This window comes from Candidatus Rokuibacteriota bacterium (assembly GCA_016188005.1).
Taxonomy (GTDB): domain Bacteria; phylum Methylomirabilota; class Methylomirabilia; order Rokubacteriales; family CSP1-6; genus UBA12499.
On the sequence record JACPIQ010000120.1, the window covers coordinates 1 to 56,598 of the forward strand.

Consider the following 56,598-nt stretch of genomic DNA (forward strand, 5'->3'; position numbering starts at 1 on the left):
GACGCGCGCGCGCTCGAAGACGTACTCGCGCACGTCCTGCTTCGACCAGCCCGCGGCGCCGAGCAGCTCGCGCTGCTGGGGCGCCATCACGAGGGCATAGTTGCCCGCCCAGATCGAATACGTGAGCATGTTGGCGCGGATGGCGGCCGCGTAGGTCTCCAGGATCTCGCGCGGGGCCGACGTCCACTCGTTCATGACCTGGTGCGGCGACTCGGCGGCGAGCACCGTCACCGCGGAGGCGCCCGCCGGCACGCCGCGATCGGCGGAGAGCGGAGGCCAGAAGCTGCCCTCCTCGTCCTCGGCCACGCAGAAGGTGAACTTGCCGGGATGGCCGAGGGTCGAGCGATCGAGCTGGCCGGGCACCCCACCCAGCACGTTCAGGACGACGAGCCTGAGGGCGCGGCCGATGCTCGCATTCGCCCGGCTGCCATTGGCGAGGGCATTGTGCGTGGTGTGCATGCCGAGGCGCCGGCGGATGGGCCCGTTGACGACAACGAACGGCGCGCTGCCGCCGGTGCTCGCCGTGCAGCCGTGGAGGCCGAACTCCGGCGCGGCCACCGCCCGGACGAGGGCCGCCACCACCGGCATGTACTCGGGCAGGCCGCCCGCCATGACCGCGGCGATCGCCACCTTCTCCGCGGGGATCCGGCGCCGGCGCACCGGCTCGATGGCGACGACGTCGGCGGGACCCAGGCCCGCGGCGTCGAGGAATCGGCGGACCAGCACCTCGGTGGGCGGGACGACGGGAAGGCCGTCGGTCAGCCCCTCCCGCTGGTAGAGCTCATTGGCCTCGAAGGCGTCGGCCACTTCCCACGACGGCGACGTCAGCGGCGCGGCCGGCACGCCCTCGGACCGTCGAGCCCCCGCCCAGCCGGGGGTGTCGCTCATGACCCCGCCGAGGGCGACCTGAGACGCTCCGCCCGCTCCTCGCCCTGTCGAACGCGTCTCGACAGCGTGATCAACAGGGTGTGAGTGAGCCCCGGCACTTCCTTGAGGAGTGCGGAGAAGTGCCGGCGACTGATGACGAGCAACCGCACCGGCGTATCCGCAATGACCGTCGCGGACCGCGGCCCCCCGTCGAGCAAACTCATCTCGCCGAAGAACTCTCCAGGGTGTAAAGGCACGCGCTTCTCGGCGGACACCTCGACTCGTGCAGTCCCATCGATGATCAGGAAGAACTCGTCGCCTGGTTCCCCAGCGCGGGTCAGGACGGTGTCAGCCGCGGCGTCGAAGACCCGGGCGATCTTGGCGACCTTCCGGAGCTGCCGCCGGCTGCAGGCCTCGAAGAGCGGGACTTCCTTCAACCGCTCGATCTTGCCTTCCTGCCTCGCCTCAACTCCCGAGGAGACGGGTTCCAGGCGACCTTCAGGGCCGTAGGGAATCGAGCCGTCCATCATCCGGCTGATCAGTTCCATGGGGGCCTCCGGCCTGGTTCGCGCTTACCCCTGAGCCCAGTTCCCCGCGCACCTACCACCCCGGGTCTTCTCCAGCCTACCACTCATCACGGGACTGCGGGTCGCCGCAGACCCCACAGAACGAGGATGGCGGAGGCGAGTATTGCGATCCCGACGCTGATGAAGCCGATGGCCACAACGCCCTCCTGCCAGGGCTGGCCACTGTGGCCCGCTCCGGTGATTGGCGATAGAGCCGCCGTGCCAAAGATCGCCGCTGCCGTGGTCACGGCCCAGTTGGCGTACGTCCCGTACAGCGCCGTCCAGTAGGCCGCTGCCTCCAGTCGTGTGGACAGTTTCACCTCCGTCCAGACAGCGCCCAGCGCAACGAGGAAGGTCCCGTTCATCACGCCTTCCAAGTGTGCGGCGAGCCCCATGCGCGGGTTGCTGAACTTCTGCTCGACGAAGCCCGTGAGGAGTCCGAGCAAGAAGAGGAACATGCCGTGCCAGAGCAATCGACGCCTGCTCGCGTCCATGCTTGCCACCTCTTCGCGACGGATTCACTCGTCGCCGGTGGGCGCGACCCCGGCCCCGTCGGCGGGCCCGCGCTCAGAGACCCCGAAGCACGCCGAGGCAATTCTCGAGGGTCCCATCGCTCATGCCGCGGCGGTCGACGTACCAATCCTTCCATTCGCCGACCAGGAGATCGCTGACGTGCCCGATCCAGACCGCGTCCACGCCACACGCCGAGGCGGCCGCGTAGAAGGCGGCAGTTTCCATGTTGACGACGTGGGCACCCATCTCCACCCACTGCCGGACGAGGCTCGCCGTCTCCCTGTAGACGGCATCGACCGTCGCGGCCGTCACGTGGCGGGCGGAGGGGACCAGCTCGACCAGCGCCGGCGCGGGGTGGAAGGGGCCGGCCCCGTATTGCCGGCTCGTCCCGTCCATCGCGGGGGCCGAGCCCACCACCAGCTGCGTGCCCTGCGGCAGCGACGCGTCGAGGCTGCCCGCCGCGCCGTACCCGACCACGTGCTTGACCCCCATCGCCGAGAGCTCCTCGACGAGAATGGCCGCCTGGGGTCCCCCCCAGATGCAGCCGGTCGCGATGACGACGGACTTGCCCTCCACCTTCGCCGCATAGACCGCCGGGAGCTCGGCGGTCTCCTCCACGCCCCAGAGGACCTTCCGACCGACCGGGGCGGCGCCAAGCGCCTCGACGAGCGCTCTCGATCCCATCGCGTCGCGGAAGCACAGCACACCGACGTCCCACCGGGGGATGTCCGCCTCGCTCCGGAACCGCCCGGCGATCACCCGTTCCGGCGTTATGTATCTCCGATCCATCACCCTCCCCTCGGCCCGTCCAGTGAATCCTGTGCCGGCCGCCGCGGCCCTCCGCAGTCAGCGGCCTCGCAGGCAACTTGGCGCCCGGCGACCTGGCGCAGCGCCGGGTCGACGCTCGCGCAACGCTCGAGCGCCAGCGAGCAGCGGGAACGGAACCGGCAACCGCTCGGCAGATCGCCCGGGTTCGGGGGTTCGCCCTGGAGGGTAAAGGTGTCGGTGACTCTCTCGCCTCCGATCTCGGGGATCGCGGCGAGCAGTGACTGGGTGTAGGGATGGCGCGGGTCGGAGAACACAGTTTCGGTGTCGCCCATCTCGACGATCCGACCGAGGTACATTACCGCCATCCTGTTGCACATCATGCGCACGACGGCGAGATCGTGCGAGATGAAGATGTAGGTCAGGCTGAATTCGAGCTTCAGCTCGCGGAAGAGCTTGAGCACCGTCGCCTGCACCGACACGTCCAGACCTGAGGTTGGCTCGTCGAGGATCACCATCGTCGGCTGCAGCGTGAGGATCCGTGCCAGGCCCACGCGGCGCTGCTGCCCGCCGGAGAGTTCGTGCGGGTAGAGGTCGAGATGGGTCTGCGGAAGCCCGACAGCCTTCAGGATGCTCCGCACGCGCTCCTCGCGCGCCGCCTCGGAGAGTCCGGTGTGGACCACCAGCGGCTCGTGCAGGCTTCGCCGGATCTTCCAGCGCGGATCGAGCGACGCGCCCGGGTCCTGGTACACGTACTGCAGCCGGGGCGCGAAGGCACGCCGCGCGCGTGGACTCAGCCGGCTCACGTCGCGCCCCTCGAATCGCATCTCGCCGCCCATCGGTGGGTGTATGCCCATCAGCGTCTTTGCGAGCGTCGACTTCCCGCAGCCGCTCTCGCCCACGATTCCGAGCGTCTCCCCAGAGTGAACCGCGAACGACACGTCGTCGAGCGCCTTGACCCAGCCGCTGCGGAGGCCCCATGCGCTCTTCACCGGGAAATACTGCCGCAGTTCACGGACCTCCAGCAGCGCTGGTCCGGGGCCCGGGGCGGCTGCCGCGGAAGCGGCGCCGCTGGCCGCCTCGGCCGCGCACGTGCCGGCGGCGGGACGCGTCGAGGTGGGTGAACTCATCGGGAGTCGGCGGAAAAGAGCTGCCCGGGCAGCTGGGCGTGCGAACGATCCGCAGTGCTGGCGCGCGGCACGCCCGGTGGGATGGTCTCGGTTGGCGCGAGCGGGTGATGGCAGCGCACCGCGTGCGCGTCGCCAACCTGTCGCGGCGCCGGCCGCTCGTGGCGGCAGACGTCCGTCGTGTAGGTGCAACGCGGGTGGAAACGGCACCCCGCGGGCGGGTCGATCAGGCCGGGAATCTCGCCGCCGATTTCTCGGATCTCGCGCCCAGGACGTGGCAGGCTCTCAAGCAGCTTTGCGGTGTACGGATGCGCGGGACGCGCGAAGAATGAGCGGGTCGGCGCAGTCTCCATCTCCTGACCCGCGTACATCACGGTGACGCGGTCGCAGATCTCGTGCGCGGTTCCCATGTTGTGCGTCGTGAACAGCACCGAGATGCCACGCTCCTTCACCAGCGCCCGCAGCAGCCGCAGGATCTGCGCCTGGATGGTGACGTCCAGCGCCGTCGTCGGCTCGTCTGCGACGATCAGCTCCGGGTCGGGCAGTAGCGACATCGCGATCATCAGGCGCTGCCGCTGCCCGCCGCTGAACTCGTGCGGGAGCTTCGACAGGGAGGCTCCGGGCTCCGGGATCTGGATCCTGCGCAGCAGCTCGGCGACGTCTGCGCGATCGGCCGTGCGGCGCGCGCGCGAGTACCCGACAAGAAGCGCCGAGATCCCGGACCGGCGTTCGGGACCGCACCGCGGCGACTTCCATTTCATCAGCTCGTCGATCTGGCTGCCGACCCGGAACAGCGGATTGAACGCGGCAAGCGGGTCCTGCGGGATGAAGGTGATCCGGCGGCCGCGGATCGCCGCGGCGATCTCCTCCGGCGGCATGTCGAGCAGCGGCTCGCCCCTGAAGACGATCGAGCCCGAATCGATCCGGGCCGCGTTTGCCGGCAGAACGCCGAGGATGGCGCGGGCCAGCGTCGTCTTTCCGCAGCCGCTCTCGCCGACCAGCCCCAACACCTCGCCGTGACCGACGGTGAGACTGACGCCGTCGAGCACCCGCGCGAGTCCTTGGTCGGTAGCAAAGCTCACGCGCAGATCGGACACCATGAGCAGATCGCCGGCTAACTTGGTCGGCGAGCCGTCGGCCCGATCGCGTCGATCAAACATGCTTCGCCCGTCGTGTCTTGGGGTCGAGGACGTCGCGCAGACCGTCGCCGAGCAGGTTGAAGCCGAGGACGACGAGGAGAATCGCGAGGCCGGGTGCAAGCACGTACCACCACGCATCGGGCAGGAACTCGCGCGATTCCGAGATCATCCGCCCCCACTCCGGCGTCGGCGGCTGCGCTCCGAGGCCGAGGAAGCCCAGCGAGGCCGCGGTGAGGATCGTGAACCCCATGCCGAGCGAGGTGCGCACGATGATCGGCGAGGCGACGTTGGGCAGAACGTGGAACAGAGTGATACGCCAAGAAGGCACCCCGAGGGCCACCGACGATTCGATGAACACCTCGTTCTTCAGCGACCGGGTCTCGGCGTAGACCAGCCGCGTGAACCATGGCCAATAGGTGAGCGACAGGGCAAGGATCACGTTCTCGATCGACGGCCCGAGGGTCTGCGCGATCGCGATTGCGAGCACGATCTGCGGGACCGCGAGGAAGATGTCGGAGGTTCGCATCAGCGCGTCGCCAAGCCAGTTGCCGTACCAGCCGGCAACAAGTCCGATCGGCACGCCGATCACGAGCGATGCGCCGACCGCGATGAGGGCGATCATCAGCGTGATCCGGGCGCCGAACAACACCCGGCTATAGATGTCGCCACCCATCCGGTCGGTGCCAAACCAGTAGGTGTCGCCGGGCGGCAGCAGCCGCTTCGACGGGCTCATCTCCCACGCGGCGTCCGGATGGGTCGCGAGCCAAGGAGCGAAGCTCGCCGCGACGATCAGCACCACGATGATCGCGAGCCCGAGCAACGCCGAGCGGTCATGCCCGAGCTTGCGCACGATGTAGAGGAAGCCCTTCACCGCCCCGCGGCTCCGTATCCCGCCCCGCAGGAGGCCGTGACGCGGCCAGACGGGGCTCGGCGCGCCGCGTATCGCGCGCTGCCCCCCGCCCCCGGCGCGGCCTCGATATCTCCGCGGCGGCGTGCGGTTTTCATCCGCGTGTCTCGCGCGGGTCGATCAACACGTGGGCCAGGTCGACCGCCAGGTTGGCCAGGATGAACATGACGCCGGCGTACAGGGTGAAGCCCATCACCGCATTGTAGTCGGACTGCAGGATCGCATTGAACGCGTAGCTGCCGATTCCCGGCCAGTCGAACACCGTCTCGATGACGATCGCACCGCCGAGCAGCAGGCCGAACAGCAGGCCGATCTGTGTCACGGTCGAGGTGAGGGCGCCACGCAGGATGTACTTCCAGACGATCACCGTCCACGGGATTCCCATCGAGCGCTGGTACTGCACCGCCGCGCTCTGTATCGTCTCGAGCACGCCGGCGCGCGTGAAGCGAACGACGGTCGCGAGCGCGGGGAACGCGAGCGTCAGCGTCGGCAGCGCCAGGTGCCACAGCGCCGAGGCAAGCGCGTCGACATCGCCACCGAGCAGCGCGTCGACGGTGAGCAGCCCGGTGATCCCGGGTGGAGGGAAGCCTTCGATACGGCCGCGCAGCGGCGTCCAGCCAAGCTTCATCGCGAACAGCCATTGCAGCATCAGACCTAGCCAGAACGACGCGATCGCCAGCCCCGACACGGTGACCAGGCGCACGACGTGGTCGAAGGCGCTGTTGCGGCGCAGCGCCGCAAGCACACCGAGCGGGGTGCCGACGACGACGGCCACCAGCATCGCCACGAACGTCAGCTCGATCGTCGCCGGCAGCCGCGCAAACAGGTCCTCGGCCACCGGCCGCGTGGTGAACAGGCTCTTGCCGAGGTCGCCTTGCACCAGGTTCAGGTAGTAGTTGCCGAGCTGGACGACGAGTGGTTTGTCGAAGCCGTACTGCGCGCGGACCGCCGCCTTGTGCGCTTCGGTTGCCGTTGCCCCGGCGATCAACGCGGCCGGATCAGCAGGGATGACGTGCGAGACGACAAAGACGATCGCGATCAGGCCGCCGACCGTGGGCACGAACCAAACGAAGCGCTTGGCGGTCAGGACGAGAAATCGGATACGCTTGCTCCCGTTGTGAATGCCGCCCGGCCGCCAGCGCGCGTGCGGACGATCAGCCCGCGACGCACGCTACTCGAAGTACACAGTGCGCATCTCCTGGCCGTTGCCGACCGGAGAGAACCTGACACCCTGCAGGTTCTTGGCGTAGGGGCCAAACCACTTGGTATTGTAGATCCACACACTGGCCGCCTCATCGACGACGATTCGGGTCGCCTCCTCGTACAGCTTGGCGCGCTCGGCCTGCTTGGTGCTGCGGAGGGCCTTGTCGAGCAGGTCGTCGACCTTGGGGTTCTTGTAGAAGCTGTTCGACAAGTACGTGCCCCAGCCTCCAGAGTGGTACATCTCGCCGATCCAGTTGTGCGGGTCGGCGTAGAAGGTGCTGACCCACAATACCGAGAGGTCGGCGCTCGTTTCCTGCTTCGCCACCTTCTGGACAAACGACGGCCATGGCACGCCGACCAGCTTCGACTCGATGCCGATCTTCTTCAAGCCGTTCTGCAGCAGCGCAGCCGCCTGCTCGGACTGGCTGAAGCCGATGATGTGGGCGATCTCGAGTGGCCGGTCGACCTTGACCTTGGCCTGCGCGAGTTCGGCCTTCGCCTTCTCGGTGTCGTAGTAGTAGCCCTTCGCGTCCTTCGGGATGCCCCAGATGTTGTTGGGCAGCGGCGTCACGTTGCGCTCGACCATCCCACCGAGGATGTCCTTGTTGAACCCATCGTAGTCGAATGCGTAGTTGATCGCGCGACGGACGTGGACGTCGTTCAGCGGCGCTCGCTGGTTGTGGATGTGGACCAGCATGACCCGCATCGACTCGGACTCGAGCACCTTGGTGTTCGCGCCTTCGCGCAGCGTCTTCAGCTGGTCGGAGGTGTGGTAGCCGCCCACGCCGCTGAAGTCGCCCTTCTGCAGGCCGAGCACGCGCGTGTTGGCATCCTTAACGCCGCGGAACTCGATCTCGTCGAGGTACTTCTTCCCCCAGCCCTTGAAATGGGGCACGAAGCGGTCGGCGACAAAGCCGAGCGCCGGATCGTACTGCTTCAGCTTGAAGGCGCCGGAACCGGCGTCATTCTTCGACAGCCACTGGGCACCCCAGTCCTTGTCCTTCTCGTTCTTCTGTACCAGTGCCTTGTTGACGATGTGCAGTTCGGGGACCATCGACAGGAAGATCGCCGAAGGCTTCGCGAGCTTGAACTCGACGGTGTACGCATCGACGGCGCGGGTCTGGCCGGGGCCTATCATCCGCTTGAAGATGGTAGCCGCGCCCTTGTTCATCGCAAGGATCCGTTCCATCGAGTACACGACGTCGACGGCCTTCACCTCCGAGCCGTCGTGGAACTTCACGCCCCGCTTCATCGTGAACCGATACGCCAGGCCGTCGGGCGAGATGGTATAGGTGTCCGCAACCCAGGGGTTGAGCTTCGCCGGGTTGTCCTGCCAGCGCATCAGGCCGTCGTAGAGGTTGAGGCGGACCGCCACACGAACGTTGTCGAACGCCGCATGCGGGTCCATCGTATCGAAGTCGCTCTCGTTGGCGAACACGAAGCGGTTCTTGGCCTCGACCGAAGTGGGCAAGGCCACGCCGAACACGAGCGCCGCCATGCCGGCGGCGAGCGCGAGCTTCAGCGGCACGCAGGAGCGTAACTTCAACGCCATAGTAGTCATGAATCCTCCATGGGTAAGGGCTCAACCTTCAGTGTCGTCCCTGACGCGGTCGGAATCATCCGGGTGCCCAGCCTCACTACTGCTCCGACCCGGGAATCCTGCCGGAAAAACGGGGGCGTGCGAGGTAGGGTCCCACTCGATCACGGACACTCTTCGACCCCCAACTTCTTCCTGCGATCCGCTGGGGTGGCGCACCGCCCCATTTCCCCGGCATGATTCACAGACCCGCTCGTTAGTATCACAACGTGAGGCATCGCGCAACGACTTGATCACGCCTCGTGGCGCGCGCTTGACTAAGCGAAAACCGGGCGAGTATGCTCGGTCCCGAAGCAACGGCTCTGGAGTTGCCCCGGTTTGGTGGACCGCGACCCTCTGGGCAAGTCCAACCCGAGCGCGTAACGTCCATAGGATCTGAGAGCACACCATGAAAACCGAACTTCCAGAGCAGGGGGCCATGTTGTTCTCGCCCTGGCAGCTCAGATCGGTCAAGGCCCGAAATCGGATTGTCATTTCTCCGATGGACCAGTTTTCCGCCTCTAATGGGTTCGCGTCTGACTGGCATCTGGTGCAATTGGGACGCTATGCTCTCGGTGGCGCGGGGATCGTCTTTGTCGAAGCGACCGCCATCACCCCGGAAGGGCGCATCACGAGCGGCGACCTGGGCTTGTGGCAAGACGAACAGATCGCGCCCTTGGCACGCATCGCGAAGTTCCTGAAAGAGGAAGGGAGTATCCCCGCGATCCAGATCGCCCACGCTGGGCGCAAGGCAAACACCCGGCGCCCGTGGCTGGGCCTCGGTCCATTGACCGAGCAAGACTACGCCAACGGAGAGGAATGCTGGCAGACGGTGGCTCCCAGTGCGCTGCCCGGCGGAGAGGGCTGGGCGCTGCCGCGCGAGCTGGATGCGGCCGATCTCAAGGTGCTGCGGGCGGCCTGGCGGGCTGCGGCAGTGAGGGCGCTGGCCGCCGGCTTCGAGATCATCGAGCTGCACGCTGCGCACGGCTATCTGCTGCATGAGTTCCTCTCGCCGCTCGCGAACCAGCGTCGCGACGCCTACGGCGGCAACTTCGCCGGGCGCATCCGCTTCCCACTGGAGGTGGTCGAGGAATTGCGTGAAGTCATCCCGGCCGCGGTGCCGTTCTTCGTGCGCGTTTCGGCCGAGGACAGGGTCGAGGGAGGATGGTCGCTCGCGGACACGGTCAGTTTTGCCAAGGAGCTGAAAATCCGCGGCGTCGATCTTGTCGATTGCTCATCAGGCGGCATCCTCGGCGGTACTGCGACGCTCAGTTCGCGCCCGCTGGGACTCGGCTTCCAGGTGCCGTTCGCCGAGGCGGTGCGCGTCCAGGCGGACATCATGACCATGGCGGTGGGCCTCATCATCAAGGCCGATCAGGCCGAGGCCATTCTCCGAAATGGGCAGGCGGACTTGATCGCCATCGGACGCGAGGCGCTGACCAACCCGAACTGGCCGCTACATGCCGAGCGAGCGCTGCACAAGAAGGACGACTATAGCCTGTGGCCCAAGCAATTCCGGCTCTACCTTGCGAACCGGGCGCAAAGGCTCAAGACCCTGGGCTATCCAGATTGGGTCTGATCCCAACCGCCCTGGAAGTCAATCGGGGGTGTGCGGCAAGTGGAGTGAGTCAATACTTCAGCGAGGGCGTCCCCTCGGCTCAGCCCGCCACCGCGCGCTCGAGTTCGTCCAGATGCTGGTGACGGTGCACGGCGCGAATGATCGTGCGCGGGCGCGTGGCGAGGACTGCCTCGACGAGCGCCGCCGGCAGACGCCGGGCCTTGTCGTCCGCCGCCGCCGCGGCGGCAAGCACCTCGTGCCGGACCTGGGCGGGCGCAATCGCGCGCCACCACGGCAGCATCCCGTCGTTCATGCCATTGACGAAGGTCTCGACCCGCGGAACGGCGACCTCGCCCGTGCGCTCCCACTCGTCGAACTTCGCGAGCCAGAGCCGGTCCCAGAAGGCAAGGTGCGCCAGGCCAACGCCGACGGTCCAGTGGGTGCCGACGGGACGCGCCATGTCGGCGTCGCTCAGTCTGCCGACGAACGCCTTCAGCCGCGCCAGCTCAGCCTCGTTCTGGGCAACGTACGATGTGTCCATGTTGTTCATCCCTTCGAGGGACGCGATCATGCACCTCTGCGCGTCAGGAGGGGCGGATGAGCACGACCTTGCCCATCGTCTTCCGACGTGACAGGTGCTCATGCGCATCGGCGACCCTGTCCATGGTGAATACGGCGGAGATCACCGGTTTGACGCGGCCAGTCGCCACGAGGCCCAGGCACTCCTCGAGCGCTGCCCGGTGGAGGGTCTGGCTCCAGGGTTTTCCTCCGATGTTCAGCCCCGCGACCTGTAGATTCCTGGCGAACAGTTCATCCGTGGGGAGGCTCGGCAGGGACCCGCTGGCGCGGCCGTAGATCAGCAGCCGGCCGCCCGGCGCGAGCACGCCGAGACTCTTGAGCAGTACGTCCCCGCCCACGCATTCGAGCACCCGATCCACGCCGGCACCCGCGGTGCGCCGCAGGACTTCAGCCACGAAGTCTTGCTTGGTGTAATCGATGCACTCGTCCGCGCCGAGCTGTCGCGCGAGGGCCAGTTTCTCCCCGCTCGAGGCTGTTGCGAAGATTCGCGCTCCCCAGGCCTTGGCGAGCTGCACCGCTGCCGTTCCGACCCCCGATGCCGCCGCATGAATGAGGACCGACTCGCCGGGGCTCAGCGGCGCCAAGGTCTTCAAGAGGTGGTACGCGGTCAGGAAGACCACCGGGATCGCCGCGCACTCCACGAAGCTCGCCGCCGCCGGCATGCGCCAGATTTCGCCTGCTGGCACGGCCACGAACTCCGCCTGGCATCCGGCGACGCTGCTGCGGCAGAACACCCGGTCGCCCGGCTTGAACTCGGCGGCTTCCTCGCCGGCCCGGAGTACCGTGCCGGCCGCTTCCGTTCCGAGCATCGCCGGAAAGGTGCTCCGGAAATGGTAGCGTCCCGAGCGGCGCATGAGGTCTGCGAAGTTCACGCCCGCGGCCTGCACTTCGATGAGGACATCGCGGGAGCCGACCGCCGGCTCGGGCGCCTCCTCCCACCGCAGCACCTCGGGGCCACCGACGGCGTGGTAGCGGACGGCTCTCATCGGACCCCGCCCGCCCTCTGCCTCAGCTTCGGAAGCACGTCCGCCGCCAGCATCTCGAGCTGGTCCATCCCCCAGTTCACCGGGTTGAGGATGACGTGCTCCACTCCGCCACCCATGGCCTCGATCTTCGCGTTGATCTTCTCCGCCAGCTCTTCGGCCTCCCCGACGAGATAGTACGTGCGCCAGAAGTCCAGGTTCATCCCCGAAATCGTGGAGAAGTGCGGCACGGCGGCGTCAGGCTTCTCTCCGTTCCGCAGCACGTAGACGAAGTTCGAGTAGGCCTTCGTCAGCTCCTCGGGCTTGCGTCCCTGCTCCCGCATGAAGCCGTGGATCCGGTCCCAATCGGCCTTCACCATGTCCGGGGTCGAGGCCGAGTGCGGCACCCAGGTGCTTGCGTGCTTCGCGATGCGGCGCAACACCGGCGTCATGTCCCGCACCGTCTGCGCGTAGATCTTCTCCGAGGGTTGCGTGCCGCCGCCGATCCAGATCGGCGGATGCGGACGCTGCAGGGGTTTGGGCTCGACCGTAATATCGTGGAAGCGGTAGTACCTGCCTTCGTAGGTCACCCGGTCACCGGCCCAGAGCGCGAGCACCGCCTCGAGCATCTCGTCCATGCGGCGGCCCCGCTCCTCGTGCGGGACGTTCATGGCAGCGAACTCCTTCTCGTGCCAGCCGACACCGACACCCAGGAGCGAGCGGCCGCCGGTGAGGAGATCAAACGTCGCCCATTCCTTGGCGAAGTACACGGGGTTGCGCAGCGGGAGGACGAGCACGAGCGGCCCGAGCTTGATCGTGCGGGTCACGCCGGCGAGCGCCGCGAGCAACACCATCGGCTCCAGCCACGTCCGGACCGTCGCGGGTGGGACGACGAGCAGGTGATCGATGCAGACAGCGGAGTCGAAGCCCAGATCTTCGGCGCGCCGCACGTAGGCGCCCATCTCGGCCAGAGTCGCGGTCTTCGGTCCCAGGGCGAAGCTTGGAAGACGCAGCCCGAATCTCACCGCCTATCTCCTCCTTCGTTGACGGGGGAGCGACGAGCGCTCGGTCTCGAGCGGGCGATCGATGTCGCTGCTCACCGGCAGCCCCGTGTTGCGGCTGAGAGTGCTCACGGGTGACCCGCCGGGACCGGACGCTCCAGCCGGACACGCGTCTCACCGTAGGCGGCCATCTCACCGAAGTTGGACATGATGTCCTCGGTCAAGACGTTGGCGCCACCCCCCCGCTTGATCCACGTTCCGACAGGCATGATCACCATGCCGCGGCTCACCCGGTTGTCGACGATCACTTCGACCTTCAAATGGCCCACCGGCGAGCGGATGATTACCTCTTCTCCGCTCTCCACCCCGTACGTCGAGGCCGTGCCCGCGCCGATCCGGACAGAGGCTACCTTGGGATGATCCTTCTCGAGCATCTGGGACAGCAACCACTTCTTACTGTAGTTCGTGACGAGGGTCAGCGGGTAGTCCGGCAGGACCCGCGGCTCATATGCCATGGCGGTGATGAACTCGAACTTGCCGGACTTCGTCGGAAAGGCCCTATCCGCGAAGGGAACCAGGGGCGCCACGGGGCAGCGTACGGGCCCCTGCATCACCTGCTCAACCGACACGCCCTTGCGCTCCAGCGGGACGAAGATCCGCTTCAGCCACTCCCGCGGCGTGCCCGCCATCTCGTCGCCGAAGCCCAGCCGCTCGGCGAGCTGCTGAAAGATCCACAGATCCGGCCGCGCGCCGCCCAGCGGCTCGATCACGCGATTGACACCGCCGATGATGTTGTGCCCCCACGACACGAGCATGTCCTCTTCCTCGAGGAACGTCGTCGTCGGGAAGAAGATGTGCGCGTAGTCACTGGTGTCCGTGAGGAAGCAGTCGACAACCACGACGAATTCGAGGGCCGCCATGGCGGAGGCGACGAGTTGTGAGTTCGGTGACTGATTGACGGGGTTGCCGCCATTCACGAACATCATGTGAATTTTCGGGTTCGCGGCGTCGATGAGGCCACGCCCGAGCAGAGGCTCGGGAATGGAGCGGCGGTGACGGGCGCGCTCGGGAAGCTCCACCGACTTGTCGAAGTGCCGCTGGGTGTTATAGCCGTGCGAGACACCGCCGCCGGTGACGCCGATATTGCCGCACAGGGCGCCGAGGGCATCGACCAGCCGGAAGATCTCGGCACTGTGCTTGTACTTGTTGAGCCCCCAGCCCAGGAGGATCGCGGCGGGCTTGGTGGTGGCGTAGATCCGCGCCATGTCACGGATCTCCTGCTCGGGCAGATCGCACGCCGTGCACAACGCCTCCAGCGGACGAGCGTCGAGCAGTGCCCGATACGCGGCGAAGCCGTGCGTGTGCTTCTCGACGAAGTCGCGATCGTGAAGTCCTTCCTCGAGGATGATCTTGGCCATCGCCATGGCCAGGTGCGCATCACTCGCGACCCGGGGCTGGAAATGGCGGTCACAGAGCCCGGCGGACTCGCTCTGCACCGGATCGACGAGGAACACACGGCCGCCACGCGCGCGCACCTCCTTGAGGATCGGCACGACGTGGAGGTTCGTGGCCATGGGGTTGCGGCCCCAGAGGAACACGCCCCGGCTGTTGACCAGATCGAGGGGGTCGTGCCCGAGCCGCGATCCAAAATCGAGCGCCTGACCGGCGCGCGCGGCGCCGCTTCAGAGCGAGCCGCGGGGCGTGGTGACACCGCCGAGCAGGTTCCAGAACCTCCGGCTCAGCAGCTTGGTGGCGCCCCAGGACCCGGTGCGCTGGTAGGCCATGATGGACAACGGGCCGAGCGTGTCGACGAAGTGGCGGATGCGGCCGGCCACGGTCGCCAGCGCCTCGTCCCAGCCGATCCGCTCCCAGGCGCCCGCGATGCGCCCGTTGCTACGCCGCATGGGGGACAGCACGCGCTCATCGCTGTAGACGCGCTCGGGGAACCGGTACGTCTTGCCGCAGAGATAGCCGCGCGTGAACTCGTGGGTGGGGTGGCCTTCCAGCCGGATGACGCGGCCCTCCTCGACGTACGCAACGATTCCGCAGCCGTCCGGGCAGTCCAGGGTGCACGAGGTGTAGATCCGCTTCTCCATCGAGCCACGCTCCTTTCCGTCTTTTCGCGACCGGTCGCGCCTCACTTCCGTAGCAGGTGAGCATGACCGACGAGGATCCGTGTGAGTGAAGACGCGACGATGACGGAGCCGACCGCACTGGTCTGCGGCGTGCTGTCGGCCATGATCATCGACCAGAGGTACATGGGGAGGGTATGGTAGTTAATATCATGAGACGCACGCGGGTCAAGCCTGAACCTGGCGCCCAAGGAGGAGCTTGGTGCACCCGCGCCCCAGAAGGCGGGCGTGCCAACGCCGACGCCGTTCTCGCCGATGCCCTAAGAGCGCGGGACGGCCTGACACCGAAAGGGAGGTGACGGGGTGAAGATCAAGCGGATCGAGCACGTGGGCATCGTGGTGAGCGACCTCGACGGTAGCCGCCGGCTGTGGGAGAACGTCCTCGGCATCCACCTGGCGGAGGTCGAGCACCTCGAGCAGCACCAGGTCAGGATCGCGATGTACCCGATCGGCGAGTCCATGGTGGAGCTGCTGGCGGGGACAGCCCCTGACAGCAAGTACGCGCGACTGGCGCGGGAGGGGCGGGCGGGCCTGCACCACATCTGCCTCGAGGTCGAGGACATCGACGGTGCGCTCGCAGAGCTGAGGACGAAGGGCGTGCCACTCCTCGACGAGACGCCGCGACCCGGTCATCAGGGTAGCCGCATCGCCTTCCTGGACCCCGCCGGCACCGGCAACGTGCTGGTGGAGCTGGTGGAGCTGCCGGGCAAGCCACCCACGCACGGTTGACCCCCCTCGCGGAACCGGGCGGCGGCGACGGCGGGGGCGAGCCAGAGCACGCCGCCGCCCGCTGCGTCACTCACACGTAGAGCCGGAGGATCCCATAGACGACCGTCGCGATCAGCACCGTCGCGGCGATGAGGGTCAGCACGGCGTTGGCCGCGCGGCTCATCGCGGCGACACTATCGGGACCCCCACCGGATCCGGCCGTCGCAGCTTCTGCATCCCGAGACCGAGGCCGAGAAGGCCGACACCGATCAGGTCGGTCGCGAGGCCGGGATGGATCAAGGTCAGCGCCGCGGCGATGAAGATGAGCCGCTCCAGCCGTATCGTGGGCCGGAGGAAATACCCCTCCAGGCCCGCGGCGAGGCAGATGACGCCGATGGTCCCGCTCACCGTCGCGCGGACGATGTCGATCCAGGCACCGTCGAAGAGCAGCGCCGGCGAGTACACGAAGAAGAACGGCACGATGAACCCGGCCGCCGAGAACTTCATGGCCTGCCAGCCCGACCCCCACAGGCCCGATCGGCTGATCGAGGCGGCCGCGTACACGGCCAGCGCCACCGGCGGCGTCACCGCCGACAGGCATGAGAAGTAGAAGGCGAACATGTGCGCGGCCATCGGCATCACGCCGAGGTTGATCAGGGCGGGGATGAGGATGGCCACCTGCATCAGGTACGACGCCGTCGTCGGCATCCCCATGCCGAGGATCAGCGCTGCCGCCATGGTGATGACCAGCGCCACCGGCAGGTTGCTGGCCGCGACGTCCACGAGGAAGGCGGTGAAGCGGATGGCCACGCCGAGCTGCATGATCACGCCGATCACGATACCGGCCGCGGCCGTCGCCATGGCCACGGGCACCGTCTGCTCGGCTCCCGCGCGCAGCGCCTCGATGGCCCGCGTCAGCCCGATCCGTGACTCCGTGCGGAGGTAGGAGAGGAGGATCACCGACACGGTCGACACGATGGCCGCATAGGTGGCCGAGAAGCCGGCGACGAGCAGGGCGAAGATGATGATCACGGGCAGGAACAGGTGGCTCTGCTGGCGAAGCGTGAGGCCCAGCGCCGGCAGCTCCTCGCGGGGGATGCCGCGGAGGCCGCTGCGCACGGCGGTGAAGTGGATCGCCGCGAACAGGGCGGCGTAATAGAAGAGCGCAGGGATGAGGGCCGCCAACATCACTGCGGTGTACGAGACCCCGAGGAACTCCGCCATGACGAAGGCCGCCGCCCCCATGATGGGCGGCATGATCTGCCCGCCCGTCGACGCCACCGCCTCGATCGCCGCCGCGGCCTCCGGCTTGAAGCCGGTACGCTTCATCATCGGGATCGTCAACCAGCCGTCCACCATCACGTTGGCCACCGCCGAGCCCGAGATGGTCCCGAACAAGCTGGACGAGATGACGGCCACCTTGCCCGGCCCGCCCCTCGAGCCGCCGGCCAGCGCGTTGGCGAAGTTCATGAAGAACTGCCCCGCGCCCGACTTCTCGAGGAAGGCACCGAAGACGATGAACAGGATCACGTACGACCCCGCCACGCCGAGCGGGATGCCGAAGAGGCCTTCGGTGGTGAAGAAGGTCTGGTCGAGCAGGACCTCGAGCGTCAACCCGCGGTGTGGGAGGACGGGAAACCAGGGCCCGGCCACTGCGTACAGTATGAACCCGACCACGACGATGGGCAGGGCGGGGCCGATCGTGCGCCGCGTCACCTCGAGCACGAGCAGGATGGCCAGGCCTGCGGCCACCTTGTCGCCGAGCGAGAGCGGGTCCGAGGCCGGCAAACGATCGACGACGTAGCGGTAGTTGAAGATCAGGTAGAAGAGCGGCCAGACGGACAGCGCCGCCAGCGCCAGGTCAGTCCACGGGATCCGATCACGCGGCGACCCCGCGGTGCGGGGGAAGAGGAGGAACCCCAGCACCAGGGAGAACATGAGCGTGATGATGCGGAGGATCAGGCTGTCGGGCGCGGCCGCCGTGAGGCGCGCGTAGACGTGGTAGAGCGACATCGCGACACCCAGCGTGGCCACCACCCAGCCTGCGTACCCGGTGAGCTCGCGCATCGTCTTCCCCCCTCAGGCGTAGCGCGGGCGGACCGTCACTTCAGGAGTCCTGCCTCCCGGTAATACCGCTCGGCGCCAGGATGAAGCGGCATCCCGAAGTTCTGCGCCATGTCGGCGGGACCGATGTTCTTCATCGCCGAGGTGACGCTCACGAACTTCGCGCGGTTGTCCACGATGGCCTTGGTGATCTTGTAGACGACGTCGGCGGGGAGGCCGGTGGACACGATGAGGCTGGTCGAGGCCTGCACGGTGACGATGTCCTGATCGATGCCGGTGTACGTGCCCTTGGGGATGACGAAGCGGGCGAATCCCGCATTGAGGCTGGTCACCTTCTTGACGGCATCCTCGGAGACCGGGAGGAGGCGCACCTTCTGCGAAGAGCCGAGGTCCAGCATGAAGGACGCCGGCACGCCGGTGAGCCAGCCCATGGCCACCGCCTGGCGGTTCTTGATCAGCTCGACGTTGTCGCTGATCGAGCCGTAGCTCTTCGTGCCCAGCGCCTCCGCGGAGAGGCCGTAGGCCTGCAGGATCGGCCACCAGCCGTAGTCGAGGCTGGCCGCAGCCCGCGTGGGCAGGGCGACCGCCTTGCCCTTCAGGTCCGCCACACTGTTGATGCCGGCGTCGGCGGGGGCGGCGAGTTGCCAGACGTTCGGGTAGTAGCTCGCCACGTACTTCATCTTGTCCACGGGCTTGTCGCTCCACCGGCCCTTGCGCTCCCGTGCCTCGGCCATCGCCGTCGACATGGTCCAGCCCATGTGCGCCTTGTCGCGCATGATCTTGTCCATGTTGACGAGCGTGCCACCCGGCTCGACCTCGATGCCCACGTCGGGGTAGGCCCGGCGGACCACCTCGGCGGTCGCCGCCGCCAGCGGGACCCATGACCCGCCGGAGGGGCCGGAGGAGAAGATCAGCGTGGTCTTCGACTGAGCCAGGGCCCCGGACGTGACGCCGACAACCATCGTCCAGACCAGGATCGCCATCATCGTGGTACGCCGGTTCCATTCACGCATCTGTCCACCTCCGTTGCGGGTTTGCGTCACCGCACGCGCCGTCCGGGGACGCCCCATCGGCCGACGGTGACGTGAAGTAGCACTTGGCGTCGAGGACGGCGGCGGCGCCGGGCCGCGGAAAGAGCCGCACCGGGTTGACGTCGATGGCCGACACCCATGGCGCGACGTCCGCGGCCAGGCGCGAGAAGCGCCCGAGCAGGTCGATGAGGCCCTCCGGGGCAAAGCCGAGGCCGCGGTGCGCCTCGAGCAGACGTCCCACCTCGCTCTCGCGGACCATGCGGGTGGCGCCCGCCGCATCGAGCGGCGCCAGCCCCGAGGTGAGCGCTCCGGGCCGCGCCCCCAGGAGCCCGCCCAGGCCGAGCATCACGACGGCCCCGAACTGCGGGTCGCGCAGCATCCCGAGAAAGACATCGAGACCCTCGCGCGCCATCGCCTGCACCAGCACGCCCTCGATCGCCGCCGCCGGCAGGGAGCGCTCGACCTCGGCGACGAGCGCGCGGAACTCGCGGCGCACGGCGGCGTCGCCCGACACTCCGAGGCGGATCCCGCCGACCTGTTGCTTGTGGGCGATGTCCGCCGAGACGATCTTGAGCGCGACCGGATAGCCGATCTCGCGGGCAGCCCGGACCGCGTCGGCCGCGGATGCCGCCCGCCGCTCGGGCACGCCGGGGATGCCGTACAGCGCCAGCAGCCGCTTCGTCTCGTCCTCGGGGAGCGTGCCGGCCCGGTCGGCCAGGATCCGCTGCGCCGCCGCCGTCGTCGAGGGCTCCGGTGCGGCGACGGCGGCCGTCCCCGGCGCCCGGTCCTTGAACCGGGCGTGGTCCAGCAGCGCGCGCAGGCCGCGCACGGCGGCCTCGCAGGAGCGGAGCAGCGGCACGCCATGCCGCTCGAGGATGTCGAAGCCGCGCCGCGACAGGCTCCCGGCCAGCCAGGTGACGAGCAGCGGCACGGGGCCGCTACGATGGAAATCGACCAGGGCCTCGGCGATCTCGCCGCAGTAGTACGGCAGGCTCGGCAGCGCGACCACGATGCTGCCCACTCCGGGATCGGCCGCGATCACCGGCAGGCAGGCGCGCAGCATCGCCGGCTCCTCGCTGGCTAGCCCCGAGACGCCGGCGAGGTCCAGAGGGTTGGTGAGCGTGCACAGGGGAGAGACGAGGGGGCCGAGCGCCTGCTTCGTCGGCTCCGTGAAGTCGGCGAGGTCGAGGCCCGCTCCCGCCGTCATGTCGGCCAGCAGGCCGGCCGCACCGCCGGAGCCGACCGCGACCACCGCTACACCCGGCAGGCGGGGCCGCCGCGAGCCGGCAAGGACGCTGGCCACGTCGATCATCTCGTCGAGGTCGTGGACGCGGATGGCGCCGGTGCGGGCGAAGACCGCCTGGAACGCCGAGTCCGAGCCGGCCGCGGCCCCCGTGTGGGAGGCGATGACCGCGCGCCCCCGCTCGTGGGCGCCGACCTTCAGCACGACGAGGGGCTTGCCGCGCTCGGCCGCCCGCGTGGCCGCGCGCAGGAACCGCGTGCCGTCCTTCACGCCCTCGACGTAGGCGACGATCACCCGCACACCGTCGTCCTCCGCGAAATACTCGACGAAGTCGGGCACGTCGAGGTCGGCCTCGTTGCCGCTGGAGACGAGGCAGGCGAAGCCGATCCCGCGGTCCTGGGCGCGGTTGAAGGGCGCGTTGCAGACCGTGCCGCTCTGCGAGACCAGCGCGATGTCCCCGGGAATCAAAGTGTCCAGCTCGAGACAGCTCAGCAGGCTCGCCCCGACGCGATCGCGCACGTTGATGATCCCGCCGGAGTTCGGACCGCAGATCCGCATGCCGGTCGTCACTGCCAGCTCGCTGACCCGCTGCTGGGCCTGGCGCCCCGCGGCGCCCAGCTCGGCGAAGCCCGAGCTCATCACCAGCGCGGCCCTCACGCCCTTCTTCGCACATTCCTCGAGGGCGGCCAGCACGTGGAGGGCGGAGAGCATGATGATCGCCAGGTCGACGGGGTCCGGAACCGCCGCGACGTCGGGAAAGCACGGATGGTCGCCGATGCGGTCGTAGCGCGGGTTGACGGGGTAGAGGGCGCCCGGGTAGCCGTGCTTGACCAGGAAGCGCAGCGGACGGCCGCTGTACCTGGCCGTGTCCGCGGAGGCACCCACGAGGGCGATCGAGCGCGGGCGGAGCAGCGCGTCGATCCCGGGGCCGACGCTAGAAGAGGCGATATCCGGCATCCTCGAACGTCCACTCGTCGACGGCGGCGCCCTCGACGCGCAGCCCGGTCACCCGGGCGCTCACGCTCGCGTTCGTCATGCGCGCGATCATCTCGTGAAAGGCGAAGGCCGCCCGGTGAATCGCAGGCGGATAGTCGCCGTGGTCGAACAGCTTGTCGGTGCTCCGGCGGACCGTCAGCCGTGACCCGTCGGCGTGGATCTCCACGTGCTCGTCGGCGAACCCCGCCAGGCGGGCGGCGAAGCCGGCGAGCGCGGCCGCGCTCCGTTCCGTCACCCCGAGCTCGGCCTTGAGCTCGTCGCCGTACTGCACGGCCACGATGCGGAGGGCCTGCTCCACGATCCGGGCCGTCTCCGCCACGCCGTAGGCCTCGAGCAGCGTCATGATGGTGTCGGAGAGGTAGCCGCGCGCGAACCCGCGGCGCGTCCGGTGAACGCGCTCCGCCGGCCAGAGGACGGGGTCGAGCACCGGGGCCTTCGCGGGATCGAACTCCGGCGAGCGCGTGACCGGGCGGAAGGTGATCCGGCGCGCCGGCGGCACCGGGTGATCCAGTTCCTCGAAGAAGCCCTCGCCGTAGGGCTCGCCGTACTGGTAGACCTTGGTGACGACGAAGACCAGCCCGGGAGCGTCGAGCGCCTCGGCGTTGTTCGGGTGCCAGCCCGCGTACGTCATGCGCTGCACGCTGGGAGGGATGACCGCGAGGGCCAGGCCCTCGTAGCCCCACGACGGCGCCAGGTAGCGGATCCACGCCTTGCGCGGGGACTCCTCGATGTACTCCATGCGGAGCCCGCCCAGGATGTTCGACAGGTAGTGATACTTGGCGGCCACGATGGCGGGTGGCTCGGAGGCGTCGACGCCGATCTTCTTGAGCCCGTCCAGGAAGTGGCTTGCCTGGTGGCGCGAGAGGAAGTTGTACTTCAGCTGCTCGAGCGCCGCGACCTCCTTGTCGCGGAGGAGGGTGAGCTGCACGGCGGTGTACATCCGCCGCCAGAGCTTCGCCATCGTCGTGCACCGCTGCTCCAGCGACCACTGGCTCACGTCGAAGTCGACGGTCATGTCCCCTCCCCGGCCCGCCGGCGCGGAGCCGCTAGACGTAACCGTGCTCGCGGTCCCGCGCGACGAGCCGCGGATCGCGCTGATCCGGAGGTCCGTACCCGCCCCCGCCCGGCGTCTGGATCGTCACCTCGTCGCCCGGCGCGAGCACGTGCGACACCGTGGGATCGACCGCCTTCCCGTTGATCCACACGCTGCCCGCGGCGCCGGCCTCTCCGCCCGCAAGGCCGGGCGCGGGCGTCTTCGTCCGCTCGGCGACGAACAGGATCGAGAGCCGCTCGGGCGAGCGAGACTGCAGGACGACGCGCTGGCCGAGGCCGCCGCGGTATCGCCCGGCCCCCCCGGATCCGGGCACGAGGGCCTTGGCCGCCACCCGCAGCGGCCCGATACGCTCGATCATCTCCACGGGGGTGTTCGAGGCGTTTGCCGGGAAGCTGAGCGTCGAATAGCCGTCGCGCCCGGCGCTGGCGCCGTAGCCGCCGTTGAGGAAGAACTGCCCGACGCACCGGGCGCCGCCCGGCATCACGCCGTTGTAGTTGATGCTCCACAGCGGAGAGCCGGCGGCCGCGATCACACGCTCGGGGACCACGCCGGCCAGCGCCTGCAGGACCAGGAACGGGATGTAGTGGCCGACGAGCATCCGCGCCCCGACGGCGGCCGGGAAGCGGGGGTTGAGGATCGAGCCCTCGGGCGCCGTCGTCCGGATCGGCCGGAAGCAGCCGTCGTTGTTCGCCGCGTGGGGCAGCAGCACGCACTTGAGCGTGTATGCGGTGTAGGAGTACGTGAAGATCGGCACCACGTTGAGGGCGCGGTCGACCTGCGGGTGGCTGCCGGCGTAGTCGACCAGGACCTCGTCGTCGCGCACGATGACCGCGGCCTGCAGGCGCACGGGATCGGCGAGGCCGTCAGTGAACGTCTCCGCGTGGTACGTCCCGTTCGGCAGTCGCCGGATCGCCGCCCGCATCGCCCGTTCCGACGCCTCCTGGACCTGCCGGGCGAACCCGGTGAAGTCCTCCAGGGCGTACTCCTCGATGAGCGCGCTGACCCGCCGCTCCACCAGCTCGTTCACCTTCACCTGGGCCATGAGGTCGCCCATGGTCAGGTCCGGGGTGCGCACGTTCTTCCGGATGATCCGCTCGAGGGTCGCGTCGATGGCGCCGCGGCTCAACAGCTTCATCGGCGGGATCTGCAGCCCTTCCTCGAACACCTCGCGGGGCTCCACCGAGCGGATCTTGCCGCCGATATCGGGGGCGTGCGCCGTGCTCGCCGAGAACGCCACCAGGCGGCCGGCATGGAAGATGGGCTTCACGATGCTCACGTCCGGCAGGTGACCGGTGCCCAGCCACGGGTCATTGGTGACGAGCACGTCGCCCGGCTCCAGTGTCTCCGGCGGAAAGAGCGCCAGGAAGTGCCGGACAGTGGCCGGCAGGGTGCCGACGAAGGACCCGAGGCTCGCGGAGGCCTGCGCGAGCGCGTTGCCGCGAGCATCGGTGAGCACGATCGAGAAGTCGTTGGACTCGCGCACCAGGGTGGAGAAGGAGATCCGGACCAGCGTCGCCGAGGCCTCGTCGAGGAGGCCGATGACGCGGCCCCAGACGATGCCCAGAGCGATCTGATCGAGGGCGGCGATGGCTCAGGCCCTCCCGACGCGACAGACGAGGTTGCCCTGGCGGTCGACGTGGAAGCGCCCGCCGGGACCGACGACGCAGGTCGAGTTCGCCTCTTCCACGACGGCCGGGCCCGCCAGCTCCATGCCGGCCGGCAGGCTCGTGCGGTCGTAGACGTCGGTCACGCAGAAGCCGCCGTCGGGGAAGTAGACGGGCCGCCGCCCCTTCACCGCCGGCGTCCCGGCCGCGCGCGCCGGCGTGGTCACCGCCTGGCGCCACGCCCCGTCCACGGCTGTCAGGCGCCACGTCAACGCCTCGACGGGCACGCCGTCCATGAGCCGGCTGAAGAGGGAGCGGTAGACCGTGGTGAACGACGAGGTCAGCGGCTCCGCGTCGGCCGGGCCGAGCTGGCGGCGATCGGGGAGCGGCACGAGCACCTCGTGCCCCTGCCCTACGTAGCGCAGGTCGGCGGAGCGCGAAAACGTGACACGTGCCGCCTCGGCGCCCACCCGGGCCAGCCGGCCGATCGCCTCCGCCTCCATCTCGGCGTAGAGCGCGGTGACGGTGTCCCAGTCGAGAGCGTCCAGCCGGCGATGGTACGAGCGGGAGAGATCGATGCGAGGAGGCGCGACCAGCAGCCCCAGCGCCGACGCCACTCCCGCCGCCGACGGGCAGAGGACCTCCTTGATCTCGAGCTTGGAGGCCACCCAGTACGCGTGGACGGGGCCAGCCCCGCCGGTGGCGACCAGCGCGTACCGGCGGGCATCGACGCCCTTCTCGGCGAGGTGGATGCGCGCGGTGCTCGCCATGCCGTCGGACACGGTGTCGTAGATGCCCCAGGCCGCCTCGGCGACGGAAATGCCCAGCGGGTCGGCGATGTCCCGGCGCACCGCCGTCTCGGCCGCCCGGACGTCGAGCGGCATGCGACCCCCGAGGAAGAATGCGGGGTTCAGGTACCCGAGGAGGAGGTCGGCATCGGTCACCGTCGGGCGCAAGCCACCCCGGCCGTAGCACGCCGGGCCCGGTTCGGCCTCCGCGCTCTCCGGACCGACCTTGAGGAGTCCGAACTCGTCGATGCGGGCGATACTGCCGCCCCCGGCGCCGACCTCGAGCAGCTCGACCGTCGGGCCGACGATCGGCAGACCGCTGCCGCGCTGGAAGCGCGAGGTGCGTGCGACCTCGAAGCCGTACACCACGCGCGGCTGTTCGTCGTCGGCCAGACAGATCTTCGCCGTGGTGCCGCCCATGTCGAACGCCAGCGTGTGGTGCCGGCCGCTCTCCCGCACCACCCGGGCGGCGATGAGCGCGCCCGCCGCCGCGCCACCCTCCACGATGCGGATGGGGAAGCGAAGGACGTCCTCGACCGCGGCCAGCCCGCCGCTCGAGAGCAGCAGCGTCAGGGGGCCTTTGTAGCCGAGATCTCTGAGGCCGCCTTCGAGCCGCTCCAGGTAGCCGGCGACGATCGGCTGGACGTAGGCGTTCGCGACGGTCGTGGAGGTGCGCTCATACTCGCGCACCTCCGGCGCCACCTCCGACGACAGGCTCACCGGCACCCCGGCGACGGCGAGCGCTACCCCCGTGTGCCGCTCATGCTCGGGGTTGGCGTAGGCGTGCAGGTAGCAGACGGCCACCGCCTCCGCGCCGGCGGCCCGGACGGCTCGGACGGCGTCGTCGAGGCTGGCCGGGTCCACCGGGCACTCGACCCGGCCGTCGCCGTCCACGCGCTCGCGCACCTCGAAGCGCAGGGGCCGCGGCACGAGGGGCGCCGGCAGCTCCAGGAACAGGTCGTAGATGTCGAACCGCTTCTCCCTGGCGATCTCCAGCACGTCGCGGAAGCCCTCGGTGGTGACCAGCGCCGTGCGGGCGCCCGTGCGCTGGATGAGCGCGTTCGACACGAGGGTGGTGGCGTGGATGACGTGGGCGATGGCGTCCCCGCCCTCGCCGCGCGCGGTCAGCAGGTCGCGCACCCCGTCCAGCACTCCTGATGACGGATCGCGGGGCGTGGTGAGCGTCTTGCCCACGTGCACGCGGCCCTCGTCGTCGACCAGCACAAGATCGGTGAACGTCCCCCCGATGTCGATGCCCAGGCGCATGCGCGAGCGTCCCGCCGGTTTCCGGTCGACGGGTCTCAGGACCGGCCGACCATCGCGAGGTAGACCTCGCGGCCCATCGCGATGTGCTCGAGGGTCAGCTTCACCATGCCGTGCTCGTCCCGCTGGCGCAGCGCCGCGATCATCTCGGTGTGCGCCCGGATCGACTGCTCGACGTTGCCCCGGCTCTGCCACACGATGTTCCGCACGAGGAAGGTCCGCCGGCACAGGTCGTCGACCATCTCCACCAGGAGGCGGTTGCCGCCCGAGCGCACGATCCGGCGGTGGAAACCGCGGTTGGTCGTCACCATCGCGGCGAGGTCCTCGCGGCGGCACGCCACCTCGAACCGCCGCGCCCAGCGCTCGGTCTCGGCGATGTCCCGGGGGGAGGCGTGCTCGATGGCCAGCCGTGCCGCCATCTCCTCGAGGACGGCCCGCACCGCGTAGATCTCCGCCAGCTCGGTGCTGGTGAAGTCGCGAACAGTGGCACCGCGATGCCGCGTCGCCACCACGAGCTCCCGCAGCTCGAGTTGCTTGAGCGCCTCGCGCACCGACGTCCGGCTGGTCCCGAACCGCCCGGCCAGCGCCATCTCGGTCAGCCGCTCGCGCGGCTTCAGCTGGCCGGTGAGGATGGCCCGCTCCAACTCGTCGTAGATCAGCTGGGACATCGGTGCCGCCGCGACGTCCGGCCGCGTGGGCCGGGCGCCGCGCGGCGGGCGGCCCGGGCCGCTGCTTGTCGACTTTCTTGTATGCAAGATTGCGCGACAACGTACTACCGGCCGCGGGCGCTTGTCAACAGCTCCGTGATCGGAGAAGCCCAACCCAGGAGACCCGGTCCAGGTGGACGTCAAGATCGTCACGATCGCAAGGCGCCCGCTGGCCGAAAGGGCGCTCGGCGGCGGACGCCGTGCGGGAAGGGCGTCGCGACCTCTGATGGTCATGGACGCCAGCGTGATCGTCAGCCGCCTCGTGCCGCACGACGTGCATCACGAGGCGAGCCGGCGGTGGCTCGCTCGCCACGTCGCCGGCGGCGGGCTGGTGGCACCGGGTAGCAAAACGCGCGCACGTCTGGCCTCGCCGCGGTCGAGCAGGCGCTCACCGCTCGCGCAGGAGCGCCTGCATGTCGAGCCACGCCTGGCGGTCGTCGAAGAACTGCAGGGAGTAGATCTCGCGGATGCGGCCGGCAGCGTCGATGAGGTGGACACGGGCGGGATGGTCGATCTCGCCGTCAGCCGTCGGGCGAGCCCACTCGCCCCAGGCGTGCAGCACCGGCGCCAGGGCGGCCGGATCGTCGCGCAGGAACCGCCACGTCGTCCGGTCGGCGGCGAAGCGCGTCGCATAGCGGCGCAACTCGGCGGCGGAATCGCGCTCGGGATCGACGGTGATGGACAGCAGCGCCGGGCGCCGCACGGCGGGCAGCGCGGCCAGCCGCCGCTGCAGCGCCGCCACGCGTGCGCTGAGCAGCGGACACACGGTGGTGCAGTGCGTGTAGATGAACGACACGAGGACGGGGCGGCCCCGCAGGTCGGCGAGGCGCACGGCCGCGCCGTCGAGGTCGCGCAGGACGAAGTCGGGCGCCGGCTTGATGACGGCCAGGTGCGGCGTCGCGCTCAGCGGCGATGCGCCTGCCCGCGGCGGCACCGGACCGTGGGCGGCGGCTGGCCCGACGAGCCCGGCCACCAGCAGCGTCACGATCCAGGCGCCGCGCGCGGAGGGGTACTCAATCATGGCGGGTCCTTGCGGGGCCCCGATCGCGGACCCCGCTCAGTTGAGCAGCATGTCGTGCGGCCGCGCCGGGCCGTCCGGCGGCTGGCCGAAGTCGACGGCGAAGAGCGGGTCGAGCTTCATGCGGCCGTCGGGGCCGATGCGGATGAGCCGCAGCGCGTAGCGCGGCGAGTAGTCGATGCTGCTGATCGCCGAGTTCGTGACGTAGAGCCGCCGGCCGTCGTAGGTCACGTGCATCATGTTGGCCTGCACGATGCCCCCGACGACGTCGTGGAGCTTGGGCCGGTCGGGATCCGCGATGTCCCAGGCCTGGATCTCGCTGCCGCCGATGCAGCTCACGTAGAGGTACCGGTCGTCGGGCGACTGCCGCAGGTCGCCGGGCAGGCAACCCTTGCCGGTGCTGGCGATCTTCCGGTACGTGAACGCGCCGGCTTTCTTCATCCGGAACATCCAGATCGAGTCGCCGCCGTTGGAGATGTTGTAGCCGTAGCTGGCCTGCGGTGCCAGCATCCACCGCGCGGCCAGCGGGATCGGATCGCCCTTGAGCTCCTGGACGATCTTGCGGGCCTTGAGGTCCCAGACCAGCAGCGTGCTGGAGAAGTCCCTGGGGTCCCACTTGTCGAGCGAGGTCATGAACGTCTTCTGCGAGACCCAGGACGACGTGATCATCCGGTTGAACTCCGGCTTGATCACGGTCTCGTAGGGGTGGTTCGGCGCCTTGTGGCTGGCGATGAACTCGCCGTCGTTGGTGAACTCCGCGAGGCCGCCGGGGCCGGTGCCGTCGGGGCCGGAGGCCATGCTGATGAGGATGCGACCGGGGATCGAGTACGGCGTGTGCGGGCCCGAGAGGCCGGTGAGCCGCGGGACGTCGTCGATCGTGCGGACCAGCTTCGGGTTCATCGGGTCGGTGCCGACGTCGAAGATGAAGAAGCGGCTGGTGTTGAGCGACGCCGCCCAGATCTTCGTGCGGTCGTCGGTGAAGCCCATGTGGTGCGCCTCGTTGCCGGAGGAGCCGACCTCGACCTTGCGGAGGATCCTGCCGTAGGTCGGCGAGGCGAGGTTGACGTCGATGACGCTCAGGTAGTCGGCCCCTTCCTTGGCCGGCAGCGTCCACAGGTACATGACCTTCTCCGGCTGGCGGAGACCCTTGATGTACGGCGACAGGCAGGTCTCGGCGAAGACGGCCCCGCCCATGAGGACCGACGCCGCCAGCGTCGCGAGGATGGTCCAGCGCTTCATGACTCGTCCTCCTGTGTCGTTGGGCGGCTCACACGAGCCGCGCGATGACGGCGGCCGCCCGGCGGGCGCCGTCGGTTTCCACGTCCCGGTAGAGCACCGGCCGCTTCAGCCCGTCGGCGATGGCGTGGGCCAGCGCCTCGGGGTCGGTCTGCGCGTAGTCCATCCGCGTGCCCGGCGCCGTACCGGGCCAGGCGGTGCGGCACGTGGAGCGTCTGCTCGAAGTGATTCCGCAGCGGGACGTACAAGAACGGCCGCTTGGTCGCCGTGAGCTCCATGCAGGTGCTGAGCCCCCCCTGCACGACGGCCAGGTCGCACGCGGCCAGGTGGGCGTAGAGGTCGGGCACGAAGCGGCGGTACTCGACGCCGGGGGCCGGCGGCAACGACGCCGGGTCGATGCGCGGGCCGGTGACGACCACGATGCGCGCCTCGGGCAGCAGCCGCCGCGTCGCCGGCGCCGCCGCGATCACCCGGCGCAGCAGGTGATGGCCGACGCCGGTGCCGCCCACCGCGGCGAACACGACCTTCTCGTCGGCGCGGAAGCCCAGGCGCGCGCGCAGCGCCTCGCGGTCGGCGAACTCGGCCGGATCGAAGGGCAGGACGTAGCCGGGGAAGTCGAAGTGCTCGCGCGTCCAGTCGCGGATGCGCGGCAAGCCGGGGCCGAAGTCGGCGTCGATCACGTCGTCCGGGCTCCCCACGAACAGCGCCGCGTCGCGGATGCGCGGGAGGCGTGCGATCTGCTCGATCATCTCGGCGTTGTAGTCGGCGGCCAGCGTGGCCTCGCGGCGATCGGCGGGATCCACGGGCAGCCAGCCCACGAAGTCGGTGAGCCAGGCGAACGCGGTGCGCTTGAGCTCCGGGTTCTCGTGGAGGTAGTAGTCGACGTCCCACGCCTCGTCGCCGACCACGAGGTCATGGGGCTCGGCCTCGAGGACGTCGTGGAGCACCATGAAGTTGGCGACGAGGATCTCGTCCATGTTCCGCCAGGCGTAGAAGGCGTGCAGGTCGTGCTCACCCGCCTCCGACCCGAAGTGCGCGGATTCACCGGCCAGGAGGCGGCTGGCCGGATGAATCGTCTCGCCGCGCGCCTCCAGCACCCGGGTGACCGGGTCCTGCGCCAGCCAGCTGATCTCGAGATCCGGCCGCAGCGCGCGGAGGGCGCCCGCGATGGCGACGTCGCGCAGCGCGTGGCCGAGACCGATCGGGCTGGACACGAACAGCGCGCGCCGGCGGCGCGTCATCGCGCGGCGCCACGGCCGTGGGGCCGGCGCCGGCGCCAGGAACTCCCGGAGGAGCACGTTGTAGCGGACGGGGTCACGCGTGTTCGGGGTGTGGCCGCAGCCCTCCAGCGGGACCAGGACCGAGCCGGCGATGGCCGCATGCGCCCGCTCGGACAGCGCGATGGGCCGCACGCGGTCCTCGGTCCCGTGCGCGATGAGCGTGGGACAGCGCACGCGGGCCAGCAGGTCGGGCAGCGGCGTGCGGCACCGCCCCTCGTCGAGGGTGGCGATCAGGATCTCCGGCGTGGTCTCCAGGCCCCACGCCACCCCGTCTTCGCGCTGCTTCGTGGAGTGCGGCTCGTTCGAGACCTGCGCGAAGAAGAACTCGAGGAAGTCGCGATAGTGGGCGCGCCAGTACCCGGCGTTGAACTGCGCCCAGCCCGTGGCGTCGTCGCCCACCGGCTCGTGGAAGCGGGGCCCACCGCGCGGGGCCTCCTCGAGCGCGCAGCCGGTGAGCACCAGGCGCTCGACGCGCTCGGGATGCTCGGCGGCCAGGATCACGCCCTGCCACGTCGAGCGGGAGAGCGTCACGACCGAGGCGCGCGCGGTCCCGGTGGCGTCGAGCACGGCGAGCGCGCCGGCCGCGACGCGGTCGTGGTCATAGCCGGTGGCGGGTCGACCCGAGCGTCCGTTGCCGGGCGGATCGAACGTGACGACGCGGAAGTGGCGCGCCAGGTAGGGGATCTGCGCCTTCCAGATACGGCTGTGGACGATCTGCCAGGGCGGGAGGAGCAGCACTGTACGCTCCCCCTCGCCGTAGAGCTCCCATGCGATCGAACCGCCGCCATGCTCGACGACGCCCTCGCGGTCGGGGTAGCGCGCCCGCATGCTGACCTCCTAGGCCAGCGTGGGAGGACGCCCTTCGCGCCGCTGCGTTTCCAGCCACCGCAGGAAGCGCCCGAAGGTCGCCAGGCTGGCCCGGTAATGCGATTCCTCCTCGGGAACACCCAGCACCATCTCCATCTCCATGCCGTACCAGAAGGCCACCAGGTACGCCGTGATCTGCTCGGTCGACACCGAGCGGATCGCGAACTGCTGGAGCGCGTCGCCGACCACGCGCTCCAGCAGGGCCCGCCACTGGCCCCGCAGCTTGCGCACCTCCTCGCCGATGGCCGCGTTCGAGACGCCCAGCGCGGAGAGCTCGGTCAGCAGGCGCACGTATCCCGAGCGAAGATCGTCCTCGTAGAAGCGGCAGGCCTGCGCCCACTTGTCGGCCACGTCGCCGGGCGCCTCGAACATCTCGGCCTGCCGCTTGAGAAGCCTCTGATTCATCCGCTCCAGCACGGCGAGCATCAGCCGTTCCTTCGTGCCGAAGTAGTAGTGGATCAGGCTCTGGTTGACCCCGGCCTCGCTGGCCACCCCCCGGGTGGACAGCGCCGCGTGGCCTCGCGCCACGATGCAGCGCCCCGCCGCCTCCACGATCGCCTCGCGCATGGGCAGGGCTTCGGCTCCCCGCGGCGTGCGCGGTCGGGGACCCTGTTTCGGCCGTTGTCGGCTTTTCATAGGGCAATTGATTTAATCACGTGAGCAAGAAGTACCAGTGCGGGGGCCTCGTGTCAAGGGCTTCGTGCGGACAGACCGAGAACCCGGGTGCGCGCATGGCGCCCACGGCCAGGCCTTTCCTGGTCTGGAGAAATCGCAGCAGCAGAGTCTGGGCCCTGGGCGGCAGCTCGCCGGTCTCGTCGAGAAAGACCGTGCCACCGTCCACCCGGGGGAGAAGTCCCTCCGTCCTCCCGACGGCGCCTGTGAAGGCATCGCGCTCATGCCCGAAGAGCTCGCTCCGCAGGAGCTCGGGGGTGAGGTCGCCACAGTTGATCCTCTGGTATCCTCGCCCGCGCCGCCCGCTCAGGCGCTGGATGGCGCCGGCCACGAGTTCCTTCAACCAGACCCGATCAGATCGAGGCGAGCGCAGCGAGCCGCAACTCCAGGCGAAGGCGAGAAGAAAGAGGGGTGAGGCCTGTGCTGACCGTGGAAGCGGGATCACCCCGAAGTCGGGGCCGGGGGCTGCCCGCGGCTGATAGATAGAATGAGGCCAGGAGCGGATGCCCATGACCGACCGCTCCCTGGTCACAACCACGGTTCCCGCACTCGCCCATGATCCGGCGCTGGCGGATATCGTCCGCCGCCTCATCGAGACGGACCGGCCGCTGCGCGTCTACCTCTTCGGGTCGCGCGCGCGTTCCAGCGCCACGGCGGACAGTGACTACGACCTCATGGTCGTCGTGCCGGATGACATGCCCGCTTCACTCCGGCGGAGCGCTCGCGCCTACGACGCCCTCTGGGGCCTCCCGGTGGGCGCCGATGTGCTCGTCTGGACCGAGTCCGCCTTCAGCACCCGCCTGCATCTGCGCGCCTCGCTGCCCTCTGCCATCGCGCGCGAAAGGAGACTCCTCTATTCCGCCTGACCCGATCCGGCCGGCGGACACGCGGGCCTGGCTCTGCCGCGCGCTCGACGACCTCCGCGGCGCCGAGGTCGATCTCGCGGCGGCGCCCCCGCTGCTCGGCGATGCGACATTACACTGCCAGGAGGCCGTCGAGAAAGCGCTCCACGCGTTCCTCCTCCCCGCCCCTGCGCCCGCGCCTGACCGCGAGCCCGCCGCGGCGCAGGATCGCTCGGGGGCCAGCGGGCGATCGCGATGCCGACCGTCGCCTTCGCCCCCTCGAACGGGCGCTTCCAGGCCGGCCGCCGGGGTTCACGGGGGCGCCCACCGGACAACCGCACTGGCCGGATCCTCGCCGCCCTCGCGGAACTGGCGTCAGTCTTTCCTTCCTATCTATGCGCAGCTGCCAGGCGTGGTGCGCCGGCTCCGATTGGCCCAAGCGACGCGCTCCCGATAGCTGTCGCCGCCACTCGTCACGACCGGAAAGCAAACGGACATCGGTTGACGCGGGTCCCGGCCCGAGGGGGGTGAGGGCTGCCGGGCGATATCCCCGGGGGGGGAGAGCTGTGCGCGCGCGCGGCCTGCGGCCGGCAGTGGCCCAGGCGGAAACGGTCAACGCCGGCCCGTAGCGAGGACGAGTGGCCGCGCCTCACCTCGAGATCCCGCCACGAGAGGCTGGCCCGTGGCGGCGGCGCGTGAGAGACTACTGGAGGGTCCAGGGGCCGTGATGCCCCGCCCACCGGGAGGCGAGACCTCAGCACCATGACGGTCGGAACCGAGCACCGCTACATCGTCCGCGACGACGAGATCCTCGGCGGCGAGCCTATCATCGTGGGCACGCGGGTCCCGGTGCGCGCGGTCGTGGAGCTCTGGCGTCTCGGCGTGGCCCCCGAGGAGATTCCCACTCACCTCTCGCATCTCACCCTGGCCCAGGTGTTCGACGCCCTGAGCTACTACGCGGACCACCAGACCGAGATCCAGCAGTACATCGAGCGGAATCAGGTCCCGGACGACATCGTGCACCGGCTCGCGCGTCCGGATGCCTAGCCGTCCGCCAACCCTCTACTGCGACGAGGATGTCTCCGTGGTGCTCGCAGCCATGCTGCGCGCCCGGGGCTTCCCGGTGACCACAGCGCGGGATGCCGGGCATCTCGGGCGTGTCGACGAGCATCAGTTGCAGGTGGCCGCCGATGCAGACCGGATCCTGCTGACCCACAACCGAGCCGACTTCGAACGTCTACACCGCCAGTGGATCGAGGCCGGTCTGCGGCACGCGGGTATCATCATCGCCCGGCGTCGTCTCCCGGGCGAGCTGACAGTGCGACTTGGGCGACTCCTCGGCCGACTCACTGCGGACGAGTTCACGAACCAGCTCTTCTACGCCTGAAGCCGACGCCGGCTGTGGACCACTCCGCGGCCCCGGGCGCGTGGACACGCCAGTCCTTCACGCCCCCTCAGCGGCCGAGCCCCCGGCCGAGGAGCCGGGTGACGAACCTCTCTCCGTACGCCCCGCTCGCGAACTCCGGGCGCTCGTCGGCGAAGTCCCGCGCAGCGCGCGTCGCCGTCTTCGGATCGCACGGCGACCGGTCCGCGAGCCGAACTCAAGCCGGTGTGGCGCGATGGGCCGTCTCGCTTCCTCTTGGAGCCCCCCTGGACCTGCTCCTCAAGGTCCAGAAGGCCACTGCCGCTCGCCGCCGTCAGGCCGCATGAACACGGACCTCGTTACAGATCCTGGTGAAGAGCGCCTATTTCGCGAACGCGACCGGACAACCGGCGATGGCGGTCCCGACCCATTGGACCCCAAACGGCCTGCCCGTCGGAAGCCAGTACGTCGGCCACTTCGGCGATGAGGCGACTCTGTTCCGACTGGCCGCGCAGATCGAGGCCGCGCGGCCGTGGACGAAACGACGCCCGTCGGTCTGGGCGGGTTGATGTCAACGGTCGGCCTGGCAGAGCCACCCAGGGTCGCCCATGGGGAGCCCGTGTGGCGTGTCGTGACCCGGATAGTGGTGCCGATGAGAAGCGGCGAAGTAATGGCAAAGTTTCCGGGCGGCGACATGCCGCTCGAGGGCGTCAGCGTCGCGGGACTCAGCGAAAGGATGGCGGGGGAAATGGTGGGCTGGGACGGGATTGAACCGCCGACACCAGGATTTTCAGTCCTGTGCTCTACCAACTGAGCTACCAGCCCACCACGGAAGGTAGACACTACCAGACAGGGCGCAACGTGTCCACCCGGATGGCCCCGGGACACGCTGCAACGGCCCGGGCGAGGGGGAAGGCGCCCGGGCCCGGCGCCGGCGTCAGGGCGCGATCCGGCCATCCACCAGCTGCACGCTGCGGTCCGCCCGGCTTGCGTACTGCTCGTCGTGGGTGACGATGAGGAAGGCCTTGCCCGTGCTCCGCCCGAGCTCGCGCATGAGGGCGAACACCTCGCGGCCGTTGCGGCTGTCGAGGTTGCCCGTGGGCTCGTCGGCCAGGACGAGGACCGGGGCGTTCGCCAGCGCGCGGACCAGCGCCACGCGCTGTTGCTGCCCCCCCGAGAGCTGGCCCGGCCGGTAGTGGAGGCGGTCCCCGAGCCCGACCTGCTCGAGCAGCGCCGCCACCCGCGGGCGCCGGGCCGCCTCGGCGGCGCGGCCGAGGAGGCGGCAGGGCAGGAGCGCGTTCTCGAGGGCGGTGAACTCGGGCAGGAGGTAGTGGAACTGGAAGACGAAGCCGAGGTACTCGCGCCGGAGCACGGCCCGCTCGTCCTCGGAGAGGCGGGCCGCGTCACGGCCGCCGAAGCGGACGGTGCCGGCGGTCGGCGTGTCCAGGAGCCCGATGATGTTGAGCAGGGTGGTCTTGCCCGAGCCCGAGGTCCCGACGATGGCCACGAACTCGCCCGGGGCCACGGTGAGGTGGACGTCGAAGAGCACGGGGGTCGGCACGCCGTCCCCGAAGGTCTTCGAGACGTCCACGACCTCGACGACGGGCGCCGCGGGCACGCTCAGGTCCCCCGGATCACGTCCACGGGGTTCACGCGCGCCGCGCGCCAGGCCGGGTAGAGGGCGGCGAGGAGCCCGACCACGATGGCCACGCCGATGGCGCCCGCGAAGAGCTCGGGCCGGAGGTCCACGCGGAACACGCCGCCGCTGCGCGCCACGATGCCCGCCTGGAGCCACCGCTCCGCGAGGATCGCGATCCAGGCGCCGAGCCCCGCGCCCACCAGGGCGCCGAGGGCGGCGACGAGGATCCCCTCGAGCGCGAAGATGCCGAGGATCTGCCGGCGGGTGGCGCCCACGGCCTTGAGGATGCCGATCTCGCGCATCCGGCTCATGACGGCCGTGATCAGGATACCGGCGATGCTGAAGCCGGCGGCGACGACGCTGAAGCCGAGGATGAGGCCGGTGTTCTGCTTCTGGGTGCGGAGGGCGTCGAGGAGGTTCTCGTTCTTCTTCATCCAGGACTCCACCTCGTAGGGGAGCTGCGGGGCGAGGCGGCCCGCGACGGCGTCGGCCTGGAAGACGTCGGCGAGCTTGAGGCCGATGGTCGTGACGGCGGTGCCGAGCGCGAAGAGGGCCTGGCCGTCCTTGAGGGGGACGAAGACGGTGCCCTCGTCGACGACGGTGAAGCCCGACTCGAAGATCCCCGCCAGGGTGAAGGACTGGGCGTTGCCCTCGTCGCTCACGAGCCGGATCTTGTCGCCGAGCTGGAGCGCGAATTCCTTGGCCAGCTTGCGGCCGAGCGCCGCCTCGCCGGGGTTGAGCCCGAAGAAGCGCCCGGCGGCGAGGCTGCCCTGGACGTCCAGGATGACGTTGTAGCGCTCAGGGATCATGCCGACGAGCCGGACGGCCTTCCGCTTGGCCGCGCGCACGAGGAAGCCCGGCCCCTCCGTCATGGCGGCCACGCCCACGATCGCGGGGTGGGCGCGCTCGAGGCGCGGGATCCATCCCGCCCAGTCCTCGATCTTCTGGCGGCGCTGCTGGAGCTTCACCACCCGGCCGACGTAGAGCGCCTCCGCCTCGCGCCCTTCCGGCACCTCCCAGGCACCGACGGGCTCGCGCTCGGGCTGGCGGATCACGACGTGGGCGATGGCGCCCGTCACGCTGTCGATCAGCCGCTGCTGGAGCCCGCCCACCAGGGCGCCGAGGAAGACGATGAGGGTGACGCTGATGGCCACGACGCCCACGGTGAGCAGGTTCTGGCGGAGGTTCGAGCGCAGGTGCCGGACGGCGATGGAGCGGGAGAAGTAGTCGAGCATGTTACGGGCCGCCGTCGCGCGCCCGCACCGTCTGGCCGGGCGTGACCTCCGTGGCGCGGACGATCACGCGCGCCTCCGCGGCCAGCCCCTCCACCGCCGCCCAGTCCGGGTTGCGCCCGCGGACCCGCACGTCCGCCAGGGCGGCGCGCCCGTCCTGGACGGTGAGGACATAGCTCTTGCCGCCGCGCTCGAGCACGCTCGTCGCGGGGACGCTGAGGGCGTCGGGGACCCGCGCGACCTCGATGTTCACGTCCACGGTCATGTCGGGGCGGGCGAAGGGGGGCAGCGCGGCCGGGTCGAGGCGCAGCGCCACGACCCCCCGCTGGCTGTCCACCTCGGGCCCGATCTGCCGGAGCACCGCCGCGAAGGATTGCGCCGCGTAGGCCGGCGCGATCACGATGGCGCGCTGGCCCACGCGCAGGCGGGCGAGGTTGTTCTCGTCGGTCTCCACGAGGAGCTCGGTTCTCGACATGTCCGCGACGGTGAGCAGCGGCGTGCCCGGCGCGACGCCCTGGCCCGGCTCCACGCTCCGGTGGACGACGAGCCCCGCGAAGGGCGCCGTCACCGCGCGCTTGCCGGCCTCGACTTCCGCCGCGCGCAGCGCCGCGCCGGCCTCGCGGAGCCGCGCCTGGGCGACCTGGACGTCCTCGGGGCGCGGCTGGCTCCGGAGGACCTGCCCCGCTTGCTCGGCCACCCGCCGCGCGGCGCGCGCCTGCTCGAGGCCGGTCTCGGCGCGATCGAGCTCGGCCCGCGCGATGAGGCCGCGCTCCCACAGCATCCGGGCCCGGGTGTGCTCGCGCTCGGCCTGCTCGAGCGCGGCATCGGCCTGCTCCAGCTCGGCTGCCGCGCGGCGGATCTCCTCGGGCGCCGCCCCCGCGCGCAGGCGCCCGAGCTCCTTCTCGGCGGTCGCCACGGCCAGCCGCGCCTGCTCCACGCGCTGCTCGGCGTCCTGCCGGCGGAGCCTCACGAGCGGCTGCCCCGCGCGGACGCGATCCCCCTCGTCCACGAGCACCTGCTCCACGACCCCCGCCACCTCGGCCCCGAGCGCGCTCTGCCGGACGGCGCGGAGGCGGCCGCTGGCGATGACCAGCTCCACCACCTCGCGGCGCTGCGGATGGACCGTCTCCACGAGCGGGCGGGAGCGGATGAACCGCCACCCGGCGGCCAGCCCTGCGGCGGCGAGGATCACGAGGAGCCCGATGACCCACTGTCGGAGACGCACGGTCGGGGTCGGCTCTGCGGTGGGCGGCCGGGCTACTTCGAGTCGGGCAGGTCGGCGCCGCTGTCGGACTCGAAGACGATCCGGTCGTCGTCGTCCACGATGAAGGACTCGTGGAGGACGAACGGCACCTCGTGCTGGACGAGGAAGCGGATGAGCCGGGCCACGGCCAGCGGGTGGGAGTCGAGGTGGAAGGACAGCGCCAGGTCGCCGAGGTCGTCCACGGCGAAGATGGCCCAGTCGCCCACGATGAGCGCCTCCGTCTCCTCCTCGAAGGTGACGCCCCCCTCGAACTCCTCGGAGCCCTGGGCCAGCTCGCGGAGCTCCTGGAGCTTGGCCCGCCGCGCCGCGGGCTCCATCGCTACAGGCCCTGGAAGGCGCCGTCCGCCGCCATGGCGGTGAAGGCCTTCTCGTACCCCGCCACGGTGCGCGCGAGGTCCTCCGCGGTGTGCACCGCCGAGATCCAGCCGTGGTAGTTGGAGCAGTCGACGCCGTTGTTGAGCAGCGCGCAGCGCAGCAGGTGGTAGAGGTCGCCGCGCCGCGGCCGGTCGAAGCCGGCCAGCCCGGGCCGGCCCTCGAAGGAAACGTGGAAGATCGAGGCCTCGCCGAAGACGGCACCCGGCGCGCCGGCGCGCTTCATGGCCTCCGACAGGCCCGCCCGCAGCTCGTCCCCCGCCTTGTTGGCCCGGGCGTGGAGGGAGCCGTCCGACACCGCCTCGAGCGTGGCGATGGCGGCTGCCGCGCAGAGCGGGTTGGAGTTGAAGGTGCCGTTCTGGGCCACCCGCTGGGCGCGGTCCCACACCGGGTCGCCGCGGTGGGCCATCATGGACATGAGGGGCTTCTTTCCCGCGACGGCCCCGCCGGGCAGGCCGCCGGCCACGATCTTGGCCAGCGTGGTGAGGTCGGGCGTCACGCCGAAATAGGCCTGGGCGCCGCCGGGCGCGTAGCGGAAGCCGGTGATCACCTCGTCGAAGATGAGGACGGCGCCGTGCCGGGTCGTGAGGCTCCTGAGCTCCTGGAGGTAGCCGGGAATCGTGGGCGTGGTGCCGGCCTGACCGCCGGCGGGCTCCAGGATGACCGCCGCCACGTCCCCGCGCTGGAGCATGGCCTCCACCGCCTTGACGTCGTTGGGGGGGCAGAGCAGCAGCTGGTCCAGCACGCCCGCCGGCACCCCCGCCGACATCGGGACGTCGAAGGGCGGGTTGACGCCGGCCACCACGCCGTCGGCCCAGCCGTGGAAGTGGCCGTGGAACTTCACGACCTTCGAGCGGCCCGTGTAGGCGCGCGCGATACGCATGGCCAGATGCGTGGCCTCGGTGCCGGACATGGTGAAGCGCACCATCTCGGCGGAGGGGATCAAGCGCGAGACCAGCTCGGCCCAGCGCACCTCGAGCTCGTGGCAGGCGCCCGGATGGGTGGCGCGCGCGGCCTGCTGCTGGATGGCCGCCACAACGGCGGGGTGGCAATGGCCGAGGAAGAGCGCGCCGTGCCCCATCCAGTAGTCCACGTACTCGTGGCCGTCCACGTCCCACTTGCGCGAGCCCTGCGCCCGCTCCACGTAGATGGGGAAGGGGATCAGGTGGCGGCCGTCGTGGGTGACGCCGCCCGGGATCACGCCGCGCGCGCGCTCCCAGAGGGCGGCCGACTTGGGGTGGAGGCTGCGGTAGGTCTCGTGAACCTTCGACGGCTTCGCGGGCTGCGTCATCTCGCTCGTCCTCCGGTCTGTCGCGATTTTGCGGCGACCCTCAGTAGCTCCAGCATGCCTACATGCGCCTCCCAGGGCAAGCCGTCCACGGTGGGCTCGGGGCGGCGGGTGATGCCGTCCACGGCGCCGGCCTCGACACAGGCGGCGACCATCCGGCGCTCCTCCTCGGCCGAGTGCAGGAGATCGCTCCCGTCGAGCCGCGACAGCTCGGCGACGACGCCGTAGGCACCCCAGTTGGAGGTGCCGGCCACCACCAGGTGGCGCACCGTGACCACGGAGGCCATGAGCCGCGCCTTCGCACCACTGCGCGCGATCCGCCCGAGCACATTGCCCATGCCAATCTCGTTGCCGCCGTCGCCCACGCCGATGGTCACCAGCCGGCGCGGCGCCACGAGGAACAGGGCGTCGAGCGGCGCATTCCACGCGCGGATGGATTCCCCGCGGAAGTTCAGGTAATCGCCCGTGCGCGTCCGGCCCAGGCGCTCGATGGCGACGAGATGGGTCGGCGCGTGCTCGGCCAGGAACCGGCGGGCCACGGCCGCCGCGGACGCCGCGGTCGCGTGGAAGGTGACGATCGAGGCGGACTCGCCGAGCGATCGCAGCGCGGCTGCGAGCGGCGGCACGGTGACGGGGTCGGTCACGAAGCTGACGTGCTTGCCCAGCCGGCGGAGCGCCCGGCCCAGCGAGGCGGCGCCGGGCGGCCCGTCGGTCTCGGGCAACCCGGGGCCCACGGCGAAGCCCGTGGTGATGAGGATGCGGCGGCCCCGCGCCAGCGCGCGCGCGGCCCGCTCCGCTCCCCCCGCGACGAAGAACCCCGCGATGCCGCGGCCGCCCGGATCCAGGGCCAGGAGATGATCGATCATGCGCAGGGAGCGAGGCGGCACGCGGGGGCCAGGCCTATCGGCGGGGCGGCGCAGGACCGGCCGGAGCAGGCGGAGCGGCGGGCGCCGGCGGGGCGGCCGGACCGGCCGGCGGCGCGTCCGACGATGGCGCGAGCCCTTCGGGCTGCTTCACGCCGAAGTACAGGCTCGTGGCGAGAGCGCCGCTCGGGTCGAAGACCACGACGAGCCCGGCGCGGTAGACGAACATCTCCCGCTCGTCCTTGGCTCCGACCTGGTCGGGCGGGCCCCATCCGTCCAGGATGGTCCGGCGGCCGAAGATGAACGGTTTCGGGTCCAGTCTCACCACGCGCACCACCGACGGGCTGTAGCCCGAGGGCGTGAGGAGGCCGAAGTCCACCGTCATCCGGATAAAGCCCACGGGGGCCTGGCGCCCCTCGTACAGCCACTCGAGGGTGTCGTACCCCTCGAGCTTGCGCCGGGTCTCCTTGGTCGGAGCGCCGTAGCGCTCGCGCACCTGCGGGGCGGTGGTGACGCCGGGCTCGATGCCGCCCCACTCGGCCGCATGGCCCGCCTCCGGCCAGACGGCGAGCAACGAGAGGGCCAGCGCGCCCAGCAGCGGGAGGGGCAGCCTCGCCACGCTCAGTAGCCCAGCGCCGCGCCGTCGCCGCGGGGATCCGCGCCGCCGGCCATGCTGCCGTCCCTCAGCGTGATGCCGTGGGCGTGGCCCATCTGGCTGGCCCAGTCGGAGACGACGCGCACGTTGTGGCCGCAGCGGGCCAGGTCCGCGAGCGCGCCGGCGGGGACGCGCCCCTCGATCCTGAGGATGTCCGCCGGCTCCCCCGGGTTGACGGGGCCGTACATGAAGCGGGGCCGCTCGATGGCCTCCTGGATCTCCATGCCGTAGTCGAGGATGTTGGTGATGGCCTGGACGTGGAACATGGCCTGGCCATCGCCACCCATGGTGGCGTAGCCCAGCACGGGGCGCGCTTCGCGGGTGACCATGCAGGCCGTGAGCGTGTGGAAGGGGCGCTTGCGCGGGGCGAAGCAGTTGGGGTGGGCGGGATCGGTGTTGAAGTAGGCGCCGCGGTTCTGGAGCACCACCCCCGTGCCGGGCGCGACCACTCCCGAGCCGAAGGACTTGTAGAGGCTCTGGATGACGCTGATCAGATTGCCCCGGGCGTCGGCCACCACGAAGCCCGTCGTGTCCCCGTCGGGATCGCCCCAGGCATGGTGCTGCGCCTTCTCCGGATCGAAGCCCGCGCGCCGCCGCGCGGCATAGGCCGTGGCGAGGAGGGATGCCACCGGGATCTTCGCATGCTCGGGATCGGCCACCCAGCGGTCACGGTCGGCATAGGCGAGCTTGGTCATCTCGAGCAGGAGATGCAGCCGCTCGGCGGAGTCCGGGGAGTGCGCCGCGAGGTCGAAGCCCTCGAGGAGATTGAGCGTGAGCAGGGCGGCCATGCCCTGGGTGGGCGGCGGGGTCTCGTACACCGTGTGGCCGCGGTAGGTCGTCTGGATGGGCTCGCCCCATTCCCCCGAGTGCTCGGCGAGGTCTCCGGCCACGAGGAAGCCTTCCCGCTCCAGCCGCCCGGCGATGGCCCGGGCCACACGGCCGCGATAGAAGAGATCGGGCTCGTCGGCGAGCTCGGCGAGCGTGCGGGCGAGATCCAGCTGGCGGAAGCAGTCGCCCCGCTCGGGGAAGCTTCCGCCGGGCACGAAGATGCGCCGCCACTCCGGGTCCTCGATCAGCTCGGCGCGCTCGCGGATGGCCTGGCAGACGATGTCCGAGATCGGGAAACCCTCGCCCGCGTGGTGGATGGCGGGCTCGAGCAGGCGTGCGAGCGGGCGGGTGCCGAAGCGCTCGAGCAGCATGCCCCACGCCCGCGTGACGCCGGGCACCGACACCGCGCCCGGCCCGAGGAATGGCACGGCCCCGAGCCCGCGGCGGGCCAGCTCGTCGAGCCCGGCGCGCGAGCCCGAGCGTCCCGCCCCGTTGAGGAAGTGGACGCGCCCGGTGGCGGCCTCGTAGTAGAGGCAGAAGAGGTCACCGCCCACGCCGCAGAAGCAGGGCTGGGTGACGGCGAGGACGGCGTTGGTCGCGACGGCGGCATCCGCCGCGCTGCCGCCCGCCTCGAGGGTCCGGACGCCGGCGAGGGAGGCCAGGGGGTGGCACGAGGCCACCATGCCCCGGCGCCCCATGGGCGCCTGGCGATGCGCGTAGCCGATCTGTGGCACTTCACGCCTCCGTGAACAGTCTCGAGATCTCGTCCTGCGGGAAGCTCGGCATGGGCGCGGCGCGGCCGCCCGAGACGAGCGTGACGCCCTCGCCGGCGGGCCTCACCTCGCCGATCACGGCACAGGCGACGCCACCCCCGCGGCAGGCGGCCAGCACCGCCTCGGCCGCCGCCGCGTCCACCGCCAGCAGCAGCGCGCCCGAGGCGATGGTGCCCAGCGGGTCGAGCCCGAAGGCGCGGCAGAGCCGCTCCCCCTCGGGGAGCACGGGGATCCGCTCGCGCTCGACGCGCAGGCCCACCTCTCCGGCCTGCGCCAGCTCCCAGCACGCCGTGGCCAGCCCGCCCTCGGTCGGATCGTGCATGGCGTGCACGCGCGCGGCGCCGCAGGCGAGCCGCGCCTCCGGCACCACGCTGATTCCCGGGGCGCGCAGGAACTGCCGCGCCCGCGCCACCACCGCCCGCGGGACGCCGCGCCGTTCCGCCTCCTCCCCGCGCTCGCGCGCGATGAGGGCCGCCCCCTCCAGCGGCACGCCCTTGGTGAGCAGCACGCGATCGCCCGGTCTGGCGCCGGCGGTCGTCACCAGCCTGTCCTTGTCGACCTCGCCCAGCATGGCACCGACGACGACGGCCCGGGCGAGGCCCGCCGTGATCTCGGTGTGCCCGCCGACCAGCGACGCGCCGATCTCCCCGCACGCCTCCGCGATCTCGGCGAATAGCTCCTCGACGCCCGGCTCCGTCGTCTGGCCTTCGGGCAAGAGCAGGGTGGCGAGGAACCACCGGGGGAGGGCGCCGCGCACCGCCAGGTCGTTGGCGTTCACGTGGACCGCGTAGCGTCCCATCTCGTCGGTGGCGAACGTGATGGGGTCCGTCGTCGCGACCAGGTACCGATCGCCCATGTCGAGGACCGCGGCGTCCTCTCCGACCCGCGGCCCCACCACCACGCGCTCCCCGTGCGTCACGTACTTCGCGAACAGCCGCTGCAGGGTCTCCGCCCTCACTTTGCCCACCGGGAGCGGCGGCATGGCGCAGGTAGTATAGGCAGGGCTCCGGTGGGGGTCAAGGCGCGGACGCCGTCGAAGTTGCTATGATACGGGCCCGTGGCGGACCAGATCCTCGAGTGCGTCCCGAACATCAGCGAGGGCCAGGACCCGCGCGCGGTGGAGGGGCTGGCCGGGGCCGTCCGCGCGACCGCGGGCGTGAGGCTCGTGGACGTCCACGCGGACCCGGACCACAACCGATCGGTGTTCACCTTCCTCGGCGCGCCCGGGGACGTCGAGCGCGCGGCGCTGAGCCTGGCCGCGGCCGTCGCCCGGAGCGTGGACATGCGCGCCCACCGCGGCGTCCACCCGCGCCTCGGGGCGCTGGACGTGCTCCCGTTCGTGCCGCTCCGGGGGCTCACCATGACGGCGGCCGTGGAGATCGCCCGCCGCGCGGGCCAGACCATCGCCCTGACGCACGACCTGCCCGTCTACTTCTACGCGGCGGCGGCGCTGTCTCCGGCGCGCCGCTCGCTGCCTGCCATCCGCCGGGGCGAGTACGAGGGGCTCCCGGAGAAGCTCGCCGATCCCGCCTGGCGCCCCGACGCAGGCCCCGCGCGCTTCAACCCGCGGCTGGGCGCGACGGCCGTGGGCGCGCGCGAGCCGCTCGTCGCGTTCAACGTCTGGCTCGACTCCTCGGACCCCGAGGTGGCGCGTGCGATCGCGCGGGCCGTGCGCGAGTCCTCGGGCGGGCTCCCCGGCGTCCAGGCCATGGGCGTGCCGCTGGCCCGGCGCGGCCTGGTCCAGGTCTCCATGAACCTGCTGGACTACCGGCGGACCTCGCTGGCGCGCGCCTTCGACGCCGTCGAGGCCGAGGCCGTGCGGCACGGCGTCGCGATCCGGCGCGGAGAGCTGGTGGGGCTGGCGCCGCGGGCGGCCTTCGAGGGGCGCGCGCCCGAGAGCGTGGGGCTCGCGGACTTCACCAACGCGAAGTACCTCGACACCCACCTCCCGCCCCCCGAGCGGGACTCCGACTGACCTGAAACTTCACCCGGCGGCAACCTTCGGCACCAGAGTGTAGCCGAGGGTCCTGGCTGTTTCGGTGAGTGCTGCCAGGCGCCGGGTCTGGAACTGGTGGTCGTAGGCCTGTTCCCCGATGTCGACGTAGTCGTGTCCGTAACGGAGCATCCGGTAGATGAGCCGCGCGAGTTGCCGGGCGGTCGCGAAGACGGCGACCGCGCCCCCCTTGTGGCGAGCGATGCGGCGGAAGGAGGCGCCGAGGGCGGTCTTGGAACGTTGGAGCGACGTGGCCGCCATGCGCAGGACACCCGCGATGCGATTGGCCCCCAGACCGTTGCGTCGCTTCTTCAAGGGCTTGCCGCCCGAGATCGGCGTCCGCGGACACAGGCGCAACCACGAGACGAAATGGTCTTCCGACGGGAAGGCGGCCAGATTGGGGCCGACTTCGGTCAGGACCACCTGGGCGGCGCCGGCACTGATGCCGTCGACGCGCGTCAAGTCGACGCCGGCAAAGCGCCAGAGGGTGGTTCGGGCCGACTGCTCCCCGCGCGCCTTGATGGCTTTCTCCTTGGCCGGATTGGGGTGGGGTGGCACCGGTTCCGCCTGCCGTTCGGGCGGGTGCAGGGCCGCGACCTCCTGGAGGAGCTGCGCCTCGTACGCGGCGATCTCGGTTTCCAGCGCGTCGAACAGACGGAGCGTGGACGCCAGGTTGAACAGATGCTCGTCGCGCCAGGTGCCCGTGAGATACCGCGCGATCTCCGCGGCCGACTTCCCACAGCGTCGATCCCGGTGCCTGGCCAGACGGGCCGGATCGCGTTCGCCCCCGACGATGGCGCGCACGATCGCCATGCCGGTCACCCCGGTGAGGTCGGTGACGGCGCGATGCACCTGCACGTTCATTTGATCCAGCGACTTCTGCATCCACTGGACACACCGTGTGCGCTCGGCCACGAGATTGGCCAGCTGGCGGTGGAGGGCGCGCAGCCGGGTGATGGCCTCGCCCGGGCGGAACGAGCCCCGCAGCAGTCCGCAGCTGTGGAGCAGTTGGAGCCACTGACAGTCACTGACGTCGGTCTTCCGCCCCGGGACGTGGTGCAGTTGGCGGGCGTTGACGAGCACGACCTCGATGCCCCGCGACTCCACCAGCTCGTAGATGGGAATCCAGTAAACCGACGTGCTCTCCATGGCCAGCGACTCCACGCCTTGTTCGGCCAGCCAGTCGGCGAGCGCCTGCAGCTGATCGGTTGTCGTCCCGAAGCGCCGCACGTTCGGGGTGCCGTCGGCGCGCCCCGGGCCGCACACCCAATGCTCGGAGCTACCCACGTCCAGCCCGGCCACCATGGGCCGAATGGCGGGAAGCGGGGTGGCTGAGGGGATCGCGTGCTTCCGGTTGCCCTTGTTCCCAGGAACGGTCATATACTCACCTCGTGTGGCACTGGCCCCGACCCGAGGTGGCAGTAGGTCTGGATTCTGACCTGGGAGAGTGCGCACGCGGTGCTACCCGCGTGAACCTCATCAATGAACGATGGCCGACTCGGGCCCAAACTAGCCCTGGGGCACGTGCGCTCCAATGCGTTAACGGGGCATGACTGTCGGGGCCACGCCACCACTCCCATACCATATGAACGCTCCAAGTTTCACTCTCGAATGATCCGCCGCAGGCGGGGGCGAAACCAGCCCGAATCGGTCGTGGGTGCGGGCGTGACGCGGAGCGGGCGCGCAAGGAGCTAGCCCGAATCGGTCGTGGGTGCGGGCGTGACGCGGAGCGGGCGCGCAAGGAGCTTCGGCCCGGGGTCAGGCGACGGTGAGGAGCTTGAGGAGATCGGCCGTGAGGTCGTAGAGCTGGGCGCAGCCCCCGGCGCCGCCGAGCAGGGTCTGGATGCGCTTGCGCAGGAGCGCGTCGACGGGCTGGCCGACCATCGAGGCGATCTTCCGCTGCGGCTCGTCGCAGATGCCGCGGTAGGGCAGCCGCGAGACCACCGCGTCGGCCGCGACGATGGCGCCCGCGCCCAGGTCGACCTCGTAGTGGAGATCGAAGCCGTGGACGTTGTCGTGCATGGAGTGGAAGAGGTCGAGGCGCCGTCCCGTGCGCACCAGCCGCGAGAGCTTCCTCCGCTGGAAGATCTTCACGGCCCCTGGCGGCGGGCTGTAGAGCTGGGCCGCCATGGGCGTGCTCACCTCGCGCGTCTCGAAGAGCGCGCGCCCCGCCTGCGTGTAGGTGAAGCAGGAGTCGGGCAGGTCGGCCCAGCCCGAGGTGTCCAGCTCCCAGCAACGCCTGGCATCACCGGGGCGCAGATCGGCGACGGCAGCGGCCGGGAGTCTCGTCACCTGGCGGGCCAGGCGGGCAACCTCGATGCCGGCGTCCACGAAGAGCCCGGCCCCGGCCCGCTGGCCCGTCACTTCCGTCAGGCGCTTCGTGAAGCCGCCCACCATGCGCGCGCCGGCGAGGTCCTGGAAGGTGCGGGCGATGGCCGGATCGGCGCCGCCGCCCAGGACGCGCGCCGCGGCCTCGCGGACCTCGTAGCCGGGCGGCGGGGTGCAGACGGCGCGCACCTCCACGGCGAAGTCGTCGTCGGCGATCCGCACCGTGTGGGTGAAGGCCTCGGCAGGGGTGCCATCCACCCGCCCTTCCATCACCCGCTCGTAGCGGTCGCGGCCCTCGAGGTGGGGGGAGGCGATCATCGCCGCCGGTGCCTCACTTCGGCAGATACTTCTCGGGGTTCTGGTCGAACTTGACCTTGCACCCCACGGCGCAGAAGTAGATCATCTGCCCCTTGTAATTGGTCTGGGCGGCGGCCTTCTTCGGGTCCACCTCCATGTTGCACACCGGATCCTTTGCCATGGCCATTCCTCCTCGTGGCTGACTTGCCGCCGTGAACCGCTTCAGGCGCAGGCTGTTGGCGACGACGGAGACGGACGACAGCGCCATGGCCGCCCCCGCCAGGATCGGCGACAGCAGGATGCCCGCCACCGGGTAGAGCACGCCCGCCGCCACCGGCACCAGGACCAGATTGTAGCCGAAGGCCCAGCCGAGGTTCTCGCGGATGATGCGGATCGTCCGGTGGGAGAGCGCCACGGCGGTGGTCACGCCGTGCAGGTCCCCCCGCATGAGGGTGACGTCCGCGGCCTCCATGGCCACGTCCGTCCCCGAGCCCATGGCGATGCCGACATCGGCCTGGGCCAGCGCGGGGGCGTCGTTGATGCCGTCGCCGACCATGGCCACGAGCCGTCCCTCCGCCTGGAGCCGCTTGATCTCGGCCGCCTTCTGGTCCGGCAGGATGTCGGCGAGGACGCGGCCGATGCCCGCCTGGCGGGCGATGGCCTCGCCCGTGAGATGCGTGTCGCCCGTGAGCATGACCACCTCGAGGCCCAGCGCCTGGAGGGCCGCCACGGCGCTCGGGGCCTCGGGCTTGAGCACGTCGGCCACCGCGATCAGGCCCAGCGCCTCGCCCCCGAAGGCGACGAAGACCGCGCCCTTGCCGTCCTTGGCCAGCTGCCGCGCGCGGGCCTCGAGCGTCCCCACCTCGATCCCGCGGGCGGCCATGAGGCGCGCATTCCCGAGCAGGATGCGGCCGTCCTCGGCCAGCGCGTCCACGCCCTGGCCGGGCACGGCCTGAAACTCGCTGACGGGCGGCAGCGCGAGCCCGCGCGCCTTGGCCGCCGACACGATGGCCTCGCCCAGGGGGTGCTCCGAGCCCTGCTCCGCCGCGGCCGCCAGCGCCAGGAGCTCGTCGGCCGAGGCGCCCTCGGCGGGGACCAGGTCCGTGACGGCCGGCTTGCCCACCGTGAGGGTGCCGGTCTTGTCGAAGATGACGACGCCCACCTTGTGGAGCTGCTCCAGCGCCTCGGCGCTCTTGATGAGCACGCCCAGCTCGGCTCCCTTGCCGGTGCCCACCATGATCGCGGTCGGCGTGGCCAGGCCCATGGCGCAGGGACAGGCGATGACGAGCACGCCCACCGCGTTGGCGATGGCGTAGAAGAAGGCGGGCTCCGGGCCCCAGGCCCACCAGACGCCGAAGGTCACGGCCGCGACGGCGAGGATCACCGGGACGAAGACCGCCGCCACGCGATCGGCCAGCCGTTGGATGGGCGCCTTGGAGCCCTGCGCCTCCTCCACGAGCCTGATGATCTGCGCCAGCACGGTGTCCTTGCCCACGCGCGTCGCGCGGAAGGTGAAGGTCCCGGTGCGGTTGACCGCGCCGCCGACCACGGAGGCCCCCGCCGTCTTCTCGACGGGGAGGCTCTCGCCGGTGAGCATGGACTCGTCCACGGCCGAGGCGCCCTCCACCACCAGGCCGTCCACGGCGATGCGCTCGCCCGGCCGCACCCGCAGGAGGTCGCCCGCCGCGACGTCGCTGATCGCCACGTCCTCCTCCCGCCCGTCGCGGAGCACGCGCGCCGTCCTCGGCTGGAGCGCCATGAGCCGGCGGATGGCCTCCGAGGTGCCGCCGCGGGCGCGCGCCTCGAGCCAACGGCCCAGGATGAGGAAGGTCATCAGCAGCGCCGAGGCCTCGTAGTACGGCATGGCGCCCGTCGCCATGAAGGTATGCGGCCAGAGCGTCACGGCCACGCTGAAGAGGTAGGCGGCGCTGGTCCCGATGGAGACGAGCGTGTTCATGCTCGCCGAGCGGTGCCGGAGCTCCCGGAGGAACGCCGCGTGGAACTGCCAGCCCACCCAGAGCTGCACCGGCGTCGTCAGGGCGAAGAGGACCCAGTGCTCGCGCAGCACGGCCGGCGCCCACGGGAACAGCTCGTGCATGCTGCCGAGGAGGACGGGGACGGAGAGGAGGGCGCCCACGGAGAACTTGAGACGCAGACGGCGGTCCTCGGCCCGGCGCTCCGCCCGCTCGCGGTCCTCGGCCTCGGGCGTCGCGGCGATCTCCTCGGGCACCGCGTAGCCGGCCGCGTCCACGGCGGCCCGGAGGGCGGGGAGCCCGACCCGCTCGGGATCGAGCCAGACGGTGGCGCGCTCCGTCGCGAGGTTCACCGCCGCGCGGCTCACGCCGGGGACGCCGAGGAGGGCGCCCTCGACCTTGCCGACGCAGGCGGCGCAGTGCATGCCCTTCACGGGAAAGTCGAGACGAGTGGCTGGCTCGGCCATGGCTCCGTCCTCGCCGCTAGCGGCCGCCGAAGCGGGAGAAGACGTCGAGCAGCTCGTCCATCTTCTTCTGCCGCTCCCGCGCATTCCCGGAGCGGATGGCCTCCGTGACGCAGGAGGCGATGTGGTGCCCCAGCACGAGCTTCTGCACCTGCTCGACGGCGCCCTGCACCGCCGAGAGCTGGAGGAGGATGTCCACGCAGTACTTGTCCTCTTGCAGCATGCGCTGGATGCCCTGGACCTGCCCCTCGATGCGCCGGAGCCGCCCCAGGGTCTTTGCCTTCGCCTCCTCGTCGATCATGTCCCGCGCCTCCAGAGTGAGGGAGCCGCGCTCGCCCGGTCGTGGAATATACCCTACCCCGGTAGTCTATCACGGGCGCGGCCGGCCCGGGCTGCTCGAGGATCTTCGCGGGGGGGGAGTGCCACGGCCGGCTGCCCCGGACGGCCAGCTCGCGCCACGGTCTCGGTACTACACGCAAGACGAGCAAGATGGGGCGCCCTGTCGGCGAGCTTTCCAGTTTCGACCGCCAGGGCCTTGCGCCAATCCAGCGCCTTCAGAATTTCATCAAGTCTATCGGCGACATATGGCCCGAACAGAGGCCTGGCACGCCGGCTGCAGAGGGGTCCACCACTAGGCTCGCACCCGGATGACCGGGGAAAAAAGGAGGTTCATATGAGGCGGTTTCTCGTCGTTCTTCTTGCATTGGTGCTGTGCGGCCCGGCTCTGGCCTGGGCGGGCCCGGTCATCCTGGGCGGTGACGACCTCACCGACCACGGCTCGCGGAGCGGAGCCGGGGCCAACCTCGAGGGCTGGCTCTACATCGAGAAAGCCCTGTCGAATCTGAGCACTGGCGTCACACGCACAGGGCCCTTCACGTCAGACATCGCCGCCCTCGGCTCGGCCGACGGGGGCTGCCCCCCTGCCTGTTCGGGTGGCAACGCAGGTGACGCGATCGGTTCGGCAGCGAGCAACCTCGGGCTCACTGTCGGCTTTTTTGACGGTACCACGGCCATGGACGCGTTCTTTGCCGGCCTCGCGGCAGGCGCCGTCAATCCCCGGATGATCTGGCTGGCCGGAGACGGCGCCGCCAACGACATGGACGCCGCCGAAGCCGGGGTGCTCACCACCAACGCCTCAGCCCTGGACGCCTTCGTGGCATCGGGTGGTGGCCTGATGTCTCACGGCGACGACAGTGTCTACGGCTGGCTGTCCGCTCTGCTCCCGGGTATCAGTGCGGTCCCCGGCTGCAGCTCTTCGGGGGCGACGCTCACCCCGGCTGGCACGGCCGCCTTCCCCGGCCTGAGCAACAGCGACGTGGATGCCAATGCTGGCCCTTGCCACAACCACTTCGAGGGCGACTTCGGCGGCCTGGTATCCCTCGTGAACGACGGGCTCGGAAGGCCCTACATCATCGGCGGCGGGGCCGGGACGCTCATCCGCTGCGGTGATCCCGGCCAGCCCCCGTGCCCGACCCCTGGGGTCCCCTTCCCGAGCACCCTGCTCCTGCTGACCGCGGCGGGCGGACTCGTGGTTGGGCTCCAGCGGACTCGCATCGGACAGCGTCGGCGCCGGCACCTGAAGGAGTAAGTCGCTCGGTTCCACACCCGGGGGGAGGCCGGGACGGCATTCGCCGTGTCGGCCTCCCCCCGCGTCTTGTTCCACCCCACCCGCGCATCGCTCACCCAGGGACTCGTCGCTCCTCCCGCGCCCGGTCGTGCCCGAGGCGGCTCAGGGGGAAAGATCCGGGAAGAGCAACTGCTGGCCGGCGAGCGGGGCTGCCCGACTGCGGCGCCCCGCGGGGGAGCGCGTCGCCTCTTTCTCGCTCCCGCCCCTCTTCTTCGCGGGCGGGGCGCGGCGCGGGCGCCGGGGGCGCGTCCACCCCTTCTGGCGGGCGATCTTCTCCCCCTGCTTGATGAGTAGCAGGTCCACCAGGCGCGCGAGCGGGTTGGTGAGGAGCTCCAGGTACCTCTCCCAGTAGCGGGGGGAGTAGGCGAGGGTCTTCATCTGGTCGCAGGCCAGCGTCAGCGCCGTGCGGTCGCCCTTCCGCGCGGCGATCCGGAGCTGCGCCAGGATCTTGGCGCGGCTGATCCTCGACGGGCGGCCGCTCATGGCCTCCCCCGGCTAGCCGGCGCCGAGATCGTACTCCTCGCGCTGGAAGGCGGCCACCGGCTGCACGGCGAGCTTCTTGCCGGTGAGGGCCTGGAGGCGCTCGATCCCGTCGCGCTCCGTGACGTCGAGATAGTGGGCCATCTCCGGGTGCACGCGGACGACGATCTCCGGGCCGGCCGCGTCCGGGGCCTCGGCCTGGACCTTCCGGAAGATCTCCGCGGCCAGCGTGGCGTCCGACTTCACCACACCGCTGCCCTTGCACGTGGGGCACGGCACGCAGAACATGGACTGCAGCCCCTGCCGGACGCGCTTGCGCGTCATCTCCACGAGGCCCAGCTCGGAGATCTCGAGCACGTTGGTGCGGGCCTTGTCCTCCGCCAGCGCCTTGCGCAGCGCGCGGGAGACCTGCTCGCGGTGCTCGGCGCGCTCCATGTCGATGAAGTCGATGATGATGATGCCGCCCAGGTCGCGCAGCCGGATCTGGCGCACGACCTCGGTGACGGCCTCGAGGTTGATCTTGAGCACGGTCTCCTCGAAGTCGCGCTTGCCCACGTACTTGCCCGTGTTGACGTCGATGGCGACCAGCGCCTCGGTGTGGTCGATGACGATGTAGCCGCCGGACTTGAGCCAGACGCGGCGCCGGAGCGCCTTCTCGATCTCCTTCTCGACGCCGGTCGCCTCGAAGATGGGCCGCCGGTCCTCCCAGCGCTTCACCCGCGAGGCGAGCTGCGGCACCAGCGAGGTCACGAACTGGAGGCACTTCTCGTAGGCCTCGGGGGTGTCCACCAGGAACTCCTCCACCTCGGGCGAGAAGAGGTCCCGCACCACACGGAAGGTGAGGTCCATCTCCTCGTGGAGGAGCGATGGCGCCTTGGCCGTCTCGAAGCGCCCCTGGATCTGGGTCCACAGGCGGCTCAGGAACTCGATGTCCGCCGTCATCTCCGTCTCGCCCTTGCCCTCGGCCACGGTGCGGACGATGAACCCCCCGCCGGCCGGCCGCAGCCCCTTGACGATCCCGCGCAGGCGATCGCGTTCCTCCTCGTCGTGGATGCGGCGCGACACGCCCACGTGCCGGGCCTGCGGCAGGTAGACGATGTAGCGGCCGGGCAGCGAGATGAAGGAGGTGATGCGCGCGCCCTTGGTGCCGAGCGACTCCTTGGACACCTGGACGAGGATCTCCTGGCCCCGGCCGAGCACCTCCTCGATGGGCGGGACGGCCACCCCGGCGCGCGCCTCCGGCCCGCCCGCGCCCGGATCCTCGTCGGGCACCTCCTCGTCCCCCTCCCGGAGGATGGCGGCGTCATCCTCGCCGACGTTCGCCGTGTAGTCCCCCACGAAGAGGAACGCGTCCTTGGCGAGCCCGATGTCCACGAAGGCAGCCTGCATCCCCGGCAGGACGTTGGTGACGACGCCCCTGTAGATGTTGCCGACGATGGAGCGGCGCCGGGCGCGCTCCACGTACAGCTCGGCGAGCTGGTGGCCATCCTGCACGGCGAGCCGCGTCTCGGTCACGCCGGCATTGACGACGATCCGTTTTCCCACGGCAGCCCTCGATCCGGGAGGCACACCCCCGGCGGTAACCCAGCGGTTACTGGAACTGCCGCATTCGCACGGAGAGCAGGAGCCCCAGCGCCATGAGCGAGACGACCATGGAGGACCCTCCGTAGCTCATGAACGGGAGCGGGATCCCCACCACGGGAAGAAGCCCCGTCACCATGCCCAGGTTGATCAGCGTCTGGGCGGCGAAGAGCGCGGTCACGCCGAGGGCCACGAGGCGCCCCCGCGGCTCCCGCGCGCCGGCGGCGATCTCGAACCCCCGGAGCACCAGGAGCCCGTACGCCAGGATCAGGACGAGGCACCCCACGAACCCCCACATCTCGGCGAACACGGCAAAGATGAAATCCGTATGGCGCTCCGGGAGGAAGGCGAGGCGGCTCTGCGTGGCGCCGCTGACGCCCTTGCCCAGGAGCTGGCCTGAACCGATGGCGATCTTGGCCTGGATCACGTTGTACGCCGTCCCGAGCGGGTCGCGGAACGGGTCCAGATAGACGAGCAGCCGCTCCCGCTGGTACTCCCTGAGCGCGACCCACCCGAGCGGCATGGCCGCCACCGCCCCGAGGGCGAACCCCGCCAGCACCTTGAGGCGCACCCCCACCCCCAGGAGCACGGCGGCCAGCACCGGCAGGAGCACCACGGCCGTCCCCAGGTCGGGCTGGCGCACGACCAGGAGGAACGGGACCACCGCGAGGCCCGCCGTCCACAGGAGGGTCGCCCGCGAGAGTGGCCGCGCCCACCGGGAGGTCAGCGCCCAGGCCAGCGTGAGCACGAAGATCAGCTTGAAGAGCTCCGACGGCTGGACGGTGAGCGAGCCCACGTGGATCCAGCGGCGGGCCCCCGAGACGGTCCGGCCCAGCACGAGCACGGCCACGAGCAGGCCGAGCCCCGCCACGTAGAGGAGGGGCGCGGCGCGGACCAGCGTCTGGTAGTCCAGGCTCGCCACCACCACGAGCGCGCCGAGCCCCACGCCCACCCACCAGAGCTGGCGGAGCGCGATCTCCGAGCCGGTCCCGCGGGCGAGGCTCCAGAGCGACAGGATGCTGAGGGTGACGATCGCCCCCACGGCCGCCAGGAGCGTCCAGTCCACGTTCTGGAGGAGCCGGCGATCGATCCCGGAGATCACGAGTCGGTGCCCGCGAACGCCATGGCCACCTTCTCGAGGAAGATGGCCCGGTAGATCGCGCGCGCGATGGGCGCGGCGACCTGTCCCCCCTTGCCCCCCCGCTCCACCAGGACGACGACCACGACCTGCGGGTCGTCGGCTGGCGCGAAGGAGGCGAACCAGGCGTGGTCCTGGCCGCGGGCGCTGTCGCTGTGAGCGATGCTCTGCGCGGTGCCCGTCTTGCCCGCCACCTCGATGCCCGGCAGCCGGGCCGCGTGCCCGGTGCCCTCGCTGACCACCCGGCGGAGGGCGTCGCGGAGGAAGGCCCACACCACGGGCGAGAGATCCACCTGGCCGGTCATGTGGCTCGTCTCGGAGTAGGCCAGCGTGCCGTCGGCCCGCTCCACGCGCTGGATCAGGCGCGGCTTCCAGAGGATGCCGCCATTGGCGACGGCGGCCATCATCCGCGCCACCTGGAGCGGGGTGACCAGCAGCTGCCCCTGGCCGATGGACATGTTGACGGTGTCCCCCCCGTGCCAGGGGCGGCCCTGGCGCCGCCTCAATGCCGGCGACGGGACGAACCCCGGCTTCTCGCCGCCGAGCTCGATCCCTGAGGGCGCGCCCAGCCCGAAGGCCCGGGCGTAGCGGGCCAGGGCGTCCGGCCCCACCTTGAGCCCGGCCTGGTAGAAGAACACGTTGCACGAGCGGACCAGGGCCGAGCGGAGATCCACGTGCCCGTGACCCCCCTCGAGCCAGTCCTTGAACGTCCAGGCCCCGAGCCGGAACTCGCCGTTGCAGTACGTCCGGTCCATCGGAGTGAGCGAGCCCTCCTGGAGTCCCGCCGCCGCCACCACGATCTTGAAGACCGAGCCCGGGGCGTACTGGCTCTGCAGCGCGCGGTTCAGCAGCGGGTGCGTCGGGTCCTTCACCAGCGCGAGCCAGGCCTCGCGATCGAGGTTGCCGGCGAACCGGTCGAGGCCGAAGGCCGGGCTCGAGGTCATGGCGAGGATGTCACCGCTGCGCGGGTCCAGGGCCACCACGGAGCCCGAGCGCCCCGCCAGGGCCGCCTCGGCAGCCTCCTGGATCCGGCGGTCCAGCGTGGTCACCACGTGGGCCCCGGGGCGCGGCTCCTCGCGCTGCATGACCTGCACGGGCCGGCCGAGGGCGTCCACCTCGATCCGCTCGCCGCCGTCCCGCCCGCGCAGGTGCTCGTCCAGCAGCCGCTCGAGGCCGACCTGGCCGATCATGTCCCCGCGCCGGTAGCGCCCCTGCCGCGTCTGCTCCTCGGTCACCTCCCGCACGTAGCCGAGGAGGTGGGCGGCGAAGGTGTTCGTGGGATAGACGCGCTGGGGCTCGACCTCCACGACCACGCCCGGCAGCTCGAGCTTCCACTCCTCGACCCGTGCCACCTCCTCCAGCGAGAGATCCCGCCGGACGCGCACGGGCCGCAACGAGTCAGCCGGGACGCGCGCCAGCATCTCCTGCAGCTCGGCGAGGGGGATCTTGAGGAGGATGGACAGGCGCGCCAGCACCGAGTCCCGGTCCTCCATCTCCCGCGGGATCAGCGAGACCGTGAAGGCGGGGCGGTTGTCCACCAGCGCCAGCCCGTGGCGGTCGTAGAGGATGCCCCGGGGCGCGGCCACGGGGCGGACGCGGATGCGGTTGCGCTCGGACATGTCGCGGAAGCGGGCGCCCTCCAGCACCTGGAGATACCAGAGCTGCCCGAGGATGCAGACGAAGCCCGCGGCCACCAGGAGCGTCATCGCCAGCACGCGGCGGCTCCACGCCTCCTGCCGGGCGCCCGGCGCCGCCCTCATCTCCACGACAGCCGCGCGCGCGCCGCCTCGGCAAGGCCGACGGCCACCAGGCACGCCGCGCCGAGCGCGCCGTTGTAGAGGGCCTGGGGCGCGATGACGTCGGCCAGCAGCGCCGAGAGGCTGGCGGGATAATGGAAGAGCTGGAGCAGGCCGAAGCGCAGGAGCCCCTCGCCCGCGGTGAGGAGCACGAGTCCCGCCACCTGCACGAGCGGGCTTCCCACCTGCAGCCGGCCGCCGGCCAGGCCGAGCGTGAAGCCCGCCAGCGCCTTGGTGAGCGCCTGGACGCCGACGAGGCCGCCGCCCGTGGCGTCCTGCAGCAAGCCGGCGAGGAAGCCCGCCAGGCAGCCGACCTCGGGCCCCCGGCGCAGCGCCAGGAACGCCATGACGACGAACGGCAGGTCAGGGATGGCCC

Annotated in this window: 52 protein-coding genes, 1 tRNA gene and 1 pseudogene (1 of these 54 only partly in view); 9 read left to right on the forward strand and 45 right to left on the reverse strand. The window is 70.6% G+C overall.

Features of this window, described 5'->3' with window-relative positions; genetic code table 11:
* The 9 genes from HYV93_23005 to HYV93_23045 form a co-directional block, all read right to left on the reverse strand.
* Positions 1 to 888, reverse strand: an 888-nt coding sequence (locus HYV93_23005; protein ID MBI2528838.1) for a hypothetical protein, incomplete at its 3' end; no start/stop codon positions are given.
* Positions 885 to 1,415 (reverse strand): cyclic nucleotide-binding domain-containing protein, encoded by a 531-nt coding sequence (locus tag HYV93_23010; GenBank protein MBI2528839.1) that lies wholly within the window; start codon positions 1,413 to 1,415, stop codon positions 885 to 887. The genes HYV93_23010 and HYV93_23005, both read right to left, overlap by 4 nt.
* A gap of 86 nt (positions 1,416 to 1,501) precedes the next feature.
* Entirely contained in the window at positions 1,502 to 1,927 is a 426-nt protein-coding gene (locus HYV93_23015) for a hydrogenase (protein MBI2528840.1), read from the reverse strand.
* A 73-nt stretch (positions 1,928 to 2,000) separates the two neighbouring features.
* On the reverse strand, positions 2,001 to 2,735 hold the full coding sequence (locus HYV93_23020; GenBank protein MBI2528841.1) for a hypothetical protein: 735 nt from the start codon (positions 2,733 to 2,735) through the stop codon (positions 2,001 to 2,003).
* Positions 2,735 to 3,841, reverse strand: a complete 1,107-nt coding sequence (locus HYV93_23025; protein ID MBI2528842.1) for an ATP-binding cassette domain-containing protein — start codon at positions 3,839 to 3,841, stop codon at positions 2,735 to 2,737. The genes HYV93_23020 and HYV93_23025 overlap by 1 nt, the downstream gene beginning before the upstream one ends.
* Positions 3,838 to 4,998: an ABC transporter ATP-binding protein gene (locus tag HYV93_23030; protein MBI2528843.1), complete on the reverse strand. Its 1,161-nt coding sequence runs from the start codon at positions 4,996 to 4,998 to the stop codon at positions 3,838 to 3,840. Before HYV93_23030 ends, HYV93_23025 begins: the two co-directional genes overlap by 4 nt.
* A complete protein-coding gene (locus HYV93_23035) occupies positions 4,991 to 5,848 on the reverse strand; it encodes an ABC transporter permease (GenBank protein ID MBI2528844.1) in 858 nt (285 codons plus the stop codon). Before HYV93_23035 ends, HYV93_23030 begins: the two co-directional genes overlap by 8 nt.
* A 130-nt stretch (positions 5,849 to 5,978) precedes the next feature.
* Positions 5,979 to 6,986 carry an ABC transporter permease gene (locus HYV93_23040; protein MBI2528845.1) on the reverse strand — a complete coding sequence of 336 codons (1,008 nt, stop codon included), beginning with the start codon at positions 6,984 to 6,986 and terminating at the stop codon, positions 5,979 to 5,981.
* A 69-nt stretch (positions 6,987 to 7,055) separates the two neighbouring features.
* Positions 7,056 to 8,648 (reverse strand): ABC transporter substrate-binding protein, encoded by a 1,593-nt coding sequence (locus HYV93_23045; protein MBI2528846.1) that lies wholly within the window; start codon positions 8,646 to 8,648, stop codon positions 7,056 to 7,058.
* A 454-nt stretch (positions 8,649 to 9,102) separates the two neighbouring features.
* Between HYV93_23045 and HYV93_23050 the strand changes: the two genes are divergently transcribed.
* Positions 9,103 to 10,242: an NADH:flavin oxidoreductase/NADH oxidase gene (locus HYV93_23050; protein ID MBI2528847.1), complete on the forward strand. Its 1,140-nt coding sequence runs from the start codon at positions 9,103 to 9,105 to the stop codon at positions 10,240 to 10,242.
* 79 nt (positions 10,243 to 10,321) lie between these two features.
* Here the strand turns inward: HYV93_23050 and HYV93_23055 are convergent, their stop codons facing one another.
* From HYV93_23055 to HYV93_23075, 5 genes are all read right to left on the reverse strand, one after another.
* Complete coding sequence (locus HYV93_23055) at positions 10,322 to 10,792, reverse strand: maleylpyruvate isomerase N-terminal domain-containing protein (protein MBI2528848.1); 471 nt, start codon at positions 10,790 to 10,792, stop codon at positions 10,322 to 10,324.
* A 13-nt stretch (positions 10,793 to 10,805) separates the two neighbouring features.
* Positions 10,806 to 11,786, reverse strand: a complete 981-nt coding sequence (locus tag HYV93_23060; GenBank protein MBI2528849.1) for an NADPH:quinone oxidoreductase family protein — start codon at positions 11,784 to 11,786, stop codon at positions 10,806 to 10,808.
* Positions 11,783 to 12,787 (reverse strand): TIGR03619 family F420-dependent LLM class oxidoreductase, encoded by a 1,005-nt coding sequence (locus HYV93_23065; GenBank protein MBI2528850.1) that lies wholly within the window; start codon positions 12,785 to 12,787, stop codon positions 11,783 to 11,785. The genes HYV93_23060 and HYV93_23065 overlap by 4 nt, the downstream gene beginning before the upstream one ends.
* A gap of 104 nt (positions 12,788 to 12,891) precedes the next feature.
* Positions 12,892 to 14,361: a molybdopterin-dependent oxidoreductase gene (locus HYV93_23070; GenBank protein MBI2528851.1), complete on the reverse strand. Its 1,470-nt coding sequence runs from the start codon at positions 14,359 to 14,361 to the stop codon at positions 12,892 to 12,894.
* A gap of 84 nt (positions 14,362 to 14,445) precedes the next feature.
* Entirely contained in the window at positions 14,446 to 14,859 is a 414-nt protein-coding gene (locus HYV93_23075) for a molybdopterin-dependent oxidoreductase (protein MBI2528852.1), read from the reverse strand.
* Positions 14,860 to 15,198: 339 nt separating this feature from the next.
* On the opposite strand from HYV93_23075, the gene mce reads away from it, so the two are divergent.
* On the forward strand, positions 15,199 to 15,624 hold the full coding sequence (gene mce / locus HYV93_23080) for a methylmalonyl-CoA epimerase (GenBank protein MBI2528853.1): 426 nt from the start codon (positions 15,199 to 15,201) through the stop codon (positions 15,622 to 15,624).
* 159 nt (positions 15,625 to 15,783) lie between these two features.
* Here the strand turns inward: mce and HYV93_23085 are convergent, their stop codons facing one another.
* From HYV93_23085 to HYV93_23140, 12 genes and pseudogenes are all read right to left on the reverse strand, one after another.
* The gene (locus HYV93_23085) at positions 15,784 to 17,670 is read right to left on the reverse strand and encodes a TRAP transporter permease (GenBank protein ID MBI2528854.1); all 1,887 of its coding nucleotides are present in this window, start codon (positions 17,668 to 17,670) and stop codon (positions 15,784 to 15,786) included.
* 35 nt (positions 17,671 to 17,705) lie between these two features.
* Positions 17,706 to 18,680 (reverse strand): TAXI family TRAP transporter solute-binding subunit, encoded by a 975-nt coding sequence (locus tag HYV93_23090; GenBank protein ID MBI2528855.1) that lies wholly within the window; start codon positions 18,678 to 18,680, stop codon positions 17,706 to 17,708.
* Complete coding sequence (locus tag HYV93_23095; GenBank protein MBI2528856.1) at positions 18,673 to 20,898, reverse strand: acetate--CoA ligase family protein; 2,226 nt, start codon at positions 20,896 to 20,898, stop codon at positions 18,673 to 18,675. Before HYV93_23095 ends, HYV93_23090 begins: the two co-directional genes overlap by 8 nt.
* Positions 20,876 to 21,952, reverse strand: coding sequence for a hypothetical protein (locus HYV93_23100; protein ID MBI2528857.1), 1,077 nt, complete (start codon positions 21,950 to 21,952; stop codon positions 20,876 to 20,878). The genes HYV93_23095 and HYV93_23100 overlap by 23 nt, the downstream gene beginning before the upstream one ends.
* Before the next feature lie 31 nt (positions 21,953 to 21,983).
* A complete protein-coding gene (locus HYV93_23105; protein MBI2528858.1) occupies positions 21,984 to 23,579 on the reverse strand; it encodes a hydantoinase B/oxoprolinase family protein in 1,596 nt (531 codons plus the stop codon).
* A 3-nt stretch (positions 23,580 to 23,582) separates the two neighbouring features.
* The gene (locus HYV93_23110; protein MBI2528859.1) at positions 23,583 to 25,649 is read right to left on the reverse strand and encodes a hydantoinase/oxoprolinase family protein; all 2,067 of its coding nucleotides are present in this window, start codon (positions 25,647 to 25,649) and stop codon (positions 23,583 to 23,585) included.
* Positions 25,650 to 25,684: 35 nt separating this feature from the next.
* Positions 25,685 to 26,314, reverse strand: coding sequence for a GntR family transcriptional regulator (locus HYV93_23115; protein MBI2528860.1), 630 nt, complete (start codon positions 26,312 to 26,314; stop codon positions 25,685 to 25,687).
* Positions 26,315 to 26,741: 427 nt separating this feature from the next.
* Positions 26,742 to 27,374, reverse strand: coding sequence for an SCO family protein (locus tag HYV93_23120; GenBank protein ID MBI2528861.1), 633 nt, complete (start codon positions 27,372 to 27,374; stop codon positions 26,742 to 26,744).
* Positions 27,375 to 27,410: 36 nt separating this feature from the next.
* The gene (locus HYV93_23125) at positions 27,411 to 28,610 is read right to left on the reverse strand and encodes a selenium-binding protein (GenBank protein ID MBI2528862.1); all 1,200 of its coding nucleotides are present in this window, start codon (positions 28,608 to 28,610) and stop codon (positions 27,411 to 27,413) included.
* Between the two features lie 28 nt (positions 28,611 to 28,638).
* Positions 28,639 to 30,715: pseudogene (locus HYV93_23130) on the reverse strand (alpha/beta fold hydrolase).
* 9 nt (positions 30,716 to 30,724) lie between these two features.
* Positions 30,725 to 31,321 carry a TetR/AcrR family transcriptional regulator gene (locus tag HYV93_23135; GenBank protein MBI2528863.1) on the reverse strand — a complete coding sequence of 199 codons (597 nt, stop codon included), beginning with the start codon at positions 31,319 to 31,321 and terminating at the stop codon, positions 30,725 to 30,727.
* A gap of 85 nt (positions 31,322 to 31,406) precedes the next feature.
* Positions 31,407 to 31,769 (reverse strand): sigma 54-interacting transcriptional regulator, encoded by a 363-nt coding sequence (locus tag HYV93_23140; GenBank protein ID MBI2528864.1) that lies wholly within the window; start codon positions 31,767 to 31,769, stop codon positions 31,407 to 31,409.
* A 166-nt stretch (positions 31,770 to 31,935) separates the two neighbouring features.
* Here HYV93_23140 and HYV93_23145 point away from each other — a divergent pair, with 166 nt between their 5' ends.
* The 5 genes from HYV93_23145 (at position 31,936) to HYV93_23165 (ending at position 34,200) form a co-directional block, all read left to right on the forward strand.
* Positions 31,936 to 32,292 (forward strand): nucleotidyltransferase domain-containing protein, encoded by a 357-nt coding sequence (locus HYV93_23145; GenBank protein ID MBI2528865.1) that lies wholly within the window; start codon positions 31,936 to 31,938, stop codon positions 32,290 to 32,292.
* The gene (locus HYV93_23150; GenBank protein ID MBI2528866.1) at positions 32,282 to 32,725 is read left to right on the forward strand and encodes a HEPN domain-containing protein; all 444 of its coding nucleotides are present in this window, start codon (positions 32,282 to 32,284) and stop codon (positions 32,723 to 32,725) included. The genes HYV93_23145 and HYV93_23150 overlap by 11 nt, the downstream gene beginning before the upstream one ends.
* A gap of 305 nt (positions 32,726 to 33,030) precedes the next feature.
* The gene (locus HYV93_23155; protein MBI2528867.1) at positions 33,031 to 33,315 is read left to right on the forward strand and encodes a DUF433 domain-containing protein; all 285 of its coding nucleotides are present in this window, start codon (positions 33,031 to 33,033) and stop codon (positions 33,313 to 33,315) included.
* The gene (locus tag HYV93_23160) at positions 33,308 to 33,655 is read left to right on the forward strand and encodes a DUF5615 family PIN-like protein (GenBank protein ID MBI2528868.1); all 348 of its coding nucleotides are present in this window, start codon (positions 33,308 to 33,310) and stop codon (positions 33,653 to 33,655) included. The genes HYV93_23155 and HYV93_23160 overlap by 8 nt, the downstream gene beginning before the upstream one ends.
* A gap of 341 nt (positions 33,656 to 33,996) precedes the next feature.
* On the forward strand, positions 33,997 to 34,200 hold the full coding sequence (locus HYV93_23165) for a hypothetical protein (protein ID MBI2528869.1): 204 nt from the start codon (positions 33,997 to 33,999) through the stop codon (positions 34,198 to 34,200).
* A 180-nt stretch (positions 34,201 to 34,380) separates the two neighbouring features.
* Here the strand turns inward: HYV93_23165 and HYV93_23170 are convergent.
* From HYV93_23170 to HYV93_23215, 10 genes are all read right to left on the reverse strand, one after another.
* Positions 34,381 to 34,456 (reverse strand) — tRNA-Phe (locus HYV93_23170).
* A 112-nt stretch (positions 34,457 to 34,568) separates the two neighbouring features.
* A complete protein-coding gene (locus tag HYV93_23175) occupies positions 34,569 to 35,255 on the reverse strand; it encodes an ABC transporter ATP-binding protein (protein ID MBI2528870.1) in 687 nt (228 codons plus the stop codon).
* On the reverse strand, positions 35,252 to 36,505 hold the full coding sequence (locus tag HYV93_23180) for an ABC transporter permease (GenBank protein ID MBI2528871.1): 1,254 nt from the start codon (positions 36,503 to 36,505) through the stop codon (positions 35,252 to 35,254). The genes HYV93_23175 and HYV93_23180 overlap by 4 nt, the downstream gene beginning before the upstream one ends.
* 1 nt (position 36,506) lies before the next feature.
* Positions 36,507 to 37,727: an efflux RND transporter periplasmic adaptor subunit gene (locus HYV93_23185; GenBank protein MBI2528872.1), complete on the reverse strand. Its 1,221-nt coding sequence runs from the start codon at positions 37,725 to 37,727 to the stop codon at positions 36,507 to 36,509.
* 32 nt (positions 37,728 to 37,759) lie between these two features.
* On the reverse strand, positions 37,760 to 38,083 hold the full coding sequence (locus HYV93_23190) for a hypothetical protein (protein MBI2528873.1): 324 nt from the start codon (positions 38,081 to 38,083) through the stop codon (positions 37,760 to 37,762).
* Positions 38,084 to 38,085: 2 nt separating this feature from the next.
* Positions 38,086 to 39,429, reverse strand: coding sequence for an aspartate aminotransferase family protein (locus tag HYV93_23195; GenBank protein ID MBI2528874.1), 1,344 nt, complete (start codon positions 39,427 to 39,429; stop codon positions 38,086 to 38,088).
* Positions 39,426 to 40,292 (reverse strand): DUF4392 domain-containing protein, encoded by an 867-nt coding sequence (locus HYV93_23200; GenBank protein ID MBI2528875.1) that lies wholly within the window; start codon positions 40,290 to 40,292, stop codon positions 39,426 to 39,428. Before HYV93_23200 ends, HYV93_23195 begins: the two co-directional genes overlap by 4 nt.
* Before the next feature lie 34 nt (positions 40,293 to 40,326).
* Positions 40,327 to 40,908, reverse strand: coding sequence for a hypothetical protein (locus HYV93_23205; GenBank protein ID MBI2528876.1), 582 nt, complete (start codon positions 40,906 to 40,908; stop codon positions 40,327 to 40,329).
* Between the two features lie 2 nt (positions 40,909 to 40,910).
* On the reverse strand, positions 40,911 to 42,506 hold the full coding sequence (ggt, locus tag HYV93_23210) for a gamma-glutamyltransferase (protein MBI2528877.1): 1,596 nt from the start codon (positions 42,504 to 42,506) through the stop codon (positions 40,911 to 40,913).
* A gap of 1 nt (position 42,507) precedes the next feature.
* Positions 42,508 to 43,503, reverse strand: a complete 996-nt coding sequence (locus HYV93_23215; GenBank protein ID MBI2528878.1) for a hydrogenase expression/formation protein — start codon at positions 43,501 to 43,503, stop codon at positions 42,508 to 42,510.
* 99 nt (positions 43,504 to 43,602) lie between these two features.
* Here HYV93_23215 and ftcD point away from each other — a divergent pair, with 99 nt between their 5' ends.
* Entirely contained in the window at positions 43,603 to 44,520 is a 918-nt protein-coding gene (gene ftcD / locus HYV93_23220) for a glutamate formimidoyltransferase (protein ID MBI2528879.1), read from the forward strand.
* Between the two features lie 9 nt (positions 44,521 to 44,529).
* Here ftcD and HYV93_23225 read toward each other — a convergent pair whose 3' ends face one another.
* The 4 genes from HYV93_23225 to HYV93_23240 form a co-directional block, all read right to left on the reverse strand.
* Entirely contained in the window at positions 44,530 to 45,843 is a 1,314-nt protein-coding gene (locus tag HYV93_23225) for an IS110 family transposase (protein ID MBI2528880.1), read from the reverse strand.
* A 453-nt stretch (positions 45,844 to 46,296) separates the two neighbouring features.
* Positions 46,297 to 47,184 (reverse strand): DUF2889 domain-containing protein, encoded by an 888-nt coding sequence (locus HYV93_23230; GenBank protein ID MBI2528881.1) that lies wholly within the window; start codon positions 47,182 to 47,184, stop codon positions 46,297 to 46,299.
* Between the two features lie 13 nt (positions 47,185 to 47,197).
* Positions 47,198 to 49,603 (reverse strand): heavy metal translocating P-type ATPase, encoded by a 2,406-nt coding sequence (locus tag HYV93_23235; protein MBI2528882.1) that lies wholly within the window; start codon positions 49,601 to 49,603, stop codon positions 47,198 to 47,200.
* 16 nt (positions 49,604 to 49,619) lie between these two features.
* A complete protein-coding gene (locus HYV93_23240; protein MBI2528883.1) occupies positions 49,620 to 49,901 on the reverse strand; it encodes a metal-sensitive transcriptional regulator in 282 nt (93 codons plus the stop codon).
* Positions 49,902 to 50,273: 372 nt separating this feature from the next.
* Here HYV93_23240 and HYV93_23245 point away from each other — a divergent pair, with 372 nt between their 5' ends.
* Entirely contained in the window at positions 50,274 to 51,188 is a 915-nt protein-coding gene (locus HYV93_23245) for a hypothetical protein (protein MBI2528884.1), read from the forward strand.
* 141 nt (positions 51,189 to 51,329) lie between these two features.
* Here the strand turns inward: HYV93_23245 and HYV93_23250 are convergent, their stop codons facing one another.
* The 5 genes in view from HYV93_23250 to mreD are tightly spaced (at most 46 nt apart) and all read right to left on the reverse strand, a layout consistent with a single transcriptional unit that may run on beyond the window.
* A complete protein-coding gene (locus HYV93_23250) occupies positions 51,330 to 51,710 on the reverse strand; it encodes a hypothetical protein (protein MBI2528885.1) in 381 nt (126 codons plus the stop codon).
* A 12-nt stretch (positions 51,711 to 51,722) separates the two neighbouring features.
* On the reverse strand, positions 51,723 to 53,252 hold the full coding sequence (locus tag HYV93_23255; GenBank protein MBI2528886.1) for an Rne/Rng family ribonuclease: 1,530 nt from the start codon (positions 53,250 to 53,252) through the stop codon (positions 51,723 to 51,725).
* A gap of 46 nt (positions 53,253 to 53,298) precedes the next feature.
* Entirely contained in the window at positions 53,299 to 54,390 is a 1,092-nt protein-coding gene (rodA, locus tag HYV93_23260; protein MBI2528887.1) for a rod shape-determining protein RodA, read from the reverse strand.
* Positions 54,387 to 56,186 (reverse strand): penicillin-binding protein 2, encoded by a 1,800-nt coding sequence (gene mrdA / locus HYV93_23265; GenBank protein ID MBI2528888.1) that lies wholly within the window; start codon positions 56,184 to 56,186, stop codon positions 54,387 to 54,389. Before mrdA ends, rodA begins: the two co-directional genes overlap by 4 nt.
* Positions 56,183 to 56,598: the 3' portion of a rod shape-determining protein MreD gene (mreD, locus tag HYV93_23270; protein ID MBI2528889.1), read on the reverse strand. It continues 79 nt past the right edge of the window; the window shows 416 of its 495 coding nt (coding positions 80–495); its start codon lies off the right edge, out of view; it ends in the stop codon at positions 56,183 to 56,185. Before mreD ends, mrdA begins: the two co-directional genes overlap by 4 nt.

Excerpts from the sequence above, each read along its gene's own strand:
- HYV93_23245 (MBI2528884.1), top strand. The coding sequence starts at position 50,274 with ATGAGGCGGTTTCTCGTCGTTCTTCTTGCATTGGTGCTGTGCGGCCCG.
- HYV93_23090 (MBI2528855.1), bottom strand. The coding sequence starts at position 18,680 with ATGCGTGAATGGAACCGGCGTACCACGATGATGGCGATCCTGGTCTGG.
- HYV93_23010 (MBI2528839.1), bottom strand. The coding sequence starts at position 1,415 with ATGGAACTGATCAGCCGGATGATGGACGGCTCGATTCCCTACGGCCCT.
- HYV93_23060 (MBI2528849.1), bottom strand. The coding sequence starts at position 11,786 with ATGAGAGCCGTCCGCTACCACGCCGTCGGTGGCCCCGAGGTGCTGCGG.
- HYV93_23020 (MBI2528841.1), bottom strand. The coding sequence starts at position 2,735 with ATGGATCGGAGATACATAACGCCGGAACGGGTGATCGCCGGGCGGTTC.
- HYV93_23250 (MBI2528885.1), bottom strand. The coding sequence starts at position 51,710 with ATGAGCGGCCGCCCGTCGAGGATCAGCCGCGCCAAGATCCTGGCGCAG.
- HYV93_23235 (MBI2528882.1), bottom strand. The coding sequence starts at position 49,603 with ATGGCCGAGCCAGCCACTCGTCTCGACTTTCCCGTGAAGGGCATGCAC.
- HYV93_23115 (MBI2528860.1), bottom strand. The coding sequence starts at position 26,314 with ATGTCCCAGCTGATCTACGACGAGTTGGAGCGGGCCATCCTCACCGGC.
- HYV93_23075 (MBI2528852.1), bottom strand. The coding sequence starts at position 14,859 with ATGGAGAAGCGGATCTACACCTCGTGCACCCTGGACTGCCCGGACGGC.
- HYV93_23025 (MBI2528842.1), bottom strand. The coding sequence starts at position 3,841 with ATGAGTTCACCCACCTCGACGCGTCCCGCCGCCGGCACGTGCGCGGCC.
- mrdA (MBI2528888.1), bottom strand. The coding sequence starts at position 56,186 with ATGAGGGCGGCGCCGGGCGCCCGGCAGGAGGCGTGGAGCCGCCGCGTG.
- HYV93_23155 (MBI2528867.1), top strand. The coding sequence starts at position 33,031 with ATGACGGTCGGAACCGAGCACCGCTACATCGTCCGCGACGACGAGATC.
- HYV93_23085 (MBI2528854.1), bottom strand. The coding sequence starts at position 17,670 with ATGCGCGAGCTCACCGGGTACGCAGGCTGGGTGGTGGCCACGCTGGGT.
- HYV93_23045 (MBI2528846.1), bottom strand. The coding sequence starts at position 8,648 with ATGACTACTATGGCGTTGAAGTTACGCTCCTGCGTGCCGCTGAAGCTC.
- HYV93_23055 (MBI2528848.1), bottom strand. The coding sequence starts at position 10,792 with ATGATCGCGTCCCTCGAAGGGATGAACAACATGGACACATCGTACGTT.
- HYV93_23135 (MBI2528863.1), bottom strand. The coding sequence starts at position 31,321 with ATGCGCGAGGCGATCGTGGAGGCGGCGGGGCGCTGCATCGTGGCGCGA.
- HYV93_23125 (MBI2528862.1), bottom strand. The coding sequence starts at position 28,610 with ATGAAGCGCTGGACCATCCTCGCGACGCTGGCGGCGTCGGTCCTCATG.
- HYV93_23160 (MBI2528868.1), top strand. The coding sequence starts at position 33,308 with ATGCCTAGCCGTCCGCCAACCCTCTACTGCGACGAGGATGTCTCCGTG.
- HYV93_23030 (MBI2528843.1), bottom strand. The coding sequence starts at position 4,998 with ATGTTTGATCGACGCGATCGGGCCGACGGCTCGCCGACCAAGTTAGCC.
- HYV93_23120 (MBI2528861.1), bottom strand. The coding sequence starts at position 27,374 with ATGATTGAGTACCCCTCCGCGCGCGGCGCCTGGATCGTGACGCTGCTG.
- HYV93_23100 (MBI2528857.1), bottom strand. The coding sequence starts at position 21,952 with ATGACCGTCGACTTCGACGTGAGCCAGTGGTCGCTGGAGCAGCGGTGC.
- HYV93_23145 (MBI2528865.1), top strand. The coding sequence starts at position 31,936 with ATGACCGACCGCTCCCTGGTCACAACCACGGTTCCCGCACTCGCCCAT.
- HYV93_23110 (MBI2528859.1), bottom strand. The coding sequence starts at position 25,649 with ATGCGCCTGGGCATCGACATCGGGGGGACGTTCACCGATCTTGTGCTG.
- HYV93_23195 (MBI2528874.1), bottom strand. The coding sequence starts at position 39,429 with ATGACGCAGCCCGCGAAGCCGTCGAAGGTTCACGAGACCTACCGCAGC.
- HYV93_23180 (MBI2528871.1), bottom strand. The coding sequence starts at position 36,505 with ATGCTCGACTACTTCTCCCGCTCCATCGCCGTCCGGCACCTGCGCTCG.
- HYV93_23230 (MBI2528881.1), bottom strand. The coding sequence starts at position 47,184 with ATGATCGCCTCCCCCCACCTCGAGGGCCGCGACCGCTACGAGCGGGTG.
- HYV93_23225 (MBI2528880.1), bottom strand. The coding sequence starts at position 45,843 with ATGGTGGCCGGGCTGGACGTGGGTAGCTCCGAGCATTGGGTGTGCGGC.
- HYV93_23200 (MBI2528875.1), bottom strand. The coding sequence starts at position 40,292 with ATGATCGATCATCTCCTGGCCCTGGATCCGGGCGGCCGCGGCATCGCG.
- HYV93_23015 (MBI2528840.1), bottom strand. The coding sequence starts at position 1,927 with ATGGACGCGAGCAGGCGTCGATTGCTCTGGCACGGCATGTTCCTCTTC.
- HYV93_23190 (MBI2528873.1), bottom strand. The coding sequence starts at position 38,083 with ATGGAGCCCGCGGCGCGGCGGGCCAAGCTCCAGGAGCTCCGCGAGCTG.
- HYV93_23095 (MBI2528856.1), bottom strand. The coding sequence starts at position 20,898 with ATGCCGGATATCGCCTCTTCTAGCGTCGGCCCCGGGATCGACGCGCTG.
- HYV93_23240 (MBI2528883.1), bottom strand. The coding sequence starts at position 49,901 with ATGATCGACGAGGAGGCGAAGGCAAAGACCCTGGGGCGGCTCCGGCGC.
- HYV93_23050 (MBI2528847.1), top strand. The coding sequence starts at position 9,103 with ATGTTGTTCTCGCCCTGGCAGCTCAGATCGGTCAAGGCCCGAAATCGG.